Source organism: Pseudomonas sp. AM4(2022), from assembly GCF_036346515.1.
GTDB classification, from domain to species: Bacteria; Pseudomonadota; Gammaproteobacteria; order Pseudomonadales; family Pseudomonadaceae; genus Aquipseudomonas; species Aquipseudomonas paracarnis.
The window spans coordinates 115,343-173,013 of record NZ_JAOTNW010000005.1; the positions used below are offsets into that span (position 1 = coordinate 115,343).

The 57,671-nt window shown below is 60.7% G+C and carries 43 protein-coding genes and 2 tRNA genes (2 of these 45 running past the window's edge); 33 read left to right on the forward strand and 12 right to left on the reverse strand.

Translation table 11 applies throughout. The annotated features are described in order from the left end of the window. Positions 1 to 1,632 carry the 3' portion of a DNA topoisomerase IV subunit A gene (gene parC / locus ODQ19_RS08900; protein ID WP_330209830.1) on the forward strand. Its footprint begins 633 nt before the window's first position, so the window shows 1,632 of its 2,265 coding nt (coding positions 634–2,265); the start codon falls outside the window, past its left edge; its stop codon occupies positions 1,630 to 1,632. Between the two features lie 173 nt (positions 1,633 to 1,805). Next, entirely contained in the window at positions 1,806 to 2,519 is a 714-nt protein-coding gene (locus ODQ19_RS08905; RefSeq protein WP_032873461.1) for a PqiC family protein, read from the forward strand. A gap of 190 nt (positions 2,520 to 2,709) precedes the next feature. On the opposite strand, the gene ODQ19_RS08910 is transcribed toward ODQ19_RS08905, so the two are convergent. Further along, positions 2,710 to 4,242, reverse strand: coding sequence for a histidine kinase (locus ODQ19_RS08910; protein ID WP_330209831.1), 1,533 nt, complete (start codon positions 4,240 to 4,242; stop codon positions 2,710 to 2,712). Positions 4,243 to 4,375: 133 nt separating this feature from the next. Between ODQ19_RS08910 and serB the strand changes: the two genes are divergently transcribed. Further along, the gene (serB, locus tag ODQ19_RS08915) at positions 4,376 to 5,590 is read left to right on the forward strand and encodes a phosphoserine phosphatase SerB (protein WP_330209832.1); all 1,215 of its coding nucleotides are present in this window, start codon (positions 4,376 to 4,378) and stop codon (positions 5,588 to 5,590) included. 141 nt (positions 5,591 to 5,731) lie between these two features. On the opposite strand, the gene asd is transcribed toward serB, so the two are convergent. The 3 genes from asd to ODQ19_RS08930 are packed head-to-tail and all read right to left on the reverse strand — an operon-like array spanning position 5,732 to position 9,016. Then, positions 5,732 to 6,592 carry an archaetidylserine decarboxylase gene (gene asd, locus ODQ19_RS08920; RefSeq protein ID WP_330209833.1) on the reverse strand — a complete coding sequence of 287 codons (861 nt, stop codon included), beginning with the start codon at positions 6,590 to 6,592 and terminating at the stop codon, positions 5,732 to 5,734. Between the two features lie 15 nt (positions 6,593 to 6,607). Then, the gene (locus ODQ19_RS08925) at positions 6,608 to 7,423 is read right to left on the reverse strand and encodes a rhodanese-like domain-containing protein (protein WP_014716657.1); all 816 of its coding nucleotides are present in this window, start codon (positions 7,421 to 7,423) and stop codon (positions 6,608 to 6,610) included. Between the two features lie 57 nt (positions 7,424 to 7,480). Beyond that, positions 7,481 to 9,016, reverse strand: coding sequence for an HDOD domain-containing protein (locus ODQ19_RS08930; RefSeq protein ID WP_116666752.1), 1,536 nt, complete (start codon positions 9,014 to 9,016; stop codon positions 7,481 to 7,483). A gap of 166 nt (positions 9,017 to 9,182) precedes the next feature. Here ODQ19_RS08930 and motA point away from each other — a divergent pair, with 166 nt between their 5' ends. After that, positions 9,183 to 10,034 (forward strand): flagellar motor stator protein MotA, encoded by an 852-nt coding sequence (gene motA / locus ODQ19_RS08935; protein ID WP_003188041.1) that lies wholly within the window; start codon positions 9,183 to 9,185, stop codon positions 10,032 to 10,034. 3 nt (positions 10,035 to 10,037) lie between these two features. Beyond that, entirely contained in the window at positions 10,038 to 11,057 is a 1,020-nt protein-coding gene (motB, locus tag ODQ19_RS08940) for a flagellar motor protein MotB (RefSeq protein WP_060764582.1), read from the forward strand. A 61-nt stretch (positions 11,058 to 11,118) separates the two neighbouring features. On the opposite strand, the gene ODQ19_RS08945 is transcribed toward motB, so the two are convergent. Together ODQ19_RS08945 and rsgA are read right to left on the reverse strand one after the other, a co-directional pair. Beyond that, positions 11,119 to 11,514, reverse strand: coding sequence for a type II toxin-antitoxin system PemK/MazF family toxin (locus ODQ19_RS08945; RefSeq protein ID WP_005784213.1), 396 nt, complete (start codon positions 11,512 to 11,514; stop codon positions 11,119 to 11,121). A 286-nt stretch (positions 11,515 to 11,800) separates the two neighbouring features. Beyond that, positions 11,801 to 12,832 (reverse strand): small ribosomal subunit biogenesis GTPase RsgA, encoded by a 1,032-nt coding sequence (rsgA, locus tag ODQ19_RS08950; protein ID WP_003188044.1) that lies wholly within the window; start codon positions 12,830 to 12,832, stop codon positions 11,801 to 11,803. A 108-nt stretch (positions 12,833 to 12,940) separates the two neighbouring features. Here rsgA and orn point away from each other — a divergent pair, with 108 nt between their 5' ends. Together orn and ODQ19_RS08960 are read left to right on the forward strand one after the other, a co-directional pair. Next, positions 12,941 to 13,483, forward strand: coding sequence for an oligoribonuclease (orn, locus tag ODQ19_RS08955; protein ID WP_003171343.1), 543 nt, complete (start codon positions 12,941 to 12,943; stop codon positions 13,481 to 13,483). Positions 13,484 to 13,674: 191 nt separating this feature from the next. Continuing rightward, positions 13,675 to 14,292, forward strand: a complete 618-nt coding sequence (locus ODQ19_RS08960) for a trimeric intracellular cation channel family protein (RefSeq protein WP_169856984.1) — start codon at positions 13,675 to 13,677, stop codon at positions 14,290 to 14,292. Here ODQ19_RS08960 and queG read toward each other — a convergent pair. Continuing rightward, positions 14,289 to 15,353, reverse strand: coding sequence for a tRNA epoxyqueuosine(34) reductase QueG (queG, locus tag ODQ19_RS08965; protein WP_330209834.1), 1,065 nt, complete (start codon positions 15,351 to 15,353; stop codon positions 14,289 to 14,291). The genes ODQ19_RS08960 and queG overlap by 4 nt on opposite strands. A gap of 63 nt (positions 15,354 to 15,416) precedes the next feature. On the opposite strand from queG, the gene ODQ19_RS08970 reads away from it, so the two are divergent. From ODQ19_RS08970 to ODQ19_RS09025, 12 genes are all read left to right on the forward strand, one after another. Next, positions 15,417 to 16,277 (forward strand): NAD(P)H-hydrate dehydratase, encoded by an 861-nt coding sequence (locus tag ODQ19_RS08970; protein ID WP_330209835.1) that lies wholly within the window; start codon positions 15,417 to 15,419, stop codon positions 16,275 to 16,277. Continuing rightward, positions 16,265 to 16,735, forward strand: a complete 471-nt coding sequence (gene tsaE / locus ODQ19_RS08975) for a tRNA (adenosine(37)-N6)-threonylcarbamoyltransferase complex ATPase subunit type 1 TsaE (RefSeq protein WP_330209836.1) — start codon at positions 16,265 to 16,267, stop codon at positions 16,733 to 16,735. Before ODQ19_RS08970 ends, tsaE begins: the two co-directional genes overlap by 13 nt. A 17-nt stretch (positions 16,736 to 16,752) precedes the next feature. Then, positions 16,753 to 18,174, forward strand: a complete 1,422-nt coding sequence (locus tag ODQ19_RS08980; protein ID WP_032878208.1) for an N-acetylmuramoyl-L-alanine amidase — start codon at positions 16,753 to 16,755, stop codon at positions 18,172 to 18,174. Continuing rightward, positions 18,174 to 20,090: a DNA mismatch repair endonuclease MutL gene (gene mutL, locus ODQ19_RS08985; RefSeq protein WP_116666745.1), complete on the forward strand. Its 1,917-nt coding sequence runs from the start codon at positions 18,174 to 18,176 to the stop codon at positions 20,088 to 20,090. Before ODQ19_RS08980 ends, mutL begins: the two co-directional genes overlap by 1 nt. Beyond that, positions 20,090 to 21,061, forward strand: coding sequence for a tRNA (adenosine(37)-N6)-dimethylallyltransferase MiaA (gene miaA, locus ODQ19_RS08990; protein ID WP_116666744.1), 972 nt, complete (start codon positions 20,090 to 20,092; stop codon positions 21,059 to 21,061). The genes mutL and miaA overlap by 1 nt, the downstream gene beginning before the upstream one ends. 94 nt (positions 21,062 to 21,155) lie before the next feature. Beyond that, complete coding sequence (gene hfq, locus ODQ19_RS08995; RefSeq protein WP_003188059.1) at positions 21,156 to 21,416, forward strand: RNA chaperone Hfq; 261 nt, start codon at positions 21,156 to 21,158, stop codon at positions 21,414 to 21,416. A 12-nt stretch (positions 21,417 to 21,428) separates the two neighbouring features. Beyond that, complete coding sequence (gene hflX, locus ODQ19_RS09000) at positions 21,429 to 22,730, forward strand: ribosome rescue GTPase HflX (protein WP_032893840.1); 1,302 nt, start codon at positions 21,429 to 21,431, stop codon at positions 22,728 to 22,730. A gap of 96 nt (positions 22,731 to 22,826) precedes the next feature. Further along, positions 22,827 to 24,002 (forward strand): FtsH protease activity modulator HflK, encoded by a 1,176-nt coding sequence (gene hflK, locus ODQ19_RS09005; protein WP_003188062.1) that lies wholly within the window; start codon positions 22,827 to 22,829, stop codon positions 24,000 to 24,002. Further along, entirely contained in the window at positions 24,002 to 24,868 is an 867-nt protein-coding gene (hflC, locus tag ODQ19_RS09010; protein ID WP_003188064.1) for a protease modulator HflC, read from the forward strand. The genes hflK and hflC overlap by 1 nt, the downstream gene beginning before the upstream one ends. Before the next feature lie 293 nt (positions 24,869 to 25,161). Continuing rightward, positions 25,162 to 26,349, forward strand: a complete 1,188-nt coding sequence (locus ODQ19_RS09015; protein ID WP_003188066.1) for an ATP phosphoribosyltransferase regulatory subunit — start codon at positions 25,162 to 25,164, stop codon at positions 26,347 to 26,349. A gap of 54 nt (positions 26,350 to 26,403) precedes the next feature. Continuing rightward, on the forward strand, positions 26,404 to 27,693 hold the full coding sequence (locus ODQ19_RS09020; protein WP_003188067.1) for an adenylosuccinate synthase: 1,290 nt from the start codon (positions 26,404 to 26,406) through the stop codon (positions 27,691 to 27,693). Positions 27,694 to 27,832: 139 nt separating this feature from the next. Then, on the forward strand, positions 27,833 to 29,767 hold the full coding sequence (locus tag ODQ19_RS09025; RefSeq protein ID WP_330209837.1) for a methyl-accepting chemotaxis protein: 1,935 nt from the start codon (positions 27,833 to 27,835) through the stop codon (positions 29,765 to 29,767). Positions 29,768 to 29,874: 107 nt separating this feature from the next. On the opposite strand, the gene ODQ19_RS09030 is transcribed toward ODQ19_RS09025, so the two are convergent. From ODQ19_RS09030 to ODQ19_RS09045, 4 genes are all read right to left on the reverse strand, one after another. Continuing rightward, positions 29,875 to 31,428 (reverse strand): ABC transporter permease, encoded by a 1,554-nt coding sequence (locus ODQ19_RS09030; RefSeq protein WP_116666742.1) that lies wholly within the window; start codon positions 31,426 to 31,428, stop codon positions 29,875 to 29,877. Further along, positions 31,428 to 32,453 (reverse strand): extracellular solute-binding protein, encoded by a 1,026-nt coding sequence (locus tag ODQ19_RS09035; RefSeq protein WP_116666741.1) that lies wholly within the window; start codon positions 32,451 to 32,453, stop codon positions 31,428 to 31,430. The genes ODQ19_RS09030 and ODQ19_RS09035 overlap by 1 nt, the downstream gene beginning before the upstream one ends. A 144-nt stretch (positions 32,454 to 32,597) precedes the next feature. After that, positions 32,598 to 32,684, reverse strand: a tRNA-Leu gene (locus ODQ19_RS09040). A gap of 154 nt (positions 32,685 to 32,838) precedes the next feature. Continuing rightward, positions 32,839 to 32,925, reverse strand: a tRNA-Leu gene (locus ODQ19_RS09045). 224 nt (positions 32,926 to 33,149) lie between these two features. Here ODQ19_RS09045 and rnr point away from each other — a divergent pair. The 7 genes from rnr to dnaB all read left to right on the forward strand — a co-directional run bounded on the left by rnr (position 33,150) and on the right by dnaB (position 40,442). Beyond that, a complete protein-coding gene (gene rnr / locus ODQ19_RS09050; RefSeq protein ID WP_330209838.1) occupies positions 33,150 to 35,777 on the forward strand; it encodes a ribonuclease R in 2,628 nt (875 codons plus the stop codon). Then, positions 35,774 to 36,535 carry a 23S rRNA (guanosine(2251)-2'-O)-methyltransferase RlmB gene (gene rlmB, locus ODQ19_RS09055; protein ID WP_003188074.1) on the forward strand — a complete coding sequence of 254 codons (762 nt, stop codon included), beginning with the start codon at positions 35,774 to 35,776 and terminating at the stop codon, positions 36,533 to 36,535. Before rnr ends, rlmB begins: the two co-directional genes overlap by 4 nt. Positions 36,536 to 36,859: 324 nt before the next feature. After that, entirely contained in the window at positions 36,860 to 37,279 is a 420-nt protein-coding gene (gene rpsF / locus ODQ19_RS09060) for a 30S ribosomal protein S6 (protein WP_003188075.1), read from the forward strand. A gap of 29 nt (positions 37,280 to 37,308) precedes the next feature. Continuing rightward, complete coding sequence (gene rpsR / locus ODQ19_RS09065) at positions 37,309 to 37,539, forward strand: 30S ribosomal protein S18 (protein WP_002551829.1); 231 nt, start codon at positions 37,309 to 37,311, stop codon at positions 37,537 to 37,539. A 36-nt stretch (positions 37,540 to 37,575) separates the two neighbouring features. Further along, positions 37,576 to 38,469, forward strand: coding sequence for a hypothetical protein (locus ODQ19_RS09070; RefSeq protein WP_330209839.1), 894 nt, complete (start codon positions 37,576 to 37,578; stop codon positions 38,467 to 38,469). Between the two features lie 18 nt (positions 38,470 to 38,487). Further along, a complete protein-coding gene (gene rplI / locus ODQ19_RS09075) occupies positions 38,488 to 38,934 on the forward strand; it encodes a 50S ribosomal protein L9 (RefSeq protein WP_003171376.1) in 447 nt (148 codons plus the stop codon). 110 nt (positions 38,935 to 39,044) lie between these two features. Beyond that, positions 39,045 to 40,442 (forward strand): replicative DNA helicase, encoded by a 1,398-nt coding sequence (gene dnaB, locus ODQ19_RS09080; protein WP_003188079.1) that lies wholly within the window; start codon positions 39,045 to 39,047, stop codon positions 40,440 to 40,442. A 16-nt stretch (positions 40,443 to 40,458) separates the two neighbouring features. Here the strand turns inward: dnaB and ODQ19_RS09085 are convergent, their stop codons facing one another. Next, complete coding sequence (locus ODQ19_RS09085) at positions 40,459 to 46,278, reverse strand: leucine-rich repeat domain-containing protein (protein ID WP_330209840.1); 5,820 nt, start codon at positions 46,276 to 46,278, stop codon at positions 40,459 to 40,461. 233 nt (positions 46,279 to 46,511) lie between these two features. Here ODQ19_RS09085 and ODQ19_RS09090 point away from each other — a divergent pair, with 233 nt between their 5' ends. The 7 genes from ODQ19_RS09090 to ODQ19_RS09120 all read left to right on the forward strand — a co-directional run. Beyond that, positions 46,512 to 48,815 carry a YgiQ family radical SAM protein gene (locus ODQ19_RS09090; protein ID WP_003188080.1) on the forward strand — a complete coding sequence of 768 codons (2,304 nt, stop codon included), beginning with the start codon at positions 46,512 to 46,514 and terminating at the stop codon, positions 48,813 to 48,815. Between the two features lie 202 nt (positions 48,816 to 49,017). Next, positions 49,018 to 49,950 carry a hypothetical protein gene (locus tag ODQ19_RS09095; protein ID WP_019818300.1) on the forward strand — a complete coding sequence of 311 codons (933 nt, stop codon included), beginning with the start codon at positions 49,018 to 49,020 and terminating at the stop codon, positions 49,948 to 49,950. Next, positions 49,947 to 50,396: a hypothetical protein gene (locus ODQ19_RS09100; RefSeq protein ID WP_116666737.1), complete on the forward strand. Its 450-nt coding sequence runs from the start codon at positions 49,947 to 49,949 to the stop codon at positions 50,394 to 50,396. The genes ODQ19_RS09095 and ODQ19_RS09100 overlap by 4 nt, the downstream gene beginning before the upstream one ends. A 166-nt stretch (positions 50,397 to 50,562) precedes the next feature. Continuing rightward, positions 50,563 to 51,483, forward strand: coding sequence for an NAD synthetase (locus ODQ19_RS09105; protein WP_330209841.1), 921 nt, complete (start codon positions 50,563 to 50,565; stop codon positions 51,481 to 51,483). Continuing rightward, complete coding sequence (locus tag ODQ19_RS09110) at positions 51,480 to 51,929, forward strand: hypothetical protein (RefSeq protein ID WP_330209842.1); 450 nt, start codon at positions 51,480 to 51,482, stop codon at positions 51,927 to 51,929. Before ODQ19_RS09105 ends, ODQ19_RS09110 begins: the two co-directional genes overlap by 4 nt. A 187-nt stretch (positions 51,930 to 52,116) precedes the next feature. Beyond that, positions 52,117 to 55,407, forward strand: a complete 3,291-nt coding sequence (locus ODQ19_RS09115; protein WP_330209843.1) for a transglutaminase family protein — start codon at positions 52,117 to 52,119, stop codon at positions 55,405 to 55,407. A gap of 193 nt (positions 55,408 to 55,600) precedes the next feature. After that, positions 55,601 to 57,671, forward strand: partial view of a circularly permuted type 2 ATP-grasp protein gene (locus ODQ19_RS09120; protein WP_330209844.1) — the 5' portion only. It continues 416 nt past the right edge of the window; only the first 2,071 of its 2,487 coding nucleotides appear in the window; its start codon is at positions 55,601 to 55,603; the stop codon falls past the right edge of the window.

Consider the following 57,671-nt stretch of genomic DNA (forward strand, 5'->3'; position numbering starts at 1 on the left):
CAGCTCTGCGAGCATATCCAGGGCCCGGATTACCCGACCGAAGCAGAAATCATCACGCCGCGTGCCGACCTGCTGAAGATGTATGAGACCGGCAAGGGCTCGGTGCGTATGCGCGCTGTGTACCACATCGAGGACGGCGACATTATTGTGACCGCGCTGCCGCACCAGGTATCGGGTGCCAAGGTGCTGGAGCAGATCGCCGCGTTGATGCAGGCCAAACCGTCGAAATTGCCGCAAGTGGCCGACCTGCGTGACGAGTCCGACCATGAGAACCCATGCCGCATCGTGATCATCCCGACCAACAGCCGGGTGGATCACGAAGTGCTGATGCAGCACTTGTTCGCCAGCACCGAGCTGGAGTCCAGCTACCGGGTCAACGTCAACATCATCGGCCTGGACGGCAAGCCGCAGTTGAAGAACCTGCGCAACCTGCTGGTGGAGTGGTTGGAGTTTCGCGTACAGACCGTGCGTCGCCGCCTGCAATTTCGCCTCGACAAGGTCGAGCGCCGCCTGCACCTGTTGGACGGTTTGCTGATTGCCTACCTCAACCTGGATGAAGTGATTCATATCATCCGTACCGCCGAGCACCCGAAGGCCGAGCTGATCGCGCGTTTCGAGCTGAGCGAAATTCAGGCGGACTACATCCTCGACACCCGCTTGCGCCAGTTGGCACGCCTGGAAGAAATGAAGCTGCGCGACGAGCAGGATGCGCTGCTCAAGGAACAAGCCAAGCTGCAAGCCCTGCTGGGCAGCGAAGCCAAGCTCAAGAAGCTGGTGCGCAGCGAACTGATCAAAGACGCCGAAACCTATGGCGATGACCGTCGCTCGCCTATCGTCGAGCGCGCTGAAGCCAAGGCTCTGACCGAAACCGAGCTGTTGCCCAACGAGAAAATTACCGTCGTTCTGTCGGAAAAGGGTTGGGTTCGCTCCGCCAAAGGGCATGATATTGACGCCACCGGCCTTTCGTACAAAGCCGGTGATGGCTTCAAGACCGCTGCCGCCGGGCGTTCCAATCAGTTCGCGGTGTTTATCGACTCGACCGGGCGCAGTTATTCGGTGCCAGCCCACACCCTGCCGTCTGCACGGGGGCAGGGCGAGCCGTTGACCGGGCGCCTCACGCCGCCACCGGGGGCGAATTTCGAGTGCGTGCTGTTGCCGGACGATGATTCGCTGTATGTCATCGCCTCCGACGCCGGTTACGGTTTCGTGGTCAAGGGCGAAGACCTGCAGGCCAAGAACAAGGCGGGCAAGGCGCTGTTGAGCCTGCCGAACAACGCCAAGGTGATTTTGCCAAGGCCGGTGGAAGATCGTGAAAGCAACTGGCTGGCGTCGGTGACCACCGAAGGGCGCTTGCTGGTGTTCAAGATCAGCGACTTGCCGCAGCTGGGCAAGGGTAAAGGCAACAAGATTATCGGGATTCCCGGTGACCGAGTGGCCAGTCGCGAGGAGTATGTGACTGACATCGCCGTGGTCCCGGAAGGCTCTACCCTGGTGCTCCAGGCCGGCAAGCGCACGTTGTCATTGCGCCCTGACGACCTTGAACACTACAAGGGCGAGCGCGGCCGGCGAGGTAACAAACTGCCACGAGGCTTCCAGCGAGTGGATGCCTTGCTGGTCGAAACGCCGGTTTAAGCGGTACTAGAGGCCTCGATCTACGATTTAACGCGTAGATCGATGCTTTCGCGCTGGAGTCATGGCGCATATTCACGGATGATATGGCCTTTCCAGCGCCGGCGTGGCCGAGCGTGTTCAGGTTATTTTTAGTATTACATTGTGGTTCGCCTTGTGGCAGCCACTTGGATGGGATGATGACTGCTCCACGCCTTCCTCTATTTTTGATGCTCGCTGGCCTTTTGGGGTTGGCGGGTTGCAGCACACATCAACCGGTGTCGCTGTACCAGCTGGACAGCGGAAGTCCGGCTCAGCCAGCCCAAACCGCTGGCATGGCAGTATTGCTGGGGCCGGTAGTCGTTGCCGATTACCTGCAACGCGAAACCCTGCTTCAACGTCAGAACGACGGCAGCCTGCAAGGTTCCACAGATGGTCGTTGGGCCGGTAGCCTGTCGTCGGATATCAACCAGTTGATGTTGCGTCAGGTCGCTGGCCAGTTAGACAGCCAGCGTGTGGTCCTGGCACCGGGACCCTCCGGGTTCACCCCGGATGTACAGGTGTTGCTGACCATTACGCGGCTGGATTCCGGCAAGTCGCAACCGGCGATCCTGGATGCACAGTGGCGCCTGATCGACCGTCGCGGGCAGGTGCGGGACAACCGCATTGTGCATCTGCAGGAAGAACACGCCGGCACCACTGCGTCCCAGGTCCAGGCCCAGGGCGTGCTGTTGCAGCACTTGGCGCAGCAGTTGTCGGTGGCGCTCAAGCCATTGGCCAATCAGCCGCCGATTGCCGAAGCGCAGCCGCGTAAACAGGCGCCTGCCCAGGCCAAGCCTGCGGCCCCGGAAAAACCGAAGATGCCGATGGCCACGCCGATCCGCACGGACTTGGAAGTGTTCAGGTTCTGATCTGAATGGCGCACAAACAAAAGGCCCGCTGAATAAGCGGGCCTTTTTGTTTGTGCAGGATTTGGGTCATGTTGAAGATCAACTGTGGGAGCGGGCTTGCTCGCGAAGGCGGTGTGTCAGGGGTAAACCAGCTGACTGACACCGCCTTCGCGAGCAAGCCCGCTCCCACACAAGCCCAGCTCCACAGTAGTCAGGGCTTACGGGTCTCATGCATCCGCGCCAACTGGCGCTCCAGCATCGACGGATACGGCTCCATCAACCGCTCCACACAGCTGGCCCCTTCAGGGCTGGCAATCGGGCGGATGCGCGCGCGTTGACGGATCAGCGTGTCTTCACTGATCTTGCGCTCTACCAGCAGCAGGTTGCGGCTGTGCTGGGACAAGGCCAGGGCATCCTGGGCGATTTCGGTCAGCAGAAGGTCGATCTGGCTCATGCCAAACAGGTCGTCACCCACGGTTAGACCCAGCTGCAGTTGCAGCGTGATGCCGCTGTCGGCCACTTCTATCTGCAGGGCGTGGCCCAGGGCGCGCAACAGCTCGCCGCAGCAGATGGCATTGGTCAGGTAGTCTTCGCCGCTGTCTTCGCTATGGAATAGCATCAGTGTGCTGCCATCGTTCAGGGTGTGCAGTTCGCTCTGGTAGAGCGAAGCGGCCTGGTCGAGGCAGTCGCGGTAGCGTTCGAGCAGTTCGGTCAGGCGGGCACGGGGCAGGCGGCGCAGTTGCTCCTGGGAGCCCAACTGCACGGCGAGTACGGCACTGTGCTGCGGCTCGGCGTTCTTGACCACAACCGGTTTAGGTGCGGCGACCGGGGCGGCTGCCGAGGTGTCGCGCAGGTCGGCGAACGGGTCTTCGTCGTCCAGTTCGTCTTCCTCGGCCTTGACTACATGGCGCGGCGCAGGCTTAAGGCCGGCCACCGGGGCGCTGTCGTCGAAGCCTGGGTCGCGCAGGTTGCGCACTTCAAACTCAGGCTCGTCGGTGTAGTCCTCGGCGTCGTCGTACTCAGGCTCGGGCTCGACTTCAGGCGCTTTTGGCTCCGGGGCAAAGCTGGCGTGGAGCTGGCGCGCGAGGTCGCCGATTTCATCCTGGCGATCAGTAGCCGGAGTGTGTTCGTCGATATCCCGCAGCCAGATGCGCAGTTGCATCAAGGGCGTGGAGATATGCCGGCCTAGGCGCAGGCTCAAGGCCAGAGCCAAAGCCAGCAGGATCGCGCTCAGAATGCCCATGCTTTGCAGGCTGATGGTCATCGGCTGCTGGAACTGTTGCATATCAAGGCTGATCCGCAATTGGCCGGCCTTCACGTCCTGGAACGTAATATTGCTCTGATACAGGCCTTCGGCCTCACCGAGCAGACCGTTTTTCGGGCGCTGCCCGGCCTCGGCCATGATCCGGTTGTCCACGCTATAGATAGCGGCGTGGGCCACCAGCGGGTTCTTGGTCAGGTTGTTGAGCAGCACGTTAAGGCTGAGGATGTCGTTGGACACCAGCAACTCAGTCGCCGAAGTGGCAGTCTGGGTTGTCAGGCTCGCGCCCAGGGCGTCAGCTTGCTCGTGCATGGCCTGCTTGAACTGCAAACCCATCACGCAGGCATAGATCACCAGGGCCAGAGCGACCAGGATCACGTTATGGCTGGCGATACGCAATGCAATCGGTACACGGCGATGGCGCAGTGCCCGGAAGATCAGCAGGAAGAAGTTATCGGTTTTTACTGGCGTGGGCCGGTTCACTTGCGCTCGGCTCTTGGTCCGTGAAGTTGACGCGCAGTATAGCGACAGGCCCATGACCGGCAAAGCACTGGCTGTGCCCGATGGTCACTGAAAGTGGGTAGAATGCGGTTTTTTTCCAGCCTGGGGGTGCGCTTTGCGCGAAATTGTCCTGATCAACATCACGGGTGAAGACCGACCGGGTCTCACCGCAGCCATTACCGGCGTCCTGGCCCAGGGTGGTGTGAACATTCTCGACATCGGCCAGGCGGTGATCCACGACACTTTGTCGTTTGGCATCCTGGTGGAGATCCCCAGCACCGAACAGGCCTCCTCGGTACTCAAGGACATCCTGTTTGCGGCGTATAAGCTCGATCAACAGGTGCGTTTCACCCCGGTGTCCGAAGCGGATTACCAGCATTGGGTGGAAGGTCAGGGCAAAAAACGCCACATCGTGACCCTGTTGACTCGCAAGGTAACGGCCGAGCAGTTGCAGCGCGTCAGTTCCATCACCGCGCAATACGGGCTGAACATTGACCATATTGACCGTCTGTCGGGTCGCATGCCATTGGACACCCCGGCCGACAAGGGCAAGGGTTGTATCGAGTTCTCCGTGCGCGGCGAACCGGCTGACGCGCAAGCGCTGCGCGCCGACTTCCTGAGCGTGGCTCAGGAACTGAATGTCGATATCGCCTTCCAGGAAGACTCCCTGTTCCGTCGCAACCGCCGCCTGGCGGTGTTCGACATGGACTCCACCTTGATCGAAGCCGAAGTCATCGACGAGCTGGCCAAGGCGGCCGGTGTGGGCGAGCAAGTGTCGGAAATTACCGAGCGCGCGATGGCCGGCGAGCTGGATTTTCGTGCCAGCTTCAAGGAGCGTCTGGCGCTGCTCAAGGGCCTGGACGTGGGCGTGCTGGACTCGATCGGCGCGTCGCTGCGCCTGACTGAAGGTGCCGAAACCCTGTTCGCCGAACTCAAGCGACTGGGCTACAAGACCGCCATCCTGTCCGGCGGCTTCACTTACTTCGCCAAGCAGTTGCAGGCCAAGCTGGGCATTGACTATGTATTCGCCAACGAGCTGGAAGTGGTGGATGGCAAAGTGACTGGCGTGGCGGTGGAGCCGATTGTCGACGCGCAACGCAAGGCCGACCTGCTCAAGGAATTGGCCCACAAGGAAGGCTTGCGCCTGGAGCAGACCATTGCGGTCGGCGACGGCGCCAATGACCTGCCGATGCTGGCGATTGCCGGGTTGGGCGTGGCCTTCCGTGCCAAGCCGTTGGTCAAGCAATCGGCCAAGCAGGCGATTTCGACGTTGGGGCTCGATGGTGTGTTGTATCTGTTGGGCTTGCGTGACCGCGACGGTCAGCTATAAGCCGATCTCACTGTAGAAATACAGGCAAAAATGTGGGAGCCGGGCTTGCCCGCGATAGCGGCAGTTCAGTCAATGATGTGTTGACTGACACTCCGCCATCGCGGGCAAGCCCGTCTCCCACATTGGATGTCACCAGCAATATCAGGCTTTAGGCAAGGCGATACCCTGGCCCATCTGCACCGGCGTACCCGCTGCCAGTTCTTCAGCCCACTTCACCTGATCCGGCCCAAACAGCACGATGGCGGTCGAGCCCAACTTGAAGCGACCCAGTTCAGCACCTTTTTCCAGATGAATCGGCGCGCGCGCAGCTTCGTCGTAACGGAAGGTTTTCAGCTCACGTTTCGGCGGCGTTACCAAGCCGGCCCACACGGTTTCAATCGACGCCACGATCATCGCACCCACCAACACCACGGCCATCGGGCCACGTTCGGTGTCGAACAAGCAGACAGCACGCTCGTTACGGGCGAACAGCTCCGGCACGTTTTCGGCGGTGGTCTGGTTGACCGAGAAAATCCGCCCTGGCACATACACCATCTCGCGCAGGGTACCGGCCAGTGGCATGTGCACTCGGTGATAGTCTTTGGGCGACAGGTAAATAGTCGCGAACTCGCCACCCATGAACGGCGCAGCCATCGCTGCATCGCCACCGAGCAGTTCCAGCACGCTGAAGCTGTGGCCCTTGGCCTGGAAGATACGGCCATGTTCGATCGGGCCTAGCTGGCTGACCGCGCCATCGGCGGGGCTCAGCACTGCGCCTGGGGTTGCATCCAACGGGCGGGCGCCGTCTTTCAACGCGCGGGTGAAGAAGGCGTTGAAGTGCTCGTAGGCGGTCAGGTCTTCCACCAGGGCCTGGGACATATCCACCTGGTAGCGCTTGGCGAACCAGGCGGTAAAGGCGTTCTTGAACCAGCGCACGCGGCATTCGGCGATACAGCCGGCCAGGCGCGACAGCAAGTGGTGCGGCAGCAAGTACTGGCTGAGGATAAACAACTGCTTTTTCATAACTGTCCTTAAACCTTAAATCTCAACGGGGGTGTCGGGGTGGTTGCCCCATTCGCCCCAGGAACCGGCATAACCTTTGACTCGCGGATAACCGAGCGCCTTGGCCACCAGGTAGGTGAAGCCAGAGCGGTGGTGAGTCTGGCAGTGGGTGATGATTTCTTTGTCTTTGGTCAGCCCGAGGTCTTCGAGGATCTGCGGCATGTCACGGCGAATACGCAGGTTGCGAGCCTTGTCCATGCCGGCGGTCCATTCGAAGTTCACCGCACCGGGAATGTGGCCGCCCTTGGCTGCGAGCACTTTCTCGCCGGAATACTCCAGCGGGCCACGAGCGTCCCAGATACCCAGGTCGGCCGCGCCGAGACGGCTTTGCAGGTACTCACGGGTGGCGGTAGGGCCGTCGTGCAGCGTGAGGCTGACCGGGCCGCCGGCTGCCGGGGGCACATCGGTGGAAAGCGGGTGCCCTTCCTCCAGCCATGCCAGCAGGCCGCCGTCGAGGTAGTGATATTTCTGGTGGCCGATCACGTCGAGCATCCAGATAAAACGCCCGGCCCAACCGCCGCCTTCGTCGTCATAGACCACATAGGTGGCGTCCGGGGTGTGGCCCAGTTCGCCGAACAGTTTTTCCAGGTCGGCCTTGCTCGGTAGCAAGCCGGGTGCGGGTGGCTGGCCCAGTTGGGTGCGCTTGGGGTCAACGAAATGCGCGCCGGGGATATGCCCTTCGGCGTAGCGGGCGACACTGGTGAGGTCTACCAGTATCAAGTGCTTGGAATCGAGGCGACCCAACAGGTCGGCGGATTCGATCACCAGCGGCAAGCCAGAGAAGTCAGGCATGTGAGGTCTCCTGGGCACAAATGTTGGCGATAAAGGCCGGTGATTGTAGCGCAAGCATCAGGCGCTGCGGTTGGTAAAGCTGTGCAGGGCTTTCTCGATGCATTGGGCGGTTTTGCCGAACGCCTGCACGGTGGTTTCCGAGAATGGCCCGCCGCCCTGGTCCGCCACGATCAGCATGACCACGCGACCGTTGCAGCTCAGTGAGCGCAACAGCAGGTGCTCGCCAATAAACAGACGACGCAGGATCGGTGGCAGCAATGCGGAAAACTGCGCATGGTTGTCGGGGTTCAGGCGTACCTGGGCGGACTTTTCCAGCAGACGTTGCAGCAACGTGCTGTTGACCACATCCAGGCTCAGGTGAGCCGCGTCCTTGGGCAGGCCGTCGGCCTGGTGTACACGCAAGGTGCTCAAGGCGCGATCTGCCATGAATATCAGTACCCGCTGCATGCCACTGGCGACCAGGGCTTCCTTGGCGCAAGTGGTCAGGTGCATGGCGTTGGCAAAGCGGCTCGGCTCCACCAGCAGCTCGGTGCAACGCGTGCGCCACACGGCCAGCGCTTCGGCAGTCGGAGGCGGTGCAGGCAGCAAGCCGCGATGGACTTTCTGTACGTGCCACGGCCAGATCAGCGACAGCGCCGGGTGCCAGAGGTCGGGCATCAAGGTGGTACGAGCACTGGTCACCGCTTGCTGGTGGGCTTGCTGTTGCACATCGCTCAACGGCGTTTGCAGGTACAGCGCCGTCAGGTATTGCCAGCGCTCGGTGTGCGGGCAGGTCCAGGACTCCTGGGCCGACATCGCCAGGCCGTTGGCCAGCAACACGGTGTTGGCCGGCTGGTTCAGCCAGCGTCGCAGGTTGGGCTCGGCATCGAGCAATTGCTGGTGGCGCAGGGCATCGTCTTGGCGGGCAATGTGCAGCGCCTTGACCAGCAGGCGTTGCTCGGCCAACAGCAACTTGTAGCCCTGTGAAACCCAGATCGGCAGGTGCCAGGCTTCTGTCAAGCCCAGGCACAGGTCAAGCAAACGCACGCCGAACAGCTGTTGCTCGACCTGGCGCGCCGATTGGCCTTTATGGATCACCCGCAACTCCCACTCCTCCAGAAGCTTGGGGTAGGCGACGGCCATCGGCCACAGTGGCGACAAAAACAGCAGGCTGCCCCAGTGGATGTCCTGCCACAACCGCGCCAGGCGACTGCCGAACAAACCGTTGGCTTGCTGGGATGCGTGCTGGCTGATCAGCAGCAGTTGACGCAAGGCCACGGGGATTTCGCGGGCGGGTACCGAAGGCAGGCGCGCCAACAGCTCCTCGGCACGTTTGAGGCCAAGACGGTTAAGCGCGACTTCAAGGTTTTCCGCAGGTTCGGCCAGGCTACCATGGGCTTGGCTGTTGGCTTCGCGCATCACGCTCAGCACGAGGGCCGGGCTGTCTTGCATCAGCTCCGCAATATCTCGCAATGAACTGCGGCTATCGCGAATAGCTTTGCACACGCGCTCATGACTGGCCTGGGGCACGGGCAGCAGCACGTCGTCCAGGCACTTGATCCAAGCGGCGAGCGTAGTGGGGCGGTTCGTTGGGACTGTCGTTTCAATTGCCATGATTGGGGCGCGATCATCACTTGCGTTCAACACGCCCGGAACGGGCCGAATTGGCTTTTCGCCTTAACGGGCTATAGTCTGGCGCAGTTTTGCCGATAAGTAGAACAAGAGTTTTCTGCTGCACCCAATATGTCCATGAACCCGACGGCGCAAGTACCCCTCTCCTATGGCTAAAATTATCGGCATCATTGTCGTCATCGCAAGTGTGCTCGGAGGGTACGTCCTCTCCCACGGTAAAATCGCCGCACTGATCCAGCCTTTTGAGGTGCTGATTATCGGCGGTGCCGCGTTCGGCGCATTTTTGCAGGCCAACCCAGGCTATATGACCATGCACGTGGTCAAGAAGTCCTTGGGCATGTTCAGCTCGCGCTTCTCCCACACGTTTTATCTGGAAGTGCTGGGGCTGATCTACGAGATCCTCAACAAGAGCCGCCGCGAAGGCATGATGGCGATCGAAGGCGATATCGAAGACGCCGCGGCCAGCCCGATTTTTGCCAAGTACCCGGCCGTGCTCAAAGACGAGCGCATGACCGCGTATATCTGTGATTACCTGCGCATCATGTCCTCCGGCAACATGGCGCCCCACGAGCTGGAAGGCCTGTTCGACATGGAGTTGTTCAGCCTTAAGGAAGAACTGGAGCATCCTTCCCACGCCGTGACCGGCATCGCCGACGGTATGCCTGGTTTTGGTATTGTCGCGGCGGTACTGGGTATCGTGGTGACCATGGCCTCCCTGGGCGAAGGCGATCAGGCGGCCATCGGCATGCACGTAGGTGCGGCGCTGGTGGGCACCTTCTTCGGTATTCTTGCCGCCTATGGTTTCTTCGGCCCGCTCGCCACCTCCCTGGCCCACGATGCCAAGGAAGAAATCAATCTGTACGAAGCGATCAAGGCGTGCCTGGTGGCATCGGCGTCGGGCATGCCGCCGTCGCTGGCCGTGGAGTTCGGGCGCAAGGTGTTGTACCCGAAACATCGTCCAAGTTTCTCCGAGCTGGAACAAGCGGTTCGCGGTCGTTAAGCCATGGAAAACAACCAGCCGATCATCATCAAGCGCGTCAAGCGCTTCGCTGCGGGGCACCATGGCGGCGCCTGGAAAATCGCCTTCGCCGACTTTGCCACGGCGATGATGGCGTTCTTCCTGGTGCTGTGGCTGATGTCCACCGCTACGCCAGAACAGAAGATCGCCATCGCCGGCTACTTCAAAGACCCGATTGGCTTTTCGGAAAGCGGCACGCCGTTTGTCATTGACCTGGGCGGCTCGCCGGAACTGGCGCCCGAGCGCACCATCAACCCCGAAGTGCAAACTGAGTCGCCCCAGGAAAAAATCCCTATTGAGCGCGACACTGTCGAGTCCATGGCCGAGCAGGTCGAACAAGAGCGACTGGAACTGTTGCTGCAAGAATTGCAGAACAAGGTTGAAGAAAACCCACAGTTGCTGAAGTTCAAGGACCAGATTTCCTTCGAGATCACCCCCGAGGGGCTACGCATCCAGATTACCGATGCCGCCAACCGGCCGATGTTCGACTCTGGCAGTGCGCGCTTGAAGCCGTACTTTGAAGACATCCTGCTGGCCATGGCTGACACCATCAAGGCGGTGCCGAACAAGATCAGCATCAGCGGGCATACCGACGCCAAACCCTACGCGGGCCAGGGCGATTTCGGCAACTGGGAACTCTCGGCCAACCGCGCCAATGCTGCCCGGCGTGCGCTGGTGGCCGGCAGCTACCCGGACCCGCAAGTGGCGCGGGTGGTGGGCTTTGCCTCCTCGCAGCTGTTTGATCCCAAAGACCCGTTCAACCCGGTCAACCGCCGCATTGATATCGTGGTGCTGACCAAAAAAGCCCAGCGTGCGATTGAAGGCGATCAACCACCGCCACCGGCACCGACCCAGGGCGACGGTGCGCCAGGCGAAGTGCCGGCCGACCCGAACGCGCTGCCGCCGGAGCAGGAACCGCTGCCAGCCCATGAGCTGCGCCAGAAGCTGAACCTGTTTGATGATGGCGGGATGAAGGATCCTACGGTGCCTGCGCCGGCCTCGTAACTTATCTCTCTACAGCAGAAACCAAAACGCCCCGAATCATTCGGGGCGTTTTCATTGGCGGTCAGAGTGGCAGGTAGGCTTTGACACCATTAACTACGCCCCGCATGTCATCGGCGCACAGGCGTGGGACAAAGTACTCTCGGCCTTTTGTGCGAGTCTTTCTATGCAGCTTGTCGAGGCGCTCGAAGCTGACGGTATAAATCATGTCGCACTTCACCCAAAGCTCTTTATAGCCATCGGACTGAAGTGGATTGGTGCGTAGCAAGTGGTGCCAGTCGTGCTGGGTTTCTGGCGCAGTAGAGGAGATTGGCACCACGGTGCAAAGCTTGCGATTGTGGGTCGCGGTAGGCGATATCACGACAACCTTGCGGATCTTCAGCATTTCCGGTGCAACAAAACCTCGTGTGAAGTCACACAGCAGCACGTCGCCTTGTTTGGGGTGATAGTAGAGAGCCAAATGTTAATTCCCCACAAAAAGCAAAGCCGCCCGAAGGCGGCTTCATTCGACACGCAGCGGAGCTTGCTTCGCCCCTTCTGCGCCGCTGGATCAACCCCGAAAAGGATCCAGACTCCTGCCAGCTTTCGCTGGTGACGGAGCAATTATGGGCATCAGGAAATCTGAATACAAGCTGGCTTGCGTGTATGAGCCACCCAGTTGATCCGAATTCTTGATGCCCGCTCCTGTTAAATCAATGGGCTAGGGCGTTCAGCGCCCTGGTTTATGTGTATCAAGAAATTGACCGTCAATAACTGCTCTCAGGCAAGCTCGCAATAATCGACCGATAGCTGTTCATCCGCTGCTGCTGCACGCGCCCATCTTCCAGTGCCTTGAGCAATGCACAGCCCGGTTCGCGGTCGTGTTTGCAGTCGCGGAAGCGGCAGGTGCCGATCAGGTCGTTGAACTCAATGAAGCCCGCTTCCACATCGCTGCGGCTGACGTGGCCCAAGCCGAACTCACGAATACCGGGTGAGTCGATCAGCTCGCCGCCGCCCGGGAAGTGGAACAACCGTGCGGTGGTGGTGGTGTGGGTGCCCTGGCCGGACAGTTCCGACAGCGGGCCCACACGGGTTTCGACTTCCGGCAACAGGCTGTTGACCAGCGACGACTTGCCCACGCCAGACTGGCCGACGAACACGCTGATACGCCCGTCCAACTGTTGTTGCAGCTGTTCCATGCCGTTGCCGTGGTGAGCTGACACTTCCAGCACCGGGTAGCCCAGGGTGCGGTAGACCGCCAGCAACGCATTGAGCGCGGGGGCGTTCTGCTCGTCGATCAAGTCGAATTTGTTCAGCAACAACAACGGGCGGATGCCGGCATGTTCAGCCGCGACCAGATAACGGTCGATCAGGTTGGCATGGGGCTCGGGCAGCGGCGCGAACACGATCACGATCATGTCGACGTTGGCCGCCACCGGCTTGAGCTGTCCACGGCTGTCGGGGCGGCGCAGTTCGGTGCTGCGCGGCAACTGGGCGACGATGACGCCGATGCCCTGGTTGCCGGCACGCCACACCACTTTGTCGCCGGTGACCAGCGCGGGCAGGTTGGCGCGCAAGTGGCAACGGAACACCTGGCCTGCGAGTTCGCCTTCGAGCGCCTCGACTTCGACCTGCACACCAAAGTGCGCGATCACCAGGCCTGTTTGTTCGGGGCCCAGGTCGCCGCCCTCGAGCGCTTCCACGGCGGAGGATTCACGTTTGGCGGCGCGGGCGGCGCGTTCACCTTGAATCTTTTCGATGCGCCAGTTTTGGCGACGGTTGAGCTGGCGTTTGGCCATTGGTGTTCCGTGTCGATAATGCAAAAGTTGGGTAAAACGGTCGCGAGTCTAGCACGCCCCCGCCTGCTAAACTGCCCGGCTACGCCAAGGTGCCAAGAGAATCAAGCCATGCAAAACCCACAGAACCTGATTTGGATCGATCTGGAAATGACCGGTCTGAACCCCGACACCGACGTCATCATCGAGATGGCGACCATTGTCACCGACAGCAACCTCAACACCTTGGCCGAAGGCCCGGTGATCGCCATCCACCACAGCGACGCGGTACTCGCCACCATGGACGAGTGGAACACCCGCACCCACGGTAACTCCGGGCTGACCCAGCGCGTGCGCGACAGCCGCATCAGCATGGCCGAAGCCGAGGCCGAAACCATCGCCTTTCTGGAAAAATGGGTGCCCAAGGGCAAGTCGCCTATTTGCGGCAATAGCATCTGCCAGGACCGTCGCTTCCTTTATACGCACATGAAGGGGCTGGAAAGTTACTTCCACTACCGCAACCTGGACGTGTCGACCTTGAAGGAACTGGCTGCGCGTTGGGCGCCGGAAGTCAAAGACAGCTTCCATAAAGGCAGCACGCACTTGGCGCTGGATGATATTCGCGAGTCGATTGCCGAGTTGCAGCATTACCGCAAGCATTTCATCAAGGCTTGAAGATGTAGCGCCTGGCCCGACGCCTTCGCGAGCAAGCCCGCTCCCACATATGTTCCCCGTTCGTCATGAAAACTCGGTCAAGTGTGGGAGCGGGCTTGCTCGCGAATGGCGCGACGCGGTCTTTAGCCAAGCGCCCCCTTTTGGTGCTCTCGGCAAATGATTAGACTGCCGGCCTCTCTGTCAGGATCGCCATCATGTTGCTGATGCTCTACCTCGTCGCCATCACCGCCGAAGCCATGACTGGCGCCCTGTCCGCGGGTCGGCGTGGCATGGACTGGTTTGGCGTGGTGCTGATCGCTTGCGTGACGGCCTTGGGCGGCGGTTCGGTGCGCGATGTGTTGCTTGGCCACTACCCGCTGACCTGGGTCAAACACCCGGAATACCTGGTGCTGACCTCCGTTGCGGCATTGGTGACGATCTTTATCGCGCCGCTGATGCGCCGCCTGCGCTCGCTGTTTTTGGCGCTGGACGCCTTGGGGTTGGTGGCGTTTACCCTGATTGGCTGCATGACCGCCCTGGAAATGGGTCACGGCATGTTGGTGGCGTCCGTCAGCGGGGTCATCACCGGCGTATTCGGCGGCATCCTGCGGGACATCTTCTGTAACGACATTCCGCTGATCTTCCGCCGCGAGTTGTACGCCAGCGTGTCATTCCTGGCCGCCTGGTTCTACTTGCTGTGCCTGTATCTGGAACTGCCCAGCGAACAGGCGATTCTGCTGACGCTGTTCAGCGGCTTTCTATTGCGCTTGCTGGCGATCCGTTTTCACTGGGAAATGCCCAAGTTCGTCTACAACGACGACGTACACTAGCGGGCCGCGTGCTGGTTCAGCGCCCACTCCACGTGTTCGCGTACCAGCTCCGAGGGGTAGTCCCGCCGCGCCTTGAGTGCCTCCAATACCGGAATGCTGGAGGGCGCATTGCCCAGGCCCACCGCCAGGTTGCGTAACCAGCGCTCGTAACCGGCGCGGCGTAGGGGTGAGCCCTCGGTGCTGCGGAGGAATTTATCCTCGTCCCACATAAACAATTCGGCCAGTTCAGCGTTATCCAGATTGTGCCGTGGCTTGAAATCGCTTTCGGCGGTGGATCGGGCGAAACGATTCCACGGGCAAACGATCTGACAGTCATCGCAGCCAAACACCCGGTTGCCGATCAGTGGGCGCAGGTCTTCGGGGATGGCGCTCTTGAGTTCGATGGTCAGGTAGGAAATGCAGCGTCGCGCGTCCAGCACGTAAGGGCCGACGAAGGCGTTAGTGGGGCAGATGTCCAGGCACGCCGTGCAGCGGCCGCAGTGTTCGGTGGCGTGGGGTGGGTCCACCGGCAACGGTAAATCGACAAACAGTTCGCTCAGGAAGAAATAACTGCCGGCCTTGCGGTTGAGCACCAGGGTGTTTTTACCGATCCAGCCCAGGCCGGCTTGTTCGGCGATGGCTTTTTCCAGGACCGGCGCGCTGTCGACGAAGGCGCGAAAGCCAAACGGCCCGATCTGCGCCTGGATGCGGTCGGCCAGTTGCTGCACGCGCTTGCGGATCAGCTTGTGGTAATCGCGGCCCAGGGCGTAGCGCGAGATGTAGGCTTTTTCTGGCTGGGCCAGCAATTGCGCCATTTGGGTGTCGCCGGGCAGGTAGTCCATTCGCAGTGACACCACGCGCAAGGTACCGGGCACCAGCTCGTCCGGGTGCGAGCGTTTGCTGCCGTGGGCGCCCATGTAGTCCATCTCGCCGTGGTAACCCGCGTCGAGCCAGCGTTGCAGGTGCTGTTCATGCTCAGCCAGGTCGAGGCCGCTGATGCCCACTTGTTGAAAGCCCAGCTCGCGTCCCCAGTCTTTGATCGATTGGGCAAGGGCGGGCAGATCGGAGGTAATAGCAGGCATGAGACACGGGAAACCACAGGTTAGATGCGTATAATTCTGCCAGACATCGGAGCTTGAAGACGCATGCCTCAGACAAAACACCCAATTACCGACGTTCAGCTGTTGTTGCCCGGCCATTTGCCGCAACTGGCTGCGCGTTCCCCGGACGCCCATAAGGGCCAATTCGGCCACCTGCTGGTCATCGGTGGTGACCATGGCTTTGGCGGCGCGGCGTTGCTGAGCACCGAAAGTGCCCTGCGCAGCGGCGCCGGCATGGTCTCGCTGGCGACGCGGCCGGAACACGTGCCGGCCGCTCTGGCTCGGCTGCCGGAGGTCATGGCCGTCGGCGTGAGTTCGGCCAACCAGTTGATGGGCCTGCTGGAAAAAATCTCGGTGATCGTCATTGGCCCGGGCCTGGGCGATGCCGCTTGGGGCAAAAGCCTGTTGTCGGTTGCAGCCAATGCCCGCCAGCCGCAGGTGTGGGACGCCGACGCGCTCAATCAACTGGCCACTGGCAGCGTCGAGCTGCCGGCCAACTCTGTGATTACTCCTCATCCGGGCGAAGCTGCGCGTTTATTGGGGCTATCGACAGCCGAGGTTCAGGCAGATCGCCTTAAGGTGGCGCGCGCGTTGAGCCACAAATTCAACGCAGTGGCTATCCTCAAGGGTGCTGGCAGTTTGATTGCCAGCCCGGATGGGCGTGTGTCGCGGTGTGATCAAGGCCACCCGGCGATGGCAACAGCGGGGCTCGGCGATGTGCTGGCCGGCCTGGTGGCGGCGTTACTGGCCCAGGGCATGCCGGCGTATGAAGCCGGCTGCCTGGCCGTGTGGTTGCACGCCACGGCGGGGGAACGCCAAGGCAGCTTGGGTCGCGGTTTGGTCGCCAGCGACCTGATTCCTGCCATTCGTCAATTGCTGGAGGAGCAGTCTGCGTGTCTGAAGTGATTCTTTTCCTGGCCGATGAAGAGGCCATGGTCGCGTTGGGCCAGCGTATTTCACAGGTCACGCAAGGGGCCGGGTTGATCTTTCTCGAGGGCGACCTGGGCGCAGGCAAAACCACACTGTCCCGGGGAATTATTCGCGGCCTGGGCCATACCTGCGCGGTAAAAAGCCCGACCTTCACGTTGGTCGAGCCCTACGAGATCGGCGACGTGCGTGCTTTCCATTTCGACCTCTATCGCCTGGTCGATCCCGAAGAGCTGGAGTTCATGGGCATCCGTGATTACTTCGATGAAGATGCGTTGTGCCTGATCGAATGGCCAGATAAAGGCACAGGCTTTTTGCCAAAGCCAGACATGACCATTACCATTACGCCGCATGAGCACGGACGTCAGCTGAAGTTGTTGCCCCAGAGCGCGCGCGCTGAAGCGTGGTGCACCGCTCTGGCATTGGAATTCAAATAAAATTGGTGGGGTTAGGTATGCGCTTTCGCGCGTTGGTTGCTGTCGTGGGGGTGTTGCTTGCGGCAATGACTGTCAATGCTCTGGCTGCTTCACAGGTAAAGAGTGTTCGCCTGTGGCGAGCGCCGGATAACACGCGACTGGTGTTCGACCTGTCTGGCCCGGTCCAGCACAGCGTCTTCACCCTGACGGCGCCTGATCGCCTGGTGATCGACATCAACGGTGCGAGCCTGGCCGCGCCGCTGAAGGTGTCCACCGCCAACACCCCGATTACCGCCATGCGCTCGGCCCAGCGTACGCCGACTGACCTGCGCGTGGTCATCGACCTGAAAAAGGCCGTGACGCCAAAGAGCTTCTCCCTGGCGCCCAACGCCCAATATGGTAACCGACTGGTGGTCGACCTGTTCGACAACCCCGCCGACGCGGCACCACCGCCTGCGCCGACGCCAAGCGTGGCGACGGTGCCTGCGGTGCCGGTCAACCCTTCGCAACCCCAGGTCAAGCTGCCACCGCCGCCGCCTGCACCGGCAGGCAAGCGCGACATCATCGTGGTGATCGACGCCGGCCACGGTGGCGAAGATCCGGGGGCTTCTGGCTCACGCGGCCAGCATGAGAAAGACGTGGTGCTCGCCATCGCTCGCGAGCTGCAGCGCCAGGTCAACGGCATGAAAGGCTACCGCGCCGAGCTGACCCGCACCGGTGACTACTTCATTCCGTTGCGTGGCCGTACCGAAATTGCCCGTAAGAAGGGCGCGGACCTGTTCGTGTCCATTCACGCCGACGCCGCGCCTTCAACCGCTGCCTTTGGCGCCTCGGTATTTGCCCTGTCGGATCGCGGCGCTACCTCCGAGACCGCGCGCTGGCTGGCCGATAGTGAAAACCGCTCCGACTTGATCGGCGGGGCCGGCAACGTCTCCCTTGATGACAAGGACAAGATGCTCGCAGGCGTACTGCTCGACCTGTCGATGACCGCCTCGCTGACCTCCAGCCTCAACGTGGGCCAGAAAGTCCTGAGCAATATCGGCCGTGTGACGTCGCTGCATAAACAGCGGGTGGAACAAGCCGGGTTCATGGTGTTGAAGTCGCCGGATATTCCGTCGATCCTGGTGGAAACCGGGTTTATCTCCAACGCCAACGAAGCGTCGAAACTGGCCAGCGCCAGCCACCAGCAAGCGCTGGCGCGTTCGATCAGCGCCGGTGTGCGCCAGTTCTTCCAGCAGAACCCGCCGCCGGGCACCTATATCGCCTGGCTGCGCGACTCCGGCAAAATCGCCCAGGGCCCGCGTGACCATCGTGTGCAGCCCGGCGACACCGTTGCCATGCTGGCGGTACGTTTCCAGGTCACGCCTGCGGCCTTGCGCAGCGCCAATAACCTGAAAACCGATGAGTTGAAGATCGGCCAGGTGTTGACCATCCCCGGCACTGAATTGGCGGCACAGTAATGAGCGAAACCTTGTTGAACAGCGGCTCGCGCATTGAATTGCTCAGCCCGCGCCTTGCCAACCAGATCGCTGCAGGTGAGGTGGTTGAGCGCCCGGCGTCGGTGATCAAGGAGTTGCTGGAAAACAGCATTGACTCCGGTGCCAAACGCATCGATGTCGATGTGGAGCAGGGCGGCGTCAAGCTGCTGCGGGTACGTGACGATGGCAGCGGCATCTCTTCGGATGACCTGCCCCTGGCCCTGGCCCGTCACGCCACCAGCAAGATCCGTGACCTGGAAGACCTGGAGCGGGTCATGAGCCTGGGCTTTCGTGGTGAGGCCCTGGCCTCCATCAGCTCCGTGGCCCGCCTGACCCTGACCTCCCGCACCCGCGGCGCCGAGCAAGCCTGGCAGGTGGAAACCGAAGGCCGTGACATGGCGCCTCGGGTCCAGCCGGCAGCCCATCCGGTGGGCACCTCGGTGGAAGTGCGCGACCTGTTCTTCAATACCCCGGCACGGCGCAAATTCCTCAAGGCCGAGAAAACCGAATTCGATCACCTGCAAGAAGTGATCAAGCGACTGGCCCTGGCGCGTTTCGATGTGGCCTTTCACCTGCGCCACAATGGCAAGACCATCCTCAGCCTGCACGAAGCCAACGACGACGCCGCCCGTGCTCGGCGGGTGGCAGCGGTGTGTGGCAGCGGGTTCCTGGAACAGGCGCTGCCGATTGAGATCGAGCGTAATGGCTTGAGGTTGTGGGGCTGGGTCGGGTTGCCGACGTTCTCCCGCAGCCAGGCCGACTTGCAGTATTTCTTTGTGAACGGCCGGGCGGTCCGCGACAAACTGGTGGCCCATGCGGTGCGCCAGGCTTATCGCGATGTGCTGTTCAACGGGCGACACCCGACCTTTGTGCTGTTCTTTGAGGTTGACCCTTCGGTGGTCGACGTCAATGTGCACCCGACCAAACACGAGGTGCGCTTCCGTGACGGGCGCATGGTGCATGACTTCCTCTACGGCACGCTGCACCGCGCCTTGGGCGACGTGCGTCCGGATGATCAGTTGTCAGCGCCGATTGTCACAGCGGTGGTGCGGCCAAGCGGTCCGGAAGCCGGCGAGTTCGGCCCCCAGGGTGAGATGAGCCTGGCGGCCAACCTGCTGCAATCGCCACAGGCGCAGCCAGCCTACACGGCGCCAAATTCGGGTGCCGGTGCGGGTTATCAGTATCAATACACACCGCGCCCGCAATCGACGGTGCCGGTGGCCGAGGCCCAGGCGGCGTACCGTGAGTTTTTCGCGCCGCTGCCGGGTGCCGAGCCGGGTGCTGCTGTGGCGTTGCCCGAAGGCGGCGGTGATATTCCGCCGTTGGGCTATGCCCTGGCGCAGCTCAAAGGCATTTATATCCTCGCCGAAAACGCCCATGGCCTGGTGCTGGTGGACATGCACGCCGCCCATGAGCGGATCATGTACGAGCGCCTGAAGATCGCCATGGCCAGCGAAGGCCTCAGCGGCCAGCCGCTGCTGGTGCCCGAATCCCTGGCGGTGAGCCAGCGTGAAGCCGACTGCGCAGAAGAACATCACAGTGTGTTCCAGAAGCTGGGCTTCGAGCTGCAACGCCTGGGCCCGGAAACCCTGGCGATCCGCCAGATTCCCGCGCTGCTCAAGCAGGCCGAGGCCAACCGCCTGGTGGCCGACGTGCTGGCAGACCTGATGGAGTACGGCACCAGCGACCGTATCCAGGCGCATATCAACGAATTGCTCGGCACCATGGCCTGCCACGGCGCCATCCGCGCCAACCGCCGTCTGGCCCTGCCGGAAATGAACGGCCTGCTGCGCGACATGGAAAACACCGAGCGCAGCGGCCAATGCAACCATGGCCGACCGACCTGGACCCAGATGGGCCTGGACGATCTGGACAAACTGTTCCTGCGCGGCCGCTGATGAGTGCCTTGCCCCCCGCCATTTTCCTGATGGGCCCCACGGCTGCCGGCAAGACCGACTTGGCCATCGAGCTGACCAGGGTGCTGCCCTGCGAGTTGATCAGCGTCGACTCTGCCCTGGTTTACCGGGACATGGATATCGGCACGGCCAAGCCGTCGAAGGCGCTGTTGGCCCAGTATCCGCACAAGTTGATCGACATCATCGATCCGGCGCAGAGCTATTCGGCGGCGGATTTTCGCACCGACGCCCTGGCGGCCATGGCCGAGATCACCGCGCGGGGCAATATCCCGCTGCTGGTGGGCGGCACCATGCTCTATTACAAGGCGTTGCAGGAAGGTCTGGCCGATATGCCGCCTGCCGATGCCCAGGTGCGCGCCGAACTTGAAGAAGAGGCTGCGCGCCTTGGCTGGCAGGCCCTTCACGACCAGTTGGCGGCGGTAGACCCGGTGTCTGCGGCACGTATTCACCCCAATGACCCCCAGCGGCTCACACGCGCCCTGGAAGTCTGGCGCGTCAGTGGCCAGACCATGACTGAACATCGGCTGAAACAAACTGCGCAAAGTACTGATGCAGGCGCATCTGGACAGTCACAATTGCCCTATACTGTGGCGAATCTGGCCATCGCTCCGGCAAACCGCCAGGTGTTGCATGAACGAATTGCACAAAGATTCACAATAATGTTGGAACAGGGGTTTGTGGACGAGGTCGTAGCATTGCGTTCAAGAGGCGACCTGCATGCAGGGCTGCCTTCGATACGTGCTGTAGGCTACCGCCAAGTCTGGGATCATCTGGATGGCAAGCTGACGTCAGCCGAAATGCAGGAGCGCGGCATCATTGCCACGCGCCAATTGGCGAAGCGCCAGTTCACCTGGCTGCGCAGCTGGAGCGATTTGCACTGGTTGGACAGCCTGGACAGCGACAATCTGTCACGCGCCTTGAAATACTTGGGAACGGTCTCCATATTGAGCTGAGTCCTTGCAATTGCCGTCCATCCTTGGGGGTGTGACGGCCATAAGCTATCTATTTTCCGATTTTTTATTATTGATCCTTAAAGGAGTGCGGCACATGTCAAAAGGGCATTCGCTACAAGACCCTTACTTGAATACTTTACGTAAAGAGAAAGTTGGGGTTTCCATCTATCTGGTCAACGGCATCAAGCTGCAAGGTACGATCGAGTCGTTCGACCAATTCGTTATCCTGCTAAAAAACACCGTCAGCCAGATGGTTTACAAGCACGCTATCTCGACAGTCGTTCCAGTTCGTCCAATCCGTCTGCCTAGCGCAGCAGGTGATGAACAGGGTGACGCTGAGCCAGGTAACGCCTGATAGGAGTCTCCTTTGTTCTTTGAGCGCCACGGTGGTGGTGAGCGAGTAATCCTCGTTCACTTGGATGGACAGGACCCTGAGGCGCGCGAAGATCCGCAGGAGTTTCAGGAGTTGGCAAATTCGGCCGGCGCCGAGACCGTTGCGTTTTTTAACGTACCGCGTCATCGGCCAACCGCCAAATACCTGATTGGCAGCGGCAAGGTCGAGGAACTGCGCGACCTGGTTCATGCCGAAGAAGCCGATCTGGTGATCTTCAATCACACTCTCACGCCCAGTCAGGAACGTAACCTCGAACGTGTTTTCGAGTGTCGCGTGATCGACCGTACCGGCCTGATTCTCGATATTTTCGCCCAGCGCGCCCGTACCCATGAAGGCAAGCTCCAGGTCGAACTGGCCCAGCTTGACCACATGAGCACGCGCCTGGTTCGCGGCTGGACTCACCTTGAGCGTCAGGGTGGCGGTATCGGCATGCGTGGCCCGGGTGAAACCCAGTTGGAAACCGACCGGCGTCTGCTGCGGGTTCGCCTGCGCCAGATCAAGGGCCGCCTGGAAAAAGTGCGCAGTCAGCGTGAACAGTCGCGACGTGGCCGTTCCCGTGCGGATATCCCTACGGTGTCGTTGGTGGGCTACACCAACGCCGGCAAATCCACGCTGTTCAATAACGTGACCCAGTCGGATGTGTACGCGGCCGACCAACTGTTCGCCACCCTCGACCCGACCCTTCGGCGTCTGGACATCGACGACCTGGGGCCGATTGTGCTGGCCGATACCGTGGGTTTCATTCGTCACCTGCCCCACAAGCTCGTCGAGGCATTTCGGTCTACGCTCGAAGAGTCGAGCAATTCCGACCTGCTGTTGCACGTGATCGATGCGGCCGAACCGGATCGCATGTTGCAGATTGAACAGGTCATGGTGGTGCTGGGCGAGATTGGCGCCCAGGACTTGCCGATCCTCGAGGTCTATAACAAACTCGATTTGCTTGAAGGCGTTGAGCCACAGATCCAGCGCGACGAGAACGGCAAGCCCCAGCGGGTCTGGCTGTCGGCGCGAGATGGCAGTGGCTTGGAGCTGCTGGAACAAGCCATTGCCGAATTGCTCGGCAGCGATTTGTTCGTCGGCACCTTGCGCTTGCCGCAGCGTTTTGCTCGACTGCGTGCACAGTTTTTCGAGTTGGGCGCGGTACAAAAAGAAGAACACGACGAAGAAGGTGTCAGCTTGCTGGCTGTTCGATTGCCACGTTCGGAGCTCAATCGGCTGGTCAGCCGAGAGGGTGTTGTACCGGCAGAGTTTATCGAACAACACACTTTGCAATAAAAGCCTGAGAAAGCGGTTGTGCCGCAGTAGCAGGCATTCTGTAGCATTGGTCGGCGCGCCGTGGGTGCGTCTTTGCTTTATCAGATGGAGAGCGCTATGGCTTGGAATGAGCCGGGTGGCAACTCGAATAATCAGGATCCTTGGGGTGGTAAGCGCCGCAATAATGGCGACCGCAAGGGGCCACCGGATCTCGACGAGGCCTTCCGAAAGCTGCAGGAAAGCCTGAATGGGTTGTTCGGTGGTGGAAAAAAACGCGGTGGTGACGACGGCGGTCGCACAAGCAAGGGCGGTGGCTATGGCCTGCTGGGCCTGGGCCTTGTCGTGCTTGCGGCCGTATGGCTCTACAGTGCCGTGTACGTGGTGGACGAGCAGGAGCAAGCCGTGGTGCTGCGTTTCGGCAAGTACTACGAGACTGTCGGCCCGGGCCTGAATATCTATTTCCCGCCGATCGACAAGAAGTACATGGAGAACGTGACGCGTGAGCGTGCGTACACCAAGCAGGGCCAGATGCTGACCGAAGACGAGAACATCGTCGAAGTGCCGCTGACCGTGCAGTACAAGATCAGCAACCTGCAAGACTTCGTGCTGAACGTTGATCAGCCGGAAATCAGCCTGCAACACGCAACCGAAAGTGCCCTGCGCCACGTGGTGGGTTCCACCGCCATGGACCAGGTGCTCACCGAAGGTCGTGAGTTGATGGCCAGCGAAATCAAGGAGCGTCTACAACGCTTTCTCGACACTTACCGCACCGGTATCACCGTTACTCAGGTGAACGTACAGAGCGCAGCGGCACCGCGTGAAGTGCAGGAAGCCTTTGACGACGTGATCCGTGCACGTGAAGACGAGCAGCGTTCGCGCAACCAGGCTGAAACCTATGCCAACGGCGTTGTGCCGGAAGCCCGTGGTCAGGCCCAGCGCATCCTTGAAGATGCCAACGGTTACCGCGACGAAGTGGTCTCCCGCGCCAAGGGTGAGGCAGATCGTTTTACCAAGCTGGTCGCCGAGTACCGCAAGGCACCTGAAGTGACCCGCGAGCGTCTGTACCTGGACACCATGCAGGAAGTCTTCAGCAACACCAGCAAGGTTCTCGTGACCGGCAGCAAAGGTGGGCAGAACAACCTGCTGTACCTGCCGCTGGACAAGATGATCGAAGGTGGTCGTAGCGGCGCCAGTGCACCGTCCACCGGTTCGAATGCCGCTGCCAACGAAGCGAGCGCCCGTGCGGCCGCTGACTTGCTGCAACAGCAAACACGTACCAGGGAGAGCCGTTGATGAGCAATAAATCGCTGACCGCCCTGATTGTGGGCGTCGTCGTGGTCATCGCTGCCTGGAACTGCTTCTACATCGTCGCTCAGACCGAGCGTGCGGTGCTGCTGCAATTCGGTCGCGTGGTCCAGGCGGATGTCCAGCCGGGCCTGCATGTGAAAGTCCCCTACGTCAACCAGGTGCGCAAGTTTGACGCCCGCCTGATGACCCTGGATGCACCGACACAGCGCTTCCTGACCCTGGAAAAGAAAGCCGTGATGGTTGACGCCTACGCCAAGTGGCGCGTCAAGGATGCCGAGCGCTTCTACACCGCGACTTCCGGCCTCAAGCAGATTGCCGACGAGCGTTTGTCCCGTCGTCTGGAATCGGGCCTGCGTGACCAGTTTGGTAAGCGCACCCTGCACGAGGTGGTATCCGGTGAGCGTGATGCGCTGATGGCTGACATCACCCGCTCGCTGAACACCATGGCGGAAAAAGAGCTGGGTATTGAAGTGGTCGACGTTCGCGTCAAGGCCATTGACCTGCCCAAGGAAGTAAACCGCAGCGTGTTCGAGCGTATGAGCACCGAGCGTGAGCGTGAAGCGCGTGAGCACCGTGCCAAGGGTAACGAGTTGGCTGAAGGTATCCGTGCCGATGCCGACCGTCAGCGTCGTGTACTGCTGGCAGAAGCCTATCGTGAGTCTGAAGAGGCGCGTGGTGATGGTGATGCTCAAGCCGCGGCGATCTACGCCAAGGCTTACGGCCAGGACCAGGAGTTCTACGCGTTCTACCGTAGCCTGCGCGCCTACCGTGAAAGCTTCGCGAACAAAACCGACGTACTGGTGCTGGACCCAAGTAGCGACTTCTTCCGCTACCTGGAAAAGTCCAAGTAACCAGCCCGTGATTCTGTAAGGCGCACTCCGTCGGGCGGCTAAAATGCCTGGCGGGGTGATCCTTTCAGAAAACGGGTGTATGATGCGGCAGCCGGGAAATTCCCGGCTTTTTTGCGTCTGCATGTTTGATTCGGCAGGCGTGACAGGTTTTTCGAGGAAAGTGCCCGACGAGGCCGTTTGCAGGCCGTTCGTCACGTCGCTCTTGCGCGTGGTTTATGCAAGGGGCGGGTATTTTCTGCTTCACTCAAGGCTCGGCCGAGGGCTGGCCGCCTGGATCAAAGGGGAATGGCGTAATGGCAACGGTAGACCGCTGGCTGCTGCCAGATGGCATCGAAGAAGTACTGCCACCAGAAGCTGCGCGCATTGAAGTAGCGCGTCGCCAGGTGTTGGATCTGTTCCAGAGCTGGGGTTACGAGTTTGTCGTGACTCCCCATATCGAGTACCTGGAATCCCTGCTGACCGGCGCGGGCCAGGACCTGGATCTGCGCACCTTCAAGGTCATCGACCCGCAATCGGGCCGGCAAATGGGGTTCCGTGCCGACATCACGCCGCAAGTGGCGCGCATCGATGCGCACACCCTGCGTCGCGAAGGCCCGAGCCGCCTGTGCTACGCAGGCAGCGTACTGCATGCCCAGCCGCGCGCCTTGTCGTCTTCCCGTAGCCCGATCCAGTTGGGCGCCGAGTTGTACGGCGATGCCAGCCCGAGCAGCGATGTTGAAGTGATCAGCCTGATGCTGGCCATGCTGCAACTGGCGGATGTGCCGGATGTGCACATGGACCTGGGCCACGTCGGTATCTACCGTGGCCTGGCGCGCGCAGCCGGGTTGTCCGGTGAAGTGGAGCAACAGTTGTTCGATGCTCTGCAGCGCAAGGCGATCGATGAAGTGATCGCCCTCACCGAGGGTGTGCCTGCCGAGCTGGCTGGCATGCTGCGGGCGCTGGTAGACCTGTGCGGCGGCCGTGAAGTGCTGGTGGCTGCGCGTGAGCGCCTGGCCAATGCGCCGGCACCGGTATTGGCAGCACTGGATGATGTGCTGGCAATTGCCGAGCGCCTGTCGGCACGGTTCCCGGAGCTGCCGCTGTATTTTGATCTGGGTGAATTGCGCGGCTACCACTACCACACCGGTGTGGTGTTCGCGGTATTCGTCCCGGGTGTTGGCCAGGCCATCGCCCAAGGTGGTCGCTATGACGATATCGGCGCCGACTTCGGTCGTGCGCGTCCGGCCACTGGTTTCTCCACCGATTTGAAAACCCTGGTGACCCTGGGGCGTGCTGAGGTCGAGCTGCCGTCTGGTGGCATCTGGATGCCCGACAGTACGGACGCAGCGCTCTGGCAGCAGGTTTGCCAGTTACGCCGTGAGGGTCAGCGTGTAGTCCAGGCCTTGCCTGGGCAGCCATTGGCCGCCGCCCGTGAAGCGGACTGCGACCGGCAATTGATTCAGCAGAACGGGCTTTGGCAAGTATCGCCACTGGCTTCTTGAGTTTTCCTGCCGGCCATCGCCGGCACCAAGTTTGCGCGAATGAGGACAAGTGTTATGGGTAAGAATGTCGTAGTCCTGGGCACCCAATGGGGTGATGAGGGCAAAGGCAAGATCGTTGATCTGCTGACCGAACATGCTGCCGCCGTAGTGCGCTACCAAGGTGGCCACAACGCTGGCCACACCCTGGTCATCGATGGCGAAAAAACCGTCTTGCACCTGATCCCGTCGGGTGTCCTGCGCGAAGGCGTGCAGTGCCTGATCGGCAACGGCGTGGTGGTCGCACCTGACGCCCTGCTGCGCGAGATCACCAAGCTGGAAGAAAAAGGCGTACCGGTGCGCGAGCGCCTGCGTATCAGCCCGTCCTGCCCGCTGATCCTGTCCTTCCACGTTGCGCTGGACCAGGCCCGTGAAAAGGCGCGTGGCGAGCTGAAGATCGGCACCACCGGTCGCGGCATCGGCCCGGCCTACGAAGACAAGGTCGCACGTCGTGGCCTGCGTGTGGGCGACCTGCTCAACATGCCGCGCTTTGAAGACAAGCTGCGTGAACTGGTGGATTACCACAACTTCATGTTGGTGGGTTACTACAAAGAGCCAGCCATCGAGTTTGAAAAGACCCTGGCCGAGTGCAAGGAATACGCTGAGCTGCTCAAGCCGCTGATGCTGGACGTGACGGCCGAGCTGCACGACCTGCGTCGCGCTGGCAAAGACATCATGTTCGAAGGTGCCCAGGGTTCGTTGCTGGACATCGACCACGGTACCTACCCGTACGTGACCAGCTCCAACACCACCGCTGGCGGCGTTGCCACCGGTTCTGGCGTTGGCCCGATGTTCCTGGACTACATCCTGGGTATCACCAAGGCCTACACCACTCGCGTAGGTTCGGGCCCGTTCCCGACTGAGCTGTTCGACGACGTCGGCGCGCACCTGGCCAAGCAAGGCCACGAATTCGGCGCCACCACTGGCCGTGCTCGTCGTTGCGGCTGGTTCGATGCCGTTATCCTGCGTCGTGCTATCGATGTGAACAGCATCTCGGGCATCTGCCTGACCAAGCTGGACGTACTCGACGGTCTGGAAACCATCAACATCTGCACTGGCTACAAAGATGCTGAAGGTAACGACGTTGCCCCGACCGACGCTGACAGCTACGTGGGCCTGCAGCCTGTGTACGAAGAAGTGCCGGGCTGGACTGAATCGACCGTGGGCGCCAAGACCCTGGAAGAGCTGCCAGCCAACGCTCGTGCTTACATCAAGCGCGTCGAAGCGTTGATTGGCGCGCCGATCGACATTATTTCGACGGGCCCGGACCGCAACGAGACCATCGTTCTGCGTCACCCGTTCGCCTAATAAGCTGTTGATGTAAAAAGCAATGGGCTCCTTCGGGAGCCCTTTGTCGTTTCTGCCTGGCAAGCGGCACGACCCTTGCTGTGTTTCCCTCTTTCGAGGTGCTATCAAAATAGTGGCACCCGTGGTGGAGGGATTTCCAGTGTCTGCCGTTCTCTCGTTGTTACAAAGCCGTCTGTTGCGGCCGGTGTTCGTTACCCTTGGTATCGCTCTTTTGGTGCAAGTGCTGGTGGCTGTCGCTCTGACGCGGAGCACGGTGACGGCGCTGGAAGCCGATTTGGGCAATCGACTGGGCATAGATAGCCAGAAGTTGTCTGGGGAACTGGCCCAGGCTGGCAAGGAAGTCACGTCCAGCCTGGACAGCCTGTCCGCCAGCACGCGTAAGCGACTGACAGCCGGGCTTTCCACGCGCTTGCAGGAAGAGCAAAAGCAGTTGCGTGCGACGCTGGAAAAAGACCTGCAGGACTCCGCCAATGACATGGCGCAACTGCTGGCCTCGGTCGCGCCCCGTGCCATGTGGGACAGTGACGTGCCGACCCTTTCAGAGTTTGCCCGCCGGGCCCAGCGCAACCCCAATGTGCTGTTTGTGGTGTATGACGACGCCGCAGGCGAGCACCTGACCCGATACCTGAACCGCGAAAACCCGATCAACCAGGCCCTGCTGGCAAAGGGCGCAGGGGAGCGTGCCCTGGACAAGGTGCTGGACGCGGCCAAGACAGACTCTTCCGTGTACTACGTTGAAGCCTCCATCAGCCCCAACGGTGTGGAAATCGGCAAGGTGCGCATGGGTGTGTCGACCGCGATGGTTGAAGCCGACCTGCAAGCCTTGGATAAGCGCTTTGCCGCGCTGATCGCCAGCGGCGATCAACTGGTGGGCGACAGCCTCAAGGGCGCCGCAGCTGACAGCGCCAGCGCCATGGGCGCCCGGCTGCAATCGGCGCAAGCCACTGCCACGCAAATGACGGCCAACACCGCCGCCGCCGTGCAAGAAGCGGCGGGCACCCTGCGCTGGCGTATCGGCATGGGCCTGGCACTGGTGGGGCTTGGCGTATTGCTGCTGATCGCTATTGTGCTGGGCCGGCGCGTGGTCAATCGCTTGAAGCTGCTGATTGCCGCGATGGATGACCTGGCGGCCGGCGAGGGCGACCTCACCAAGCGCGTGCAGATCAACAGCAAGGATGAAATCGGTGATATGGCCTCGGCGGTCAATCGCTTTGTGGATAAGTTGCAGCCCATCGTGCGCGAGGCAGGCGACGTGGCCCAGCGTACTGGCGTGGAAATCGGCGCCATGACGTTACGCAATGCTGGCGCCGATGCGGCGGCCGGCTTGCAGCGTGATGAAGTGGCCGAGAGTTTGCGCGCTTTGTCGCAAATGGCCGATGAGGCCCAGGCTGAAAGCCACGCCATGCAGGCGGCGTTACAGCAGGTGGTGGATATTCGTCAGGCTACGGACGAAAACTCGCGCACTTCGGCTGAAGTCGGCAGCTTGATTGAGGCGCTGGCGGGGCAGGTCCAGGCCGGCTCCCAGGTAATCGAGCGCCTGGCGCAGCAAAGCGAGCAAATCGAGGTCGTGCTCACCGTGATTCATGGCATCGCCGAGCAAACCAACCTGCTTGCCCTCAACGCGGCCATCGAGGCGGCACGGGCTGGCGAGACTGGGCGTGGCTTTGCGGTGGTGGCCGACGAAGTGCGTGCGCTGGCCAGCAAGACTCAAAGCTCCACTGGCGATATCCAGGCGCATATCGTGGCATTACAGCAGGGCGCGCGTGAGGCGGTGGAAACCATCGGCAAGGCGGGGCGCCAGGCCAATGAGGGCTTGCTGGTGCTGCGCGACAGCGTGCGCCTTCAGCAGACAGTGCAGGCTTCTGTGGAGCAGGTGCATGCGGCGATTGGCCTGGCGACGCGTGCGGCCGAGCATCAAGCCCGGGGCGCGCATGCGGTGCGTGGGCGCGTGGAGGTGATCCATGCCCAGGCCGAGCGAGCGGCGCAGGCGGTGGTGGAGACGACGGCCAGTGGCAAGGTGCTGGATGGGTTGGCGGCGCAGTTGAAGGCGAGCTTGGGGCAGTTCAGGGCGTGAGGTTGTCTGGACTGGCCTCATCGCAGGCAAGCCAGCTCCCACATTCAACTGCATTCCAAAGTTGGAACTCGGTCACTGTGGGAGCTGGCTTGCCTGCGATAGCTGTTTCAGCGACTCAGATACATCCGAGTCGTGAGCAGATACACCGGCAACCCCGACACCAGAATTAACAACGCCGCATACGGCGCCGCCGCCGCAAATTCCACATTCGAGGTATGCGCCCAGACGGCCGTCGCCAAGGTATTTAACCCGGTAGGGCTGAGCAGCAAAGTCGCCGTCAATTCCTTCATCGCATCCAGGAACACCAGCGCAAACGCCGCGCCCAACGCCGGGAATATGATCGGCAGGGTGACTCTGCAAAATGCACTGAACGACGAGGCGCCGAGCGTACGCGCCGCCTCTTCCAATTGTGGCGCTGCTTTGTTCAGCGCTGTACGAATCGGCGCCTGTGCCAACGGCAAAAACAGCAGCGCATAAGCAATCAGCAGTAATGCCGAGGTCTGGTACAGCGCCGGCACGTAATGCAGGGCGAAATACACCAGGGTCAGCGCAATCACCAGGCCGGGCAGAGCATGCAGTAGATACGGCAAGCGTTCGGCCCAAATTGCCAACTGCCCTTTGTAGCGCACCACCAGCAGCCCAACTGGCACTGCCAGTACCAGGCACAGGGCGGCGCCGCCCAGGGAGAGCGCCAGGGATGACAGCAGCGCCTCGCTGATCTCGGCCATCGGAAACGCAGCCGACGAACCGACGGCCAACCAATAGCCGAGCATGCCCAGCGGGATACCGCTGCCGATGATCGCCAATACCAGGCAATACACCTGGCCCAATGGTGCCCACTTGCCCAGTTGAACCTGCCCGGCGTGTCGCGCCGCGCCCTGGCCGATACGCACGTGCCGGCCTTTGCCGCGTACGCGCAGCTCCAGCCACAGCAGGGTCAGGCACATCACCAGCAGCACTGCCGAGAGCATCGCCGCATTGGCATTGCTGAACTCCAGTTCGAACTGCTGGTAGATCGCGGTGGTGAAGGTCTGCAACCCGATGATCGACAGCGCGCCGAATTCCACCAGCATGTGCAGTGCGATCAATAGTGAGCCGGCCAGCAGCGATGGCCACAGCAGCGGGAGTGTGATGCGAAAGAATACGCCCCAGCGGTTAAGCCCCAGCGTGCGGGCCGATTCTTCCAGGGAGGGGTCTAGATTGCGTAGCGTTGCCGCCACCGGCAGAAACACCAGTGGGTATTTGGACAGGCTCATCACCAGGATCGCGCCGCCGAGCCCCTCGAACTGGGCGCTCAGCGACACCCAGGTAAAACTGCTGACAAACGCCGGCACCGCAAATGGCAGGCACAGGATCACGCCCCAGATGCGCCGTCCTGGCAGGTTGCTGCGTTCCAGCAGCCAGGCCAGGGACAGGCCGATCACGCCGCAGGTCAGGGTCACGCCGACCATCAATGCCAGCGTGTTGCGCAGCAGCCCGAACACATAAGGCCGCCACAGTAGATGCACCGCCTCCGTCCAGCCCGCCTGCCAGGCTTTGAGCCCGACATAGGCGAGCGGCAAAAGGCTCAGGCCAACCAGCAACAGCACGGGCAGCAGCAGCCAGATCGACGGGCGTTTGCGACGGGGGGTGAACCCCGCGACGGAAAGCGATGGGTTCATCAGTTCAGGCCAACGTCACGTTCCAGTTCCAGGGCTTCTTCGGCGTTGCCCAGGTCTGCGGGGGTGACCTTTGGTGGCTGCAACTCGCTAAATGGCTTGAGGCCGCGGTTCGATTCCATGCCCTTGCGCAGCGGGTACTCGGCCGACGTGTTGGTGATCACGCGCTGGCCTTCTTCGCTGGCCATGAATGCCAGCAGTTGCTGGGCTTCTTTGGGATGCTTGCTGGATTTGAGTGCGGCAGCGGAGGACACGGTGATCAGGCCGCCCGCATCACCATCGGTGAAGTAGTGCAGCTGGGAGTCCAGATTGGTTTTTTCCTTTTTCAGGGCAAACCAGTAGTAGTTGTTCACCAGTACGGTGGCCACTTCGCCGTTTTCCACGGCCTTGAGGGCGACCATATTGTTGCTGTACACCTTGCCGAAGGCGCGCAGGCCGGTCAGCCATTCTTCCGCGGCTTCGCGACCGTGCAGCTTGATGATCGCCACGGCTTGTTCCTGGAACGCGCCGCTGGTGGGGACGAAACCGACCTTGCCTTGCCACTCGGGGCCGGCGAAATCCAGTACCGACTTGGGCAAGTCTTTTTCCGCAATCAATTTGGGGTTGAAGGCTACGACGCGGGTGCGTGCGGTCACGCCCATCCAATCGCCGTTTTTGCCCACGTAATCCTTGGGCAGCACATCGAGGGTGCTGGCATCGATTTTTGCCAACAAGCCTTGCTCGCCGAGTTTGTTCAGGGGCGGTGATTCTTCGGTGTAGATGACGTCGGCAGGGGAGCGCTCACCTTCTTCGACGACCTGGCTGGCCAGCTGGTTGCTGCTGCCTTTGCGCACGTTGACGTGGATGCCGGTCTTGGCTTCGAAGGCCTTGGCGAGTTCATCGCCGACTTCTTTGTGCTGGCCGTTGTATAAGGTCAGGGAGACCTTGTCGGCAGATTGGGCGGCGGGCGAGAGCAGGGTCAGGCTGAGTAGGGTGAGGGTCAGGCCGCGCAGAAGGGATGTCTTGAGTCGGTTGTCACGGATCATCATCCGAAGTGTTCCTCGCTTATATGCAACAAATCATTGCAAGGATAAACGATAAATCTTCTCAAGTGCGGATGAGGGGGAAATCATCGGGGATGTTTTCAAACCCCGGAAACGAAAAAACCCGCTTTCGCGGGTTTGATCTGAATTTGGTGCCCAGGAGAAGACTCGAACTTCCACGACCTTGCGATCACCAGCACCTGAAGCTGGCGTGTCTACCAATTTCACCACCTGGGCATTAGCTAACAACGTTGCCGCTGTTGATGGGGCGAACTATACGGCGGGGCTTTTGATCTGTAAACCCCTGATTCGAAAAATATAAATCAATTTTTCCGTTAAAAATCAAAGGCCTGAAACGAAAAAACCCGCTTTCGCGGGTTTGATCTGAATTTGGTGCCCAGGAGAAGACTCGAACTTCCACGACCTTGCGATCACCAGCACCTGAAGCTGGCGTGTCTACCAATTTCACCACCTGGGCAGCATCAACAACGTTGCCGTCGTCGATGGCGCGCACTATACGGAGCGATATTTGAGCTGTAAACCCCTGCCATGAAAAAAGCCTGGAAAATTTCGCCAGTGGTCGTGCAAGGTGCGCGCCGGGGGTCGCAAAGGGCTTTTAAACGCTTGTTGATACCTGAAATTTCCCGTTTCAATACGCGTATGCCAAACTAACCCGCATATAGACAAGGTGAAAACTCTCTAATGGCCGATTGGCAGTCCCTCGATCCCGAGGCCGCTCGTGAAGCGGAAAAATATGAAAACCCTATTCCTAGCCGCGAACTGATCCTGGCGCACCTCGCCGATCGTGGTTCGCCTGCTAGCCGTGAGCAGCTGGTTGAAGAATTCGGTCTGACCACCGAAGACCAGCTCGAAGCCCTGCGCCGCCGTCTGCGTGCGATGGAGCGCGATGCTCAATTGATCTACACCCGTCGTGGCACTTACGCGCCGGTCGACAAGCTGGACCTGATCCTGGGCCGCATTGCCGGCCACCGTGACGGTTTCGGCTTCCTGATCCCGGACGACGGCAGCGACGACCTGTTCATGAGCCCGGCGCAAATGCGTCTGGTGTTCGATGGCGACCGTGCCCTGGCGCGGGTTTCTGGCCTGGACCGCCGTGGTCGTCGTGAAGGCGTGATCGTCGAAGTGGTGTCCCGTGCCCACGAATCTATCGTTGGCCGTTACTTCGAGGAAGGCGGCATCGGCTTCGTGGTTCCGGATAACCCGAAGGTGCAGCAGGAAGTGCTGATTACCCCGGGCCGCAATGGCGCCGCCAAGGTCGGTCAGTTCGTCGAGGTGAAAATCACCCACTGGCCTACTGCGCGCTTCCAGCCCCAGGGCGATATCGTTGAAGTGGTCGGCAACTACATGGCGCCGGGCATGGAAATCGACGTCGCCTTGCGCACCTACGATATTCCTCACGTCTGGCCTGAGGCCGTGCTCAAGGAAGCCGCCAAGCTCAAGCCGGAAGTCGAAGAGAAAGACAAAGAAAAACGCATCGACCTGCGTCATCTGCCGTTCGTCACCATTGACGGCGAAGATGCCCGCGACTTCGACGATGCGGTCTATTGCGAAGCCAAGCCTGGCAAACTGCGCCTGTTCTCCGGCGGTTGGAAGTTGTACGTCGCGATTGCCGACGTCTCCAGCTACGTGAAAATCGGTTCGGCCCTGGATAACGAAGCCCAGGTACGCGGCAACTCCGTGTACTTCCCAGAGCGCGTGATCCCGATGCTGCCCGAGCAGCTGTCCAACGGCCTGTGCTCCCTGAACCCCAAAGTCGACCGTTTGGCCATGGTGTGCGAGATGACCATCTCCAAAACCGGCGAAATGACCGACTACCAGTTCTACGAAGCGGTGATCCACTCCCAGGCACGCCTGACCTATAACAAGGTCAGCACCATCCTGGAAACGCCGAAGACCAGCGAAGCCAAGGCCCTGCGTACCGAATACGCTGGCGTGGTGCCGCACCTCAAGCAGCTGTACTCGCTGTACAAGGTGTTGCTGGGTGCCCGTCATACCCGCGGCGCGATCGATTTCGAAACCCAGGAAACCCGGATTGTCTTCGGCTCCGAGCGCAAGATTGCGGCGATCACCCCGACCACCCGTAACGACGCGCACAAGCTGATCGAGGAGTGCATGCTGGCGGCCAACGTGGCCACTGCCGAGTTCCTCAAGAAGCACGAAATTCCTGCGTTGTACCGCGTGCACGACGGCCCACCGCCGGAGCGCCTGGAAAAACTTCGCGCCTTCCTCGGCGAGCTCGGCCTGTCCCTGCACAAAGGCAAGGACGGCCCGACGCCGAAGGACTACCAGGCCCTGCTGGCCAGCATCAAGGACCGTCCGGATTACCACGTGATCCAGACCGTGATGCTGCGCTCGCTGAGCCAGGCGGTGTACAGCGCCGATAACCAGGGCCACTTCGGCCTGAATTACGAGGCGTACACCCACTTCACTTCGCCGATCCGCCGTTACCCGGACTTGCTCACGCACCGGGCGATCCGCAGCGTGATCCATTCCAAGCAGAACACCCCGCACGTCAAGCGCGCCGGTGCCATGACCATTCCGAAAGCACGGATCTACCCGTACGACGAAGCGGCCCTGGAACAGCTGGGCGAGCAGTGCTCCATGAGCGAGCGCCGCGCCGACGAAGCCACCCGCGACGTAGTGAACTGGCTCAAGTGCGAGTTCATGAAGGATCGTGTAGGCGAGTCGTTCCCGGGTGTGATCACCGCCGTGACCGGCTTTGGCCTGTTCGTCGAGCTGACCGACATCTACGTCGAGGGCCTGGTGCATGTCACCGCCTTGCCGGGTGACTATTACCACTTCGATCCTGTGCATCACCGCCTGGCGGGCGAGCGCACCGGTCGTAGCTTCCGCCTGGGTGATACCGTTGAAGTGCAGGTCATGCGTGTCGACCTCGACGAGCGCAAGATCGACTTCGGCATGCCTGACAAGCCGGCTGAGCCTGCGGGTCGTAAGAAACGTGGTGAAACCACAGCGCCTGCGTCCAAAGGCAAAGCGGCCACCGCAAAAACCACGGCCGAGCCTGCACCTGCCAAGGCCGGTCGTCGTTCTTCTGCCAAGGAAAAGGCCCCTGAAGCCTACCGCCCAAGCGACGCGGCGGCGAAAAACGCCGAGCTGCGCAAGAGCCGCGAGTTGAAGCAGCAGCTGCTCAACGAAGCCAAAAGCGGTGGTAAAGCGGCGTCTGGGGGAAAGTCCCACGGGGCGGAAAAGCCGTCGAGCAAGCCAAGTAAACACCGTAAAGGCCCGCCAAAAGCGGGTTCGGCTCCCGCAAAAAGCGGCGGGTCGCGCAAACCTAAGGCCAAGTCATGAGTCTGGAAAAAATCTACGGCGTGCACGCCGTAGAAGCACTGCTGCGTCACCACCCCAAGCGCGTCAAGCAGGTGTGGTTGGCCGAAGGTCGCAGCGAGCCGCGCGTACAGGCGCTGGTCGAGTTGGCCACGCAGAATAAGGTTGCCATCGGCCAGGCCGAGCGTCGTGAAATGGACGTGTGGGTCGAAGGCGTTCACCAGGGCGTGGTGGCCGACGTCAGCCCGAGCCAGGTGTGGGGCGAGGCGATGCTCGACGAGCTGCTCGACCGTACCGAAGGCGCACCGTTGCTTTTGGTGCTGGACGGCGTGACCGACCCGCATAACCTCGGGGCCTGCCTGCGTTCGGCGGATGCTGCCGGTGCGCTGGCGGTGATCGTGCCCAAGGACAAGTCCGCGACCCTGACGCCGGTTGTGCGTAAGGTCGCCTGCGGCGCGGCGGAAGTGATTCCGCTGGTGGCCGTGACCAACCTGGCGCGTACCCTGGAGAAGCTCCAGCAGCGCGGCCTGTGGGTAGTGGGCACGGCGGGGGAGGCCGAGGTCAGCATCTATGACCAGGACCTCACCGGCCCTACCATCCTGATCATGGGCGCCGAAGGTAAAGGCATGCGCCGTCTGACCCGTGAGCATTGCGATTACCTGGTGCACCTGCCAATGGCCGGTAGCGTCAGCAGCCTCAATGTGTCGGTTGCGACGGGTGTTTGCCTGTTTGAAGCCCAGCGTCAGCGCGGTGCGAAAGCCAAGGCCAAACCCAAGAAGTAATCAACATGTGGGGCTTGTCCCAATCCTAATGTAGGAGCGAGCTTGCTCGCGAAAAGCGTCAACGATAACGCGGGCTTCCTTAATGAGCGCGGTGTCTGTGAGTTTTTCGCGAGCAAGCTCGCTCCTACATTTGTGTTTGTGGTGCTTGGGGTTGTTCAAATAATCACCAATTGCCTTGCGCCGCTTCTCCCCCTTCTCTACAATTGCGCCCCTTGCCTTCTTGGCAGGCACCGATGTGCCTCCCCGGCGGTAAGATCCATAAGTGTCATTCACTCCTTGTCTGACCGTTTTTGAGCGGCAGGCTACAACCCGTAAGGAGCATTCATGCGTCATTACGAAATCATCTTTTTGGTCCACCCGGATCAAAGCGAGCAAGTCGGCGGCATGGTTGAGCGTTACACCAAGCTGATCGAAGAAGACGGCGGCAAAATCCACCGTCTGGAAGATTGGGGCCGTCGTCAACTGGCCTACGCAATCAACAATGTTCACAAGGCTCACTACGTGATGCTGAACGTTGAGTGCACTGGCAAGGCCCTGGCCGAGCTGGAAGACAACTTCCGCTACAACGATGCAGTGATCCGTAACCTGGTCATCCGTCGCGAAGAAGCCGTTACCGGCCAATCCGAGATGCTCAAGGCTGAAGAAAACCGCAGTGAGCGCCGTGAGCGTCGCGATCGTCCTGAGCACGAAGGCGCTGAAAGCGCTGAAGGCGAAGAGAACGACAGCGATAACGCTGACGAGTAATCCACGGACCTTATTAAGGAGCCTATCAAATGGCACGTTTCTTCCGTCGTCGTAAATTCTGCCGCTTCACCGCTGAAGACGTGAAAGAGATCGATTACAAAGATCTCAACACTCTGAAAGCTTACGTATCCGAGACCGGCAAAATCGTTCCAAGCCGTATCACCGGTACCAAAGCACGTTATCAGCGTCAGCTGGCCACCGCTATCAAGCGCGCCCGCTTCCTGGCCCTGCTGGCCTACACCGACAGCCACGGCCGCTGAGACCGGGCAGTCGACAAGTAGTAAGGGATTGAATGCATGCGCGCCTTAGCTGAGTTCATCATGCGCGGTCGCGTGCAAGCCACTCTGGTAGTGGCTGGATGTGCGGCATTGCCGTTGCTTTATTGGTTGGGTGCTGCCGCAGGTTGCCTTGTGCTACTGCGGCGCGGTTTGAAGGACGCCCTTGGCGTTCTTGCCCTGGGTTTGTTGCCGGCCTTGATCTGGTGGCTGCAAATGGGTGATCCACGGGTACTTCTGGTACTGCTGGGGTCATCGAGCCTTGCGTTGGTTTTGCGCGCAAGTGAGTCCTGGGTCCGCACGCTGCTGGTCAGCGTGGCATTGGGGTTGGTGTACTCAGTGATGCTTGGCGCGGCTTTCCGCCCGCAGATCGAGGCGCTGGCGCAGGAGATCGTCAAGATCCTGCCGTTGGCCCTCGGGGATCTCTACCAGCATTTGTCGGTAGATGAGCGAGCGCGGTTTGCGTCACTGATTGCGCCGGTCCTGACTGGCCTGATTGCGGCTTTGTTGCAGGTCGTCAGCGTGCTGAGCCTGATTCTTGGGCGTTATTGGCAGGCGTTGTTGTACAACCCGGGTGGTTTTGGTCGCGAGTTTCGCAGTATCAGAATCCCAGCGGGGCCGGCGATGTTGCTGCTGGCGTGCATGGTTGTCGGGCCGAACTTCGGCCCACAGATGGCCTTGCTGGCGCCGATTTGCAGCGTACCGCTGGTGTTTGCGGGGCTGGCCCTGATTCATGGGCTTGGCGCGCAAAAGCGACTGGCCAGGTTCTGGCTGGTGGGGTTGTACGTCACGCTGTTGCTGTTCATGCAGCTGATCTATCCGTTACTCGTGGTCTTGGCCATTGTTGACAGCCTGATTGATTTTCGCGGTCGTCTGGCGTCGAAAGACGCCGATAACGCGAACGGTGAAGGTTAAAAGTTAGAGGATTTCCACATGCAACTGATCCTTCTGGAAAAAGTCGCCAACCTGGGCAACCTGGGCGACAAAGTGAACGTTAAGGCCGGCTACGGTCGTAACTACCTGCTGCCATACGGCAAAGCCACCGCTGCAACCGCTGCCAACCTGGCTGCGTTTGAAGAGCGTCGTGCTGAGCTGGAAAAAGCCGCAGCAGACAAAAAAGCGTCGGCCGAAACTCGCGCTGCCCAACTGGCTGAGCTGGAAGTGACTATCACTGCCACCGCCGGTGACGAAGGCAAGCTGTTCGGTTCGATCGGCACCCACGACATCGCTGATGCACTGACCGCCTCCGGCGTTGAAGTGCAGAAGAGCGAAGTTCGTCTGCCGAACGGCACCATCCGCAACGTAGGCGAATTCGACGTAGCCGTGCACCTGCACGCCGAAGTTGAAGCCACCGTACGCGTTGTCGTGGTAGCAGCTTAAGTCGCACCTAACTGACTGGCACCTCGCGTGCCAGCCGGTTAACATCGGGCACGATCCTGTTTACAGGTCGTGCCTTTTGTTTTTCTACACACCCCAAATTTCAAGTGGCCATGAACGAAATCTCCGCTCCTGAGCAATACGATCTGCAAACCGCTGCCCTGAAGGTGCCGCCGCATTCCATCGAGGCCGAACAGGCCGTGCTCGGTGGCTTGATGCTGGACAACAACGCCTGGGAACGCGTGCTGGATCAAGTCTCGGACGGTGACTTCTATCGCCATGACCACCGCCTGATCTTCCGCGCCATCGCCAAGCTGGCCGACCAGAACTCACCGATCGACGTGGTAACCCTGGCCGAGCAGTTGGACAAGGAAGGCCAGACCTCCCAAGTGGGTGGCCTGGGCTACCTCGGTGAGCTGGCAAAAAACACACCGTCCGTCGCCAACATCAAGGCCTATGCGCAGATCGTCCGCGAGCGGGCCACCCTGCGCCAGTTGATCGGTATCAGCACCGAAATCGCCGACAGCGCCTTCAACCCCGAAGGCCGCACTGCCGCCGAGATCCTTGACGAAGCCGAGCGCCAGATCTTCCAGATTGCTGAAGCACGGCCCAAGACCGGCGGCCCGGTCAGCGTCAACGACCTGCTGACCAAAGCCATCGACCGCATCGACACCCTGTTCAACACCGATGCCGCGATTACCGGTATTTCCACCGGTTACACCGACCTCGACGAAAAGACCAGCGGCCTGCAGCCGTCCGACCTGATCATCGTCGCCGGCCGTCCGTCCATGGGTAAGACCACCTTCGCGATGAACCTAGTGGAAAACGCCGTACTGCGCAGCGACAAGGCGGTATTGGTGTACTCCCTCGAAATGCCAGGCGAATCGCTGATCATGCGTATGCTTTCGTCCCTGGGTCGTATCGACCAGACCAAAGTGCGTTCCGGCCAGTTGGAAGACGACGACTGGCCGCGCCTGACCTCGGCGGTCAACCTGCTCAACGACCGCAAGCTGTTCATCGACGACACGGCCGGTATCAGCCCGTCCGAGATGCGTGCGCGTACCCGCCGCCTGGTACGTGAGCACGGCGATATCGCCCTGATCATGATCGACTACCTGCAGTTGATGCAGATCCCGGGCTCCAGCGGCGATAACCGTACCAACGAGATTTCTGAGATCTCCCGTTCCTTGAAGGCGCTGGCCAAGGAATTCAATTGCCCGGTGGTGGCGCTGTCCCAGCTCAACCGCTCCCTGGAACAACGCCCCAACAAGCGTCCGGTGAACTCCGACTTGCGGGAATCCGGAGCGATCGAGCAGGATGCCGACGTAATCATGTTCGTGTACCGCGACGAGGTGTATCACCCCGAGACCGAGCACAAAGGTATTGCCGAGATCATCATCGGCAAGCAGCGGAACGGCCCCATCGGCTTTATCCGCTTGGCCTTTATCGGCAAATACACCCGTTTTGAAAACCTGGCGCCGGGCAGCTACAACTTTGACGACGACGAGTAAGTACTGGCGCTTTGCCTCAGATTTCGCGGGTTGATTCAGGGTCCTTGGCGACCGCCGCCGTCGTGATCAAGTTGGGCCCTTCGTTGAGCAACATGCCGGCGGCCAGCAAGCGTTGCTCATACATGTTTACCTCCATGCGACTGACGCTGGACAACGGGTTGTGAGAGACTTGGGTGCCGCTGTTGACTTGGACGGAGTGCGCCAGCCAATTGGCCGTTGGCGCAACCACGAAGTCCGGGATTGTGGTTATCCGGTTGTGACTCAGGTTGAGCCTTCCCAGCCCGGGTTGGGTAAACAGGCCGACCGGCCATGTATCAATACCGGTATTCGACAGGTTGACCTCGCGCATGTCCGTCACCTGGCTGAAGTCGGGGATTGCCCCCAACCCTGGATTGTCATTCAGCCAAAGGGCCCTGAGCGTTATTCGCCCTGCAAGTACGTGCGCCGTTTCGGTGGTCAGTGTCAGTTGGTTTTTTTGCAGGAACAGGCGCGTCAGGTTGTTCATTTCACTCATGCCCTCCGGCAAATCCCTGAGCAGGTTATTTGACATATCCAGCCAGCGTAAGTGATGAAATTGGCGCAGGAAGTTGTTCGGGATAGCCTCCAGGCTCATGTTGCTCAGCCTGAGGGAACCGACGTGTTTGAAGTCGGCACTGATGGCTGGCAGGTTTGGCAGTTTCAGCCCACTCAGATCCAATTCCAGGCCAATCGATGCGCCATTGGCGGCAAATCGTTCAGGGGCGTTGAGCTGCCAGCAACTGACGATGCGCTCCCTCGCCTGCTCCAGGTCAGTACGTTGACGGTTGCCGCCCTGAGTAGAGGATGAGGATCCCTGCGCATCGCCGCCTTCTGCGTGTACCCAATAATCGAGCTGTGCTTTTAATAGCTCGAGTTGCTTGCTGAAAGTGCCCGTTGGAACACCTTGCCCCAGGCGCCAGATCCGCTCTCTGCACTCCTTGATAGGCTTGGTTGGGTGCTGTTTTCGATAACGCTGGGCCGGGGAGTTTTTTACATCGAATGCCGCGGGGTCGGCAGGGTCGGCCAGCTCCGGATGAGTGTCGTGGAGGCGTTGCCAATATTCGTCGAATTTTTTCCAATATTGGGCGGGGAACGGGTTGCCCTCCAGCCGCGTGCCGGCATTGATCCGCGCCACTGTTTGCAGGTCATCGGCTGCGGGATTGAGGTGGGCTTGCGGTACCTCACGCAACTTATTGTCTCGCAAGTCCAGGTGAGCCAGGGAGGGTAGGTTCATTAACCCTGCCGGCCACTGACTTATCCCGGTGTTAGATAAATTCACAGCGTTCAAGCGGGTCATGGTGCTGAAGTCAGGCGTTATTTGCAGTGAGTTTTCGGAAAGATCGAGGGCGGCCAGTTGATTCAGACTGCTCAGTATCGCTGCGCTCTCCACGTCCAGCTTCATATGGTTCGAGCGCAGGCTCAGGTTATCCAGGTTTTTCATCCGGCCAATACTGGCGGGTAACGTCTCTATGTTGGAGTAGGCAATACTCAACGAGACAAGGTTGGGGAAGTTAGCCAGGAAGGTGCTGGCACCTGTTGCCAAGGTTACTGAGTCGATACTGAGTATTTTGACGTGGCTGAAATCGGCGGTCAGCGCTGGAAGGGGCGCATTCAAGGAGGGCAGCCTTAATGTGTCCGCTGACTTGAGCCAGCACTCCCTGATTGATTTGGAGGCGTATGCCGAGTCCGGTTTTGGCGTGCCCGCAGAGCGAGGGGCGTTGGGATCATGCTCTGCGATATAGCGTACCAGTTGCCTGTCCAATTGATCGAAGGCCTGGATACGGGCCATTTCTGTTTCAGTGTTGTCACCCAGTCCACTCAAATACTCCCTGGCGGCCTGGGCGTTTTTCTCGGGGTACATCCGCTGTACTATCGCGATCTCGTGCGCATCCGCCTCAAGCCTGAATGCATCGATTCGAGAGAGGGGGCTCAGTTCGGGATGATCGGTCGCCAACCGTCGCCGATACTTTTCAAGGATCCTCCAATACCCGGCTGGGAATGGATTGCCTTCAAGGAGCGTGACGCCATTGACGCGCGCCACTGTGTCGAGTTGGTCGGGTATCGGGTTCAGGTTTGCTTCAGGCACTTCATGCAACTGGTTATTGCGTAAATCGACAACTTTCAGAGCACTTAGGTTGTTTAAACCGTTCGGCCACTGATTTATCTGTGTACTGCTCAGGTCCAGGGTTTGCAGCTTGACCATGGCACTGAAGTCGGGGGGGATTCCCAGTGGGTTGCCCGACAGGTTCAGGTGTTCAAGCTTGCTCAGGTTGGCGAGTTTTGCGGCGTGTTGTGCATCAAGCTGGATGTGATTGGACCTCAAATTCAGCGTGGTCAGGTCGTGCAACTCACCGACCATGGCGGGGAGTTTGTCGAGCTTGGAGTCGGTAATGCTCAGTTGTTCAAGGCCGGTGAAATTACCCAGGAAGGTATCGGCCGCTTCCGACCAGTTAACCGATTCCACAACAAGTTCGCGTACGTGGCTGAAATCCGCTTTTAACGCGGGTAGCGCTGCCAGGTGCGGTGGAATTTTGAGTAGGGTGCCTGCCTCGCGGCGCCAACAGCGTTTGATCTCTTTGGCGATACGTTCTCGCGGGCCTGTCGATTCGGCGGTGTTCGCTTTGGTCCATGCCTTCAGATCTCTTTTGAGGTTTTTATACTCGGTTTCCCTCTGGGCCAGCCCGTCGTTGATATTGCCTCCCAGCGTTTGGATGAACAGGTTGACCTGCCCTTCCGTAAAGGCCGGAAACAGTCTGCGCACGCGGCTCTGCGGGGTGCGCAGCCGGTTGGTGACGGCGGTGACGCTGTCGGCCAATTGTCGGTGAAAGTTCCAGTCATGGCCTGATCCACGCATACCGCCTTGCGCCCCAACGATGGCGCTGACCCACACCTTCGCGGTATTGCGCGTGATGGCGTGGGTTTCGCCGGCACGGCTACTGTTGTAGACGTTGCCTTCATCCATGGCGACGGCATCGCCAGGCTTGACGATTCGCCAGACTGTGTGAGTGGCAGAGGAGGCGTCACGATCCAACATGACTTGATAGGTGCCGTCATCGATACTCACGTATTTTCGCTGGCTCATCTCATGGATGCCGTTCACGTCGGCATTGTTCGGCAGTTGCTTATAGGGTATCCGAAATGCGCTGAGGCTTTGGCTCGACAGCGGCAGCTCGCGTGAGGGGATCAGGAATTCATGCAAGTACTCCCGATGCACGTGAGCCTGTTTGAGCACATCCTGAGCCAGGCCGGCGTTGTCGTGGAGCCCCCTGCCCAAGTCGTCACGTTGAGTGTCCGTGAGCGTTCGCAAGGTGGCGCTGAGCAGGCTGTTCTCCCCGACGATAGCCTTTTGCAGAGTGCCACTGTCCTGCTGGTAGCCGGCATAGCGATTGCCCGACTTTACCAGCATGACAAAACTGTCTGCGTCGTCATTACCGTACGTGTTCAGCAGCGCCCCACGGCCCACGATATCGCCTGCCTGATCCGTCACGCCTTGATAGACCTGCACAGCGACGTCGCTGGGCCAGCCAGGCAGCAGCGTCAACAGGTTGCCGAACAGCGCCTCGCTTTGGGCATTGAACCCGCGATCGCTGGGGGTTGACAGCGCGCTCAGTGCCTCGGTAATGAGGCTTTGTTCACGGCCTTTATGGATGGCTTCTCGAACGGGCGCGGCTAACGCAGAGTATTCGCTGGCTTCGCGCAGTGATGGATGCTGTTGGAGCAGTTCGGCGGCTCTGGCACGTGACAGATCCGGGAAGCGTCGGCGCAGCAGGCTGATGGTCGGATCGTCAGTCTGTTTGAGCGTCGTCTGCAACTGGCGGGCTCCTTCATACAGCCCTTGGTGCTCGATGGCCTGAATCAGTGACACGGGAGCGGACTGGTGCGCAAACCAGATATCCTGCAAGCCTTGACGATCAACACCCGCTACGTGCAGCGCGCGTTGACAGGCCGCAGTTGTCAGCGACAGCTGGCTGGGCGAAACCATCTGCTGCAGCAGTTGCGCATCACTCAGGGCGCGGGTGTCGACGGGGTCGAGTACCCAGTGGTTACGGGCTGGCAGAAAGGTGATATAGGGCAGCACGCTTGAAGCGTCACCGGTGAGTCGATAGCGCCCGGAACCTTTGTCCAGCTTGACCTCGACGATCCTGCTTTTACCATCTACTTCCAGCTTCGCGTAGCTGTAGGTGTTTTTCTCAAAAACACCCTGGCTATTTTGCGCAACTCCGTCCAGGAAGCTCGGGTCGATAGCGCGCTCGGCATCGACGAACCAGAGGCCCGGCTTGCCGTCGGCCGCGACCCCATACCGGGGATTGCCCAACGCACTCATCAGTTTGCGCGTGCGCCGTACCGACAATTTACTGGCTACGGCCTGCAAGCGCAGGCCCACCAGCAGATCCAGAATGTCTCCGACTGCTTGCACCAGCTCGGCCTGCTGCCCCCGCCGCAACGCCGAAATAGCTGAGCCGGTCTGATAGGCGAGGGTGCCCATCATCGCGATCAGCATGACCTTGCTCATGCCGGTTACCCCACCAGGCACGGCGATCAGCAGCATCGACAAGGTTTCGCTGACCAGATAGGTGAGCAAGGCAACCGCGGCCTCGCGATCGGCAAGCTGATTGGTGCGCGCCAGTCGAATAAGGTCTGCTTGAATAGGCCATGATTGGCGTACAGGCAAGGTGTGGGCCAGAGCGCGGGTATCCGGGCCAATTTTTTCAACGGTTAGTTTTTCCCGATTAGGTGTCTTGCTGGCGAACAGGTCGTACAGAATGCGCGCATGCCAGTAGAGTTCGTCGCGGTTGACCTTGAGCGGCTTGATGAAGGTCCTGATCTTTTCCTGGTTGTTCAAGGAGATGGCTTTCATGAACCAGCCGAAATGCTTGAGGCCCACATCGTTGCGAATCTGTTTTTGCAAGTCGTCCACCGCCTCTTTCCGGGAGGTGTGGCGACGGAGCGCACCGTCCGGACGGTCCGGGAAATAGCTGTAGACGCAGGCGCCATCCGGTGTGTCAAAGTGCCGCGTGAAAAACGGCATGGCAATTTTGTCGCCGCCGGCGTCCAACTGGTACATGTCCCAATGAATGTTTGCGTCGAACAGCGCGTTCTTGAGGTTGTTGAACTCCCACTCATTGATGCTCCACGGCTCGCGGGTGCGATAGGCATCGCGCAAGGCGATCACCAGCTTGGTGCCCTGCAGGCCGAACAGTGCGTTGTACAGACGCTTCTTGAACTCGTTCTCAATGTAATCGCCGATCCGCTTGCCGAAATCGACACTGCGCACGACCGCGACGAACTCTTTCACGCTCAGGGCGCTATCACTGATAAAGCTGGCGCGCTGCTCTTCGGTGGAAAAATACGCGGTGAAGCCGAAGTTACGGTGCGCAGCCTCCAGCAAGGTCATCGAGCGCTCGTACTCGCGCACGCTGAGGTCCTCTTTGAAGATGCGCACCTGATCACTCAAGCGATCATTGGCCGGCAAGTCGTCCTGGGCAATCGGCAATTGGCGCACGCGGGTTTTAAGGTATGTGGTGCGCGGGTCGATCTGCTTGCCTGTCTTGCTTTTCAGTGCGCTTTGCAGGGCATCGGCCAGTTGCTGGTTCAAGTCGTTGTAAAAGTCATTCAGGGTGGTGCTCAAGTGCTGTTCGCGCTCGATCAGTTCATTGCACAGGCGCAGGTATTCCTGTTGCTCGTCAGGTGGAAGTTTGCCCATGAACGTGGTCACGTTTGCTTGCATGGCCTTGAGGATCTGCTGCTCGGACCAGCGTTCGCTGGTCAGCAACAGGGATGGTTCAGCCTCGGCGGCTGGAATGGAAGGTGTTGTCATGGTCCGTGCTCGTCGTGTGAGCGCCTGGCGCTGCGGCTGGTCTGGCGCTGGTCAAAGATTGAGCAACGGTAGGGCGGGCAGCGCCAGTAGGAGGGGTATATATTTCTGAGGCCGAAAGTGCGGGCAGAGCGGTGACGTGGTCACGCATATTTCCGACCACAGTCGTCGGAATTGGTTAATTTTTGTGCTATATTCCGCGCCCGCGATTTTTCATCTCCACACCGGTCACCGTCATGCAAACAGCCAAGCCGTTATTTGACTATCCCAAGTACTGGGCCGAATGTTTCGGTCCTGCGCCATTCCTGCCGATGAGCAGGGAGGAGATGGATCAGCTTGGCTGGGATTCGTGCGACATCATCATCGTCACCGGTGATGCGTATGTGGATCACCCATCGTTCGGCATGGCGATCATCGGCCGGCTGCTGGAGTCCCAGGGCTTTCGCGTCGGGATCATCGCCCAGCCGAACTGGCAGTCCAAAGACGACTTCATGAAACTCGGCGAGCCGAACCTGTTCTTCGGCGTCGCGGCCGGCAACATGGATTCGATGATCAACCGCTACACCGCCGACAAGAAAATCCGCTCCGACGACGCCTACACCCCTGGCGGCATGGCCGGCAAACGCCCCGACCGTGCGAGCCTGGTGTACAGCCAGCGTTGCAAGGAAGCCTACAAGAACGTGCCGATCGTGCTTGGCGGTATCGAAGCCTCCCTGCGCCGCATCGCCCACTACGACTACTGGCAGGACCGCGTGCGCAACTCGATCCTGATCGACGCCACCGCCGATATCCTGTTGTACGGCAACGCCGAGCGGGCCATCGTCGAAGTTGCCCAGCGCCTGTCGTGGGGCCACAAGATCGAAGACATCACCGATGTGCGCGGTACCGCGTTCATCCGCCGTGATACGCCAGCCGGTTGGTACGAAGTGGATTCCACGCGCATCGACCGTCCGGGCAAGATCGACAAGATCATCAATCCGTACGTAAACACCCAGGACACCCAGGCCTGCGCCATCGAGCAAGAGAAAGGCCCAGTGGATGACCCGGAAGAAGCCAAGGTTGTGCAGATCCTGGCCAGCCCGCGCATGACCCGTGACAAAACCGTGATCCGCCTGCCATCGGTGGAAAAAGTCCGCGGCGACGCGGTGCTCTATGCCCACGCCAACCGCGTGTTGCACCTGGAAACCAACCCAGGCAACGCCCGTGCCCTGGTGCAGAAGCACGGTGAAGTGGACGTGTGGTTCAACCCGCCGCCCATTCCCATGACTACCGAAGAAATGGACTACGTGTTCGGCATGCCGTACGCCCGCGTACCGCACCCGGCGTATGGCAAGGAGAAGATCCCGGCCTACGACATGATCCGTTTCTCGGTGAACATCATGCGTGGCTGCTTCGGCGGCTGCACCTTCTGCTCGATCACCGAGCACGAAGGCCGCATCATCCAGAACCGTTCCGAAGAGTCGATCATTCGCGAGATCGAAGAGATCCGCGACAAAGTGCCGGGCTTCACCGGCGTGATCTCCGACCTCGGCGGCCCGACGGCGAATATGTACCGCATCGCCTGCAAGAGCCCGGAAATCGAATCCGCGTGCCGCAAGCCGTCGTGCGTGTTCCCTGGCATCTGCCCGAACCTGAACACCGACCACTCGTCGTTGATCCAGCTGTACCGCAGCGCCCGTGCGTTGCCGGGTGTGAAGAAGATCCTGATCGCTTCCGGCCTGCGCTACGACCTGGCCGTCGAATCGCCGGAGTACGTCAAAGAGCTGGTCACCCACCACGTCGGTGGCTACCTCAAGATCGCCCCGGAACATACCGAGGAAGGTCCGCTCAACCAGATGATGAAGCCGGGCATTGGCAGCTATGACAAGTTCAAGCGCATGTTCGAGAAGTACACCAAGGAAGCGGGCAAGGAGCAGTACCTGATCCCGTACTTCATCGCCGCCCACCCCGGCACCACCGATGAAGACATGATGAACCTGGCCCTGTGGCTCAAGGGCAACGGCTTCCGCGCCGATCAGGTGCAGGCGTTCTACCCGTCGCCGATGGCCACCGCCACCGCGATGTACCACTCGGGCAAGAACCCGCTGCGCAAGGTCACCTACAAGAGCGACGCGGTGACCATCGTCAAGAGCGAAGAGCAGCGCCGCCTGCACAAGGCGTTCCTGCGTTACCACGACCCGAAGGGCTGGCCGATGCTGCGTGAAGCATTGACCCGCATGGGCCGTGCCGACCTGATCGGGTCGGGCAAGGACCAACTGATCCCGCTGCACCAGCCGTCCACCGACAGCTACCAGAGCGCCCGGCGCAAGAACTCGACGCCGGCGGGCAGCCATAAGGTCGCCAAGGAAACCACCACCAAGATCCTCACCCAGCACACCGGCCTGCCACCCCGTGGCAGCGACGGCAGCAACCCGTGGGACAAGCGCGAGCAAGCCAAGGCTGCGGCCCAGGCGCGCAATAAACAGGCGGCCAAAGAGCGCAGCGATGCGGCTAAGGGCAAGGGCGGCAAGCCTACGCGCAAGCCGGTTGTGCCGCGTTGATCGACGCCTGAAATACAAAACGCCAGCCTCGTGCTGGCGTTTTGCTTTCTGGTCGGTGGTGAGTCTGTTTGGTAAGGTGGCGCCCATTAGATTGCTATCGTAGGCAAGCCAGCTCCCACACTTGGAATGCATTCCCCTGTGGGAGCTGGCTTGCCTGCGATGAGGCCGGTCTGGGCACTTTCAATTTCAAGGAAGAACATTTATGGGCAACCCCTTGCTCAACATCGGCATGGACTCCAACCGCTCCCAATTCATGGCGCGCCAGCGCATTGAAAGCCAGATCAACCTGCCGCGGCTGTTCGCCGTCATCGACGCCGACCCCAGCATCGTCGGCGCTGGCGTGGTGTACATCGACGCCGACTTCAATGTGATCACCCTGCGCGAATTCAAGCCCATCTGCAGCATCAAACCCAAGCGCGTCATTTTGCGCGAGGCGCAGAAATACATCTCGCCGGCGCAGTTTGTCGAGCAGGTGAAGACCGACCCCCGTGAAGGGCGACTCCAGAAGGAGGCCTTTGATATGGGGCTTTCCTGTGGAGCGGCGGTGATCGGCTGGATCGTGGTGTTCAGTGGCAGCGTCGCCGTACCCTTCACCGCCGGTGCCAGTGCTTTTGTGGTGGGTATTGGCGTCACGGCGGCGCTGGCCAGCAGTGCTCAGTGCGGGTTTGGCGTGGCCCGTACCTATAACGAGATCCTTGACCCGCAGGCCAACGACCGCATGGACGACGCCCAGTGGTACGGCGCGGTGTCACCGATTCTCGATGCCGCATCGTTGGTCGGTATCGGAACGGGAGCCTTCACCACATTAAGGCTGCTCAAGGCCAAAAAGGCCGCGGCCTTGGGCAAGAGTTGGTATGAGCTGCTCAAGGGCTTGAATCGCCAGGAGCGCAAGAAGTTGACCCAGGAACTGCTCAGCCTCAAAGACCCAAGCCTGACCCCCAAGTTGCTCAAGTTGCAGCAGCGCGCCGGCACGTTGCCCAAGCGCTACAGCTCCACGGAAATTCGTCACGCCACGCTCACCCAGCTCAAGGACGCCTTGGGCGGCATGTTGGGTATCTGGGGCAGCTATCGGACCGGTCATGTCGGCTCGGCCTCGACGCTTGCCATTGGTCTGTATGAGGAACTGACGGAATGAAGGGGTTTCCCGATAGGCGCAGTTTCCTCGCACGTTATTTTCCGGTGTTCATGGGCACCATCTTCATGGCGATCTTTTCCGGTTCGGTGGCTGTCTCCACGGCGGGCGTGACCTATTTGCGCGGTGTTGAGCCGGCGCTCAAGGCCAACTACTCCGCAGCTGCAATCCTGGTGCTGGTAGCGGTGCTGGTGTTTGGCAATGTGATGATTGCACGCGGGTTCCCCTGGGCGACTCGGCTGGTGGCGGGCTACCTGGTGTGCTGCCTGCTGTTCGTGTTGCCGATGATTCAATACGGCCTCAATACCCTGGTGTACGGCTCGGCGGTGCTGTTTCCGCTGCTGGGTTTGTTGCTGCTCAACAGCAAGCGCCATCGTGAAATGCGGCAGCGGTTACTCGAAATACGTCACCTGCGTCGGGCGGTGATTGCGCAACGCAAAGCCCGTTGATTCTGTAGATTTATTGGCGGTAGGCGGCCTGTTTGTTAGGGTGGCGCCCATTAGATTGCTATCGCAGGCAAGCCAGCTCCCACAGGGGAATGCATTTCAAGTGTGGGAGCTGGCTTGCCTGCGATGAGGCCGGTCGCGGCACTCTCAATTTCAAGGAAGAACACTTATGGGCTACTCCTTGTTCAATATCGGCATGGATTCCAACCGCTCTCAATTTATGGCGCGCCAGCGCATCGAGAGCCTGATCAACCTGCCACGGCTGTTCGCCGCCATCGATGCCGACCCCGCCATTGTCGGTGCAGGTGTTGTGTATATCGATGCCGATTTCAACGTTGTCACCCTGCGCGAATTTCAGCCCATCTGCAGCATCGCACCCAAGCGTCTGATCCTGCGTGAGGCGCAGAAGTACATCGCGCCAACGCAATTCGCTCAGCAGGTGCAAGACAATCCGCGTGAGTCCCGCTTGGTGGGCGAAGCGGTCAATACCACGCTATCGTGTGCCGGCGCGGTCATCGGTTGGATTGTGGTGCTCAGTGGTTCCGTCGCAGTTCCGTTTTCGGCGGGGGCCAGTTCGGTGGTCGTGGCGCTCGGCTATACGGCCGCGGCAGCCAGTTCTGTGCAGTGCTTTGCCAGCGGCTATCGCACCGTCAATGAGATCCGCAACCCTGCGCGAAATGATCAGCTCGACAGTGAGGAATGGTACCAATACACCATGATTGCCCTGGACGCGGCGTCGTTGGTTGGGGTGGGCTCATCGGCATTGGCAACGGTCAAGCTGGTGCGGTTGAATAAGGCCTCTACCGGGAAAAGTGTGAGAGAGGTGCTCAGGGGCCTGAATCGACAGGAGCGCGCCAAGTTGACCAAAGAGCTGCTGAGCATCAACGACCCACGCTTGACGTCCAAGATGATCAAGTTAAAGCAGTTGTCGGGCGAGTTGCCTAAGCGGTTCACCCCCACCGAGGTCAAGCATGCAACGGTCACGCAGATCAAGGACGCGTTGGGCGCAGCCATCGGTTTTACCGGTAGTGCGGTGTCAGGGAACGTGCGCACAATTGCCATAGGGCTGTATGAGGAGGCCGAACAATGAACGAGCTGCCTAACATTCGCAGTTTTCTGTCGACGTACTTCCCCGTCTTTATGGGGGCGATATTTGTCTGCATTTTCACCCTCGTGTTTGCGGTTCCGGTGTTCTTCGATAGCTATATGCCAAGCCTGTCCATGGCAGATAATGCCAAATACTCCTTCCTGGCGGGTATCGCACTCACGCTAGTCATTGTGCACTGCAATTTCATGATCGCCCGGGGGCGTCCCCAATGGATGTGGCCGCTAGTGTTGCTGCTGGGTGTATGCTTTCTGGGTGTATTGCCAACACTCAATGATCAACCGAACGGGGTGGTATATGCCTTGAGCCTGGCGTTTCCATTAATTGGGCTATTGCTGTTCAACAGCAAACGCCACCGTGAAATGCGCCAGAAACTGGTCGAAGTCCGCTGCCTGCGCCAGGCCATGATTGCCCAACACAAACACCATTGATTGGGTAGATTCACCACCTGCCCTCAGCTCAGCGCTACAAATGTGTGCAGCGCCTGCACCATAGCCGCAACGTTGGCGCTGTTTTGGTGCTGTACTGCACCGGGTCTGACGTTTTAGTGCAATGACTGCTGCTGTGGCATAAGTCTTGCGCGCGTTGTGCTTATGCCCTGGCTCGCAGGAGGCCGCCGTGTCGATTCATGTCGCGTTGCACCACGTTACGCATTACCGCTACGACCGTGCTGTTGAACTCGGTCCACAGATCGTTCGGCTACGCCCGGCGGCCCATAGCCGTACGCGGATTTTGTCCTACGCGCTGAAAGTGCTGCCCGAGCAGCATTTCATCAACTGGCAGCAAGACCCTCAGGGTAATTACCTGGCGCGCCTGGTGTTCCCGGAAAAGACTGACGAGTTGCGCGTCGAAGTCGACTTGGTCGCCGAGATGGCGGTGTTCAATCCGTTCGATTTTTTCCTGGAGCCCTACGCCGAAAATATCCCGTTCAGCTACGCCGCCGATGAGCAGCGCGAGCTGGCGCCGTACCTGGAAACCTTGCCGCTGACACCAAGGTTAGCTGCGTACCTGGCCGGTATCGACCGCACGCCGCTGCCTGCTGTGGATTTCCTGGTAGGCCTCAACCAGCGCCTGGCCGCCGATATCGGTTACCTGATTCGCATGGAACCGGGCGTGCAAACCCCGGAATTTACCCTGGAAAACGCGTCCGGCTCCTGCCGCGACTCGGCCTGGTTGTTGGTGCAATTGCTGCGCAACCTCGGGTTGGCGGCGCGATTTGTCTCTGGTTATCTGATTCAACTGACCGCTGACGTCAAAGCCCTCGACGGCCCGTCCGGTACCGAGGTGGACTTCACCGACCTGCACGCCTGGTGCGAAGTGTATTTGCCCGGCGCTGGCTGGATTGGCCTGGATGCCACGTCCGGGTTGTTCGCCGGTGAAGGGCATATCCCCTTGGCCTGTAGTCCCGACCCATCCTCCGCCGCGCCCATCAGTGGGTTGGTGGAGCCGTGCGAATGCGAGTTCACCCATGAGATGTCGGTGGAGCGCATCTGGGAAGCGCCACGGGTGACCAAGCCCTACACCGAAGAGCAGTGGCTGGCGATCCAGGCCCTGGGCCGGCAGATCGATGGCGACCTGCTCAAGCACGACGTACGCCTGACCATGGGCGGCGAGCCGACCTTCGTCTCTATCGACGATCCCGACGGCGCCGAGTGGAACACCGCAGCCCTGGGGCCGGACAAGCGTCGCCTGTCGGCCGAGCTGTTCCAGCGCCTGCGCCAGCACTATGCGCCCAAGGGCCTGGTGCATTTCGGCCAAGGCAAGTGGTACCCCGGCGAGCAACTGCCGCGCTGGTCGCTCAATTGCTACTGGCGCCGCGACGGTGTGCCGATCTGGCACAACAGCGCGCTGATCGCCGATGAGCAAGAAGACTACGGCGCCGATGGGGTGATGGCCGGGCGTTTCCTGGCCAGCGTCGCCGAGCGCCTGAAACTGCCGGCGCGCTTTGTGTTCCCGGCGTTCGAAGACAATTTCTACTACCTGTGGCGCGAAGGGGCTCTGCCCCAGAACGTCACTGCCCAAGACCCGCGCCTGAGCGACGACCTGGAGCGTGAGCGCCTGCGCAAAGTCTTCAGCCAGGGCCTGGATAAAGTCATCGGCCAAGTGCTGCCGCTGGCACGGACTGCGGCCAATGACCGCTGGCAGAGTGGGCGTTGGTATCTGCGCGACAACCATTGCCGCCTGGTGCCGGGGGATTCGCCGCTGGGTTACCGGCTGCCGTTGGCTTCCCAGCCCTGGGTGACGGCGGCAGAGTATCCGTTCGTGCACCCGACCGACCCGAACCAGGACCAGCCCGAGCTTCCCACGGCGGCGCAACTGCGCAGCCCTGGCGAGCCGGCCCGGGGTGACGAGCGTGTGCCGCAGGTGGACGAGTCCGCCGACTGGTTGACCCGTACCGCGCTGTGCGCCGAAGCACGGGAAGGGCGCCTGTACCTGTTTATGCCGCCGCTGGAGCGCGTCGAGGATTACCTGGAGCTGGTGACTGCCATTGAGGCCACCGCCGAAGAGCTGCATTGCCCGGTACTGCTGGAGGGCTATGAGCCGCCAGCGGATACGCGCCTGAGCAATTTCCGGGTCACGCCAGACCCTGGTGTCATCGAGGTCAACGTACAGCCGTCCGCCACCTGGGACGAGTTGGTGGAGCGCACCGAATTCCTCTACGAAGAGGCCCGGCAAACCCGCCTGACCACCGAGAAGTTCATGATCGATGGGCGCCATACCGGCACCGGTGGCGGTAACCACTTCGTGCTGGGCGGCGCGACGCCCAAGGACTCGCCCTTCCTGCGCCGGCCGGACCTGCTGCGCAGCCTGATCAGCTACTGGCACAACCACCCGTCGTTGTCCTATTTGTTTTCCGGCCTGTTTATCGGCCCCACCTCCCAGGCGCCCAGGGTGGATGAGGCGCGCAACGACGCGCTGTATGAACTGGAAATCGCCTTCGCGCAGATGCCGGTACCGGGCGAGGAGTGCGCGCCGTGGTTAGTGGATCGCCTGTTGCGCAACCTGCTGATCGACGTGACGGGTAATACCCATCGCGCCGAATTCTGTATCGACAAACTTTACTCACCCGACGGCGCCACTGGCCGCCTGGGGCTGCTGGAACTGCGCGCCTTTGAAATGCCGCCCCATGCGCGCATGAGCCTGACCCAGCAGTTGTTGCTGCGGGCGCTGGTCGCGCGGTTCTGGCGCGAGCCCTATGCGCCGCCGAAGCTGGCGCGCTGGGGCACTGAACTGCATGACCGTTTCCTGTTGCCGCACTTTATCGAGCAGGACTTTGCCGACGTGATCGTCGAGCTGAACGCGGCTGGCTACCCGCTGCGTGCCGAATGGTTCGCGGCGCATCTGGAATTTCGTTTTCCCAAGGTGGGCGACTACGCCGTCAGCGGTATCGAACTGGAACTGCGCCAGGCCTTGGAACCCTGGCACGTGCTGGGCGAGGAGGGCGCAGTAGGTGGCACGGTGCGCTATGTGGATTCGTCCCTGGAGCGCCTGCAAGTGAAGTTGAACGGGTTGCCACCGCAACGCTACCTGCTGACCTGCAATGGCGTGCCGGTGCCGCTGCAAGCGACCGGCCGCGTCGGCGAGTTCGTGGCGGGCGTGCGTTACCGCGCCTGGCAACCGGCCAACTGCCTGCAACCGACCATCCCCGTGCATGCGCCGCTGGTATTTGACCTGCTCGACACCTGGATGCAGCGCTCGTTGGGCGGCTGCCAATACCATGTGGCGCACCCGGGCGGGCGCAATTACGACAGCCTGCCGGTGAATGCCAATGAGGCGGAGAGCCGGCGCATGGCGCGGTTTTTCCGCTTGGGGCATAGCCCGGGCAAGCTGCCAGTGCCGACTGTAACGGTAAACGATGAGTTGCCAATGACCCTGGATTTGCGGCGTTTCACAAAAAATAAGGAATGAACATGATCCAGGTGTGGGAGGGCTTTTGTGGCGAGGGAGCTTGCTCCCGCTGGGGTGCGAAGCGCCCCCAATAGCAGGCGACTGCTGCGCAGTCGAGCGGGAGCAAGCTCCCTCGCCACAACAAGCCAGCTCCCACATTGGATCGCAGTGAATTTGAGTTAACCTGACTTCCCTTGCCTCTGCCGAGCGTTCCATGTCCGATTTGCTCGACCGTTACCCGCTCACCGCGGGCACCTATCACGAACTGCTGGACGCCAGCGGCGCGGTGCGTGCCCATTGGCGACGCTTGTTCGATCACCTGCAACGCAGCACGCCCGCACAACTGGCCCAGCGCCAGGCGTTGCTGACGCGCCAGATCCAGGAAAACGGCGTGACCTACAACGTCTACGCCGACCCCAAGGGCGCCGACCGCCCCTGGGAGCTGGACCTGTTGCCCCATGTGTTGGCCGCCGAGGAATGGCAGCAACTGTCGGCCGGCATCGCCCAGCGTGCGCGCCTGCTCAATGCGGTGCTGGCCGACCTGTATGGCCCGCAGCGCCTGATCAAGGAAGGCTTGCTGCCGGCCGAACTGGTGTTCGGGCATAACAATTTCCTGTGGCCGTGCCAGGGCATCCAGCCGCCCGACGGTGCGTTCCTGCATCTGTACGCGGTCGACCTGGCACGCACGCCGGATGGTCGCTGGTGGGTCACCGCCGACCGTACCCAAGCCCCGTCGGGCGCCGGCTACGCCCTGGAAAACCGCACCATCGTGTCCCGCGCCTTCCCGGACCTGTACCGGGATATGCAGGTGCAGCACCTCACCGGTTTCTTTCGCACGTTGCAGGAAACCCTGGCGCGCCAGGCTCCTGGCGATGACCAGCCGCCACTGATCGTGTTGCTCACGCCGGGGCGTTTCAACGAAAGCTATTTCGAACACCTGTACCTGGCGCGCCAGCTCGGCTACCCCTTGGTAGAGGGCGGTGACCTCACCGTGCGCGACAGCACCGTGTTCCTGAAAACCCTTAGCGGCTTGCGCCGGGTGCACGCGATCATGCGTCGCCTCGACGACGACTTTTGCGACCCGCTGGAGCTGCGCACCGACTCGGCGCTCGGCGTGCCGGGCCTGCTCGACGCCGTGCGCCAAGGCAATGTGCTGGTGGCCAATGCCTTGGGCAGCGGCGTGCTGGAGTCCCCGGGGTTGCTGGGCTTTTTGCCCAAGATCAACGAGTTTTTGTTCGGTGAAGCTTTGATCCTGCCGTCGATTGCCACTTGGTGGTGCGGCGAAGCGCCGGTGCTTGCCGAAGCCCTGGAGAAGCTGCCGGAGCTGTTGATCAAGCCGGCATTTCCCTCACAAAGTTTCGCCCCAGTGTTTGGTCGCGACCTTGATGATGAACAGCGCCAGGCCCTGGCCGAACGCATGCGTGCGCGGCCCTATGCCTATGTCGCCCAAGAGCTGGCGCAACTGTCTCAGGCACCGGTGTGGCACACCGTGGATGACCACCTGCAACACCGTGCCATCGGCATGCGTGTCTACGCCGTGGCCAGTGAAGACGGTTATCGGGTGCTGCCCGGCGGCCTGACTCGCGTGGCCGCCGACGCCGATGCCCAGGTGGTGTCGATGCAGCGCGGCGGGGCGAGCAAGGACACCTGGGTGCTCGGCGAACGCGTGCCGGGTGGCGAGCAGTGGCGCGCCCAACGCACCATTGGCGCCTATGACCTGGTGCGCCGCGATCCCTATCTGCCCTCGCGCGTGGTGGAAAACCTGTTCTGGTTCGGTCGTTACTGCGAGCGCTGCGACGACAGTGCGCGTTGGTTGCGCATCGTGCTGGCGCGGTATGTCGATGGCGACGATCCGCTGGCGTTGCAGGCCGCCGTCGAGCTCGGCGAAAGCCTGCGTCTGTTGCCGGAGGAGGGCGAGCTGCCTGATCGTCTGCTCGCGGCCTTGCTGGGTGATGACTGGCCTTCAAGCCTGCGCGCCAATTTGCAGCGCCTGCAGTGGGCGGCGTCCCAGGTGCGCGGCAAGTTGTCCAGGGAAAACTGGCAGGCCCTGGTGGAGCTGCAACGCGAAGCCATGGAACTGGAAAGCGACACCGCGGACTTTGGCGAGCTGCTCGACTTTCTCAACCGCCTGGTGATGTCCCTGGCGGCACTGTCGGGGTTTGCCCTCGACGACATGACCCGCGATGAAGGCTGGCGCTTCTTGATGATGGGGCGGCGCATCGAGCGTCTGCAGTTTCTGAGCAGCAGCCTTGCAGCGTTCCTGCGCGGCGTGGCGGTGTTCGATC

Coding starts and splice junctions, on each gene's coding strand:
- asd (WP_330209833.1), bottom strand. CDS start 6,592: ATGAAAAAGCAGTTGTTTATCCTCAGCCAGTACTTGCTGCCGCACCAC.
- rpsR (WP_002551829.1), top strand. CDS start 37,309: ATGGCACGTTTCTTCCGTCGTCGTAAATTCTGCCGCTTCACCGCTGAA.
- rnr (WP_330209838.1), top strand. CDS start 33,150: ATGGCCGATTGGCAGTCCCTCGATCCCGAGGCCGCTCGTGAAGCGGAA.
- ODQ19_RS09100 (WP_116666737.1), top strand. CDS start 49,947: ATGAAGGGGTTTCCCGATAGGCGCAGTTTCCTCGCACGTTATTTTCCG.
- dnaB (WP_003188079.1), top strand. CDS start 39,045: ATGAACGAAATCTCCGCTCCTGAGCAATACGATCTGCAAACCGCTGCC.
- ODQ19_RS09095 (WP_019818300.1), top strand. CDS start 49,018: ATGGGCAACCCCTTGCTCAACATCGGCATGGACTCCAACCGCTCCCAA.
- hflK (WP_003188062.1), top strand. CDS start 22,827: ATGGCTTGGAATGAGCCGGGTGGCAACTCGAATAATCAGGATCCTTGG.
- ODQ19_RS09070 (WP_330209839.1), top strand. CDS start 37,576: ATGCGCGCCTTAGCTGAGTTCATCATGCGCGGTCGCGTGCAAGCCACT.
- ODQ19_RS08980 (WP_032878208.1), top strand. CDS start 16,753: ATGCGCTTTCGCGCGTTGGTTGCTGTCGTGGGGGTGTTGCTTGCGGCA.
- ODQ19_RS09110 (WP_330209842.1), top strand. CDS start 51,480: ATGAACGAGCTGCCTAACATTCGCAGTTTTCTGTCGACGTACTTCCCC.
- ODQ19_RS08905 (WP_032873461.1), top strand. CDS start 1,806: ATGATGACTGCTCCACGCCTTCCTCTATTTTTGATGCTCGCTGGCCTT.
- orn (WP_003171343.1), top strand. CDS start 12,941: ATGCAAAACCCACAGAACCTGATTTGGATCGATCTGGAAATGACCGGT.
- ODQ19_RS09020 (WP_003188067.1), top strand. CDS start 26,404: ATGGGTAAGAATGTCGTAGTCCTGGGCACCCAATGGGGTGATGAGGGC.
- motB (WP_060764582.1), top strand. CDS start 10,038: ATGGAAAACAACCAGCCGATCATCATCAAGCGCGTCAAGCGCTTCGCT.
- miaA (WP_116666744.1), top strand. CDS start 20,090: ATGAGTGCCTTGCCCCCCGCCATTTTCCTGATGGGCCCCACGGCTGCC.
- motA (WP_003188041.1), top strand. CDS start 9,183: ATGGCTAAAATTATCGGCATCATTGTCGTCATCGCAAGTGTGCTCGGA.
- hfq (WP_003188059.1), top strand. CDS start 21,156: ATGTCAAAAGGGCATTCGCTACAAGACCCTTACTTGAATACTTTACGT.
- ODQ19_RS08925 (WP_014716657.1), bottom strand. CDS start 7,423: ATGCCTGACTTCTCTGGCTTGCCGCTGGTGATCGAATCCGCCGACCTG.
- rsgA (WP_003188044.1), bottom strand. CDS start 12,832: ATGGCCAAACGCCAGCTCAACCGTCGCCAAAACTGGCGCATCGAAAAG.
- hflC (WP_003188064.1), top strand. CDS start 24,002: ATGAGCAATAAATCGCTGACCGCCCTGATTGTGGGCGTCGTCGTGGTC.
- mutL (WP_116666745.1), top strand. CDS start 18,174: ATGAGCGAAACCTTGTTGAACAGCGGCTCGCGCATTGAATTGCTCAGC.
- ODQ19_RS09015 (WP_003188066.1), top strand. CDS start 25,162: ATGGCAACGGTAGACCGCTGGCTGCTGCCAGATGGCATCGAAGAAGTA.
- ODQ19_RS08970 (WP_330209835.1), top strand. CDS start 15,417: ATGCCTCAGACAAAACACCCAATTACCGACGTTCAGCTGTTGTTGCCC.
- ODQ19_RS09035 (WP_116666741.1), bottom strand. CDS start 32,453: ATGATGATCCGTGACAACCGACTCAAGACATCCCTTCTGCGCGGCCTG.
- ODQ19_RS08930 (WP_116666752.1), bottom strand. CDS start 9,016: ATGGCAATTGAAACGACAGTCCCAACGAACCGCCCCACTACGCTCGCC.
- ODQ19_RS09030 (WP_116666742.1), bottom strand. CDS start 31,428: ATGAACCCATCGCTTTCCGTCGCGGGGTTCACCCCCCGTCGCAAACGC.
- rplI (WP_003171376.1), top strand. CDS start 38,488: ATGCAACTGATCCTTCTGGAAAAAGTCGCCAACCTGGGCAACCTGGGC.
- rlmB (WP_003188074.1), top strand. CDS start 35,774: ATGAGTCTGGAAAAAATCTACGGCGTGCACGCCGTAGAAGCACTGCTG.
- ODQ19_RS09105 (WP_330209841.1), top strand. CDS start 50,563: ATGGGCTACTCCTTGTTCAATATCGGCATGGATTCCAACCGCTCTCAA.
- ODQ19_RS09090 (WP_003188080.1), top strand. CDS start 46,512: ATGCAAACAGCCAAGCCGTTATTTGACTATCCCAAGTACTGGGCCGAA.
- rpsF (WP_003188075.1), top strand. CDS start 36,860: ATGCGTCATTACGAAATCATCTTTTTGGTCCACCCGGATCAAAGCGAG.
- queG (WP_330209834.1), bottom strand. CDS start 15,353: ATGCCTGCTATTACCTCCGATCTGCCCGCCCTTGCCCAATCGATCAAA.
- ODQ19_RS09085 (WP_330209840.1), bottom strand. CDS start 46,278: ATGACAACACCTTCCATTCCAGCCGCCGAGGCTGAACCATCCCTGTTG.